General features: G+C 70.0%; 53 protein-coding genes (1 of these 53 running past the window's edge). 24 read left to right on the forward strand and 29 right to left on the reverse strand.

Annotated elements, in window-relative coordinates:
* Positions 1 to 379: 379 nt before the first annotated feature.
* Complete coding sequence (locus AB0I69_RS47605) at positions 380 to 1,021, reverse strand: DNA-3-methyladenine glycosylase (protein ID WP_043685027.1); 642 nt, start codon at positions 1,019 to 1,021, stop codon at positions 380 to 382.
* A gap of 137 nt (positions 1,022 to 1,158) precedes the next feature.
* On the opposite strand from AB0I69_RS47605, the gene AB0I69_RS47610 reads away from it, so the two are divergent.
* The 3 genes from AB0I69_RS47610 to AB0I69_RS47620 all read left to right on the forward strand — a co-directional run bounded on the left by AB0I69_RS47610 (position 1,159) and on the right by AB0I69_RS47620 (position 3,173).
* Positions 1,159 to 1,941: a sporulation protein gene (locus AB0I69_RS47610; protein ID WP_363102106.1), complete on the forward strand. Its 783-nt coding sequence runs from the start codon at positions 1,159 to 1,161 to the stop codon at positions 1,939 to 1,941.
* A gap of 40 nt (positions 1,942 to 1,981) precedes the next feature.
* A complete protein-coding gene (locus tag AB0I69_RS47615) occupies positions 1,982 to 2,521 on the forward strand; it encodes a YbhB/YbcL family Raf kinase inhibitor-like protein (RefSeq protein WP_363102107.1) in 540 nt (179 codons plus the stop codon).
* 145 nt (positions 2,522 to 2,666) lie between these two features.
* Complete coding sequence (locus AB0I69_RS47620; protein WP_363102108.1) at positions 2,667 to 3,173, forward strand: HNH endonuclease; 507 nt, start codon at positions 2,667 to 2,669, stop codon at positions 3,171 to 3,173.
* 77 nt (positions 3,174 to 3,250) lie between these two features.
* Here AB0I69_RS47620 and AB0I69_RS47625 read toward each other — a convergent pair whose 3' ends face one another.
* The 3 genes from AB0I69_RS47625 to AB0I69_RS47635 form a co-directional block, all read right to left on the reverse strand.
* The gene (locus tag AB0I69_RS47625) at positions 3,251 to 4,216 is read right to left on the reverse strand and encodes an SPFH domain-containing protein (protein ID WP_033286429.1); all 966 of its coding nucleotides are present in this window, start codon (positions 4,214 to 4,216) and stop codon (positions 3,251 to 3,253) included.
* 152 nt (positions 4,217 to 4,368) lie between these two features.
* Positions 4,369 to 4,803 (reverse strand): NfeD family protein, encoded by a 435-nt coding sequence (locus AB0I69_RS47630; RefSeq protein ID WP_363102109.1) that lies wholly within the window; start codon positions 4,801 to 4,803, stop codon positions 4,369 to 4,371.
* An 80-nt stretch (positions 4,804 to 4,883) separates the two neighbouring features.
* Positions 4,884 to 5,675 (reverse strand): ABC transporter ATP-binding protein, encoded by a 792-nt coding sequence (locus AB0I69_RS47635; RefSeq protein ID WP_363102110.1) that lies wholly within the window; start codon positions 5,673 to 5,675, stop codon positions 4,884 to 4,886.
* 132 nt (positions 5,676 to 5,807) lie between these two features.
* Between AB0I69_RS47635 and AB0I69_RS47640 the strand changes: the two genes are divergently transcribed.
* Complete coding sequence (locus AB0I69_RS47640; protein ID WP_363102111.1) at positions 5,808 to 6,596, forward strand: hypothetical protein; 789 nt, start codon at positions 5,808 to 5,810, stop codon at positions 6,594 to 6,596.
* A gap of 234 nt (positions 6,597 to 6,830) precedes the next feature.
* Here AB0I69_RS47640 and AB0I69_RS47645 read toward each other — a convergent pair whose 3' ends face one another.
* The 4 genes from AB0I69_RS47645 to AB0I69_RS47660 form a co-directional block, all read right to left on the reverse strand.
* Entirely contained in the window at positions 6,831 to 7,070 is a 240-nt protein-coding gene (locus AB0I69_RS47645; RefSeq protein WP_363102112.1) for a chaplin family protein, read from the reverse strand.
* 220 nt (positions 7,071 to 7,290) lie between these two features.
* The gene (locus AB0I69_RS47650; RefSeq protein WP_019067390.1) at positions 7,291 to 7,530 is read right to left on the reverse strand and encodes a chaplin; all 240 of its coding nucleotides are present in this window, start codon (positions 7,528 to 7,530) and stop codon (positions 7,291 to 7,293) included.
* Between the two features lie 154 nt (positions 7,531 to 7,684).
* Complete coding sequence (locus AB0I69_RS47655) at positions 7,685 to 8,326, reverse strand: response regulator transcription factor (protein WP_363102113.1); 642 nt, start codon at positions 8,324 to 8,326, stop codon at positions 7,685 to 7,687.
* On the reverse strand, positions 8,319 to 9,464 hold the full coding sequence (locus AB0I69_RS47660; RefSeq protein WP_363102114.1) for a GAF domain-containing sensor histidine kinase: 1,146 nt from the start codon (positions 9,462 to 9,464) through the stop codon (positions 8,319 to 8,321). The genes AB0I69_RS47655 and AB0I69_RS47660 overlap by 8 nt, the downstream gene beginning before the upstream one ends.
* A 184-nt stretch (positions 9,465 to 9,648) precedes the next feature.
* Here AB0I69_RS47660 and AB0I69_RS47665 point away from each other — a divergent pair, with 184 nt between their 5' ends.
* The 3 genes from AB0I69_RS47665 (at position 9,649) to AB0I69_RS47675 (ending at position 12,714) form a co-directional block, all read left to right on the forward strand.
* A complete protein-coding gene (locus tag AB0I69_RS47665) occupies positions 9,649 to 10,344 on the forward strand; it encodes an SDR family NAD(P)-dependent oxidoreductase (protein ID WP_363102115.1) in 696 nt (231 codons plus the stop codon).
* Positions 10,341 to 11,651 carry an S-adenosylmethionine:tRNA ribosyltransferase-isomerase gene (locus AB0I69_RS47670; RefSeq protein ID WP_363102116.1) on the forward strand — a complete coding sequence of 437 codons (1,311 nt, stop codon included), beginning with the start codon at positions 10,341 to 10,343 and terminating at the stop codon, positions 11,649 to 11,651. Before AB0I69_RS47665 ends, AB0I69_RS47670 begins: the two co-directional genes overlap by 4 nt.
* Before the next feature lie 298 nt (positions 11,652 to 11,949).
* Entirely contained in the window at positions 11,950 to 12,714 is a 765-nt protein-coding gene (locus AB0I69_RS47675) for a transglycosylase SLT domain-containing protein (RefSeq protein ID WP_363102117.1), read from the forward strand.
* Between the two features lie 104 nt (positions 12,715 to 12,818).
* On the opposite strand, the gene AB0I69_RS47680 is transcribed toward AB0I69_RS47675, so the two are convergent.
* On the reverse strand, positions 12,819 to 15,326 hold the full coding sequence (locus AB0I69_RS47680; RefSeq protein WP_363102118.1) for an FHA domain-containing protein: 2,508 nt from the start codon (positions 15,324 to 15,326) through the stop codon (positions 12,819 to 12,821).
* Between the two features lie 240 nt (positions 15,327 to 15,566).
* On the opposite strand from AB0I69_RS47680, the gene AB0I69_RS47685 reads away from it, so the two are divergent.
* Complete coding sequence (locus AB0I69_RS47685; protein ID WP_363102119.1) at positions 15,567 to 17,810, forward strand: streptophobe family protein; 2,244 nt, start codon at positions 15,567 to 15,569, stop codon at positions 17,808 to 17,810.
* 423 nt (positions 17,811 to 18,233) lie between these two features.
* Positions 18,234 to 19,442 carry a phosphoserine phosphatase SerB gene (serB, locus tag AB0I69_RS47690; protein WP_363102120.1) on the forward strand — a complete coding sequence of 403 codons (1,209 nt, stop codon included), beginning with the start codon at positions 18,234 to 18,236 and terminating at the stop codon, positions 19,440 to 19,442.
* 90 nt (positions 19,443 to 19,532) lie between these two features.
* Here serB and AB0I69_RS47695 read toward each other — a convergent pair whose 3' ends face one another.
* From AB0I69_RS47695 to AB0I69_RS47710, 4 genes are all read right to left on the reverse strand, one after another.
* Positions 19,533 to 20,051, reverse strand: coding sequence for a histidine phosphatase family protein (locus AB0I69_RS47695; protein ID WP_363102121.1), 519 nt, complete (start codon positions 20,049 to 20,051; stop codon positions 19,533 to 19,535).
* A 65-nt stretch (positions 20,052 to 20,116) separates the two neighbouring features.
* A complete protein-coding gene (locus AB0I69_RS47700) occupies positions 20,117 to 20,323 on the reverse strand; it encodes a hypothetical protein (protein ID WP_363102122.1) in 207 nt (68 codons plus the stop codon).
* A 170-nt stretch (positions 20,324 to 20,493) separates the two neighbouring features.
* Entirely contained in the window at positions 20,494 to 20,610 is a 117-nt protein-coding gene (locus AB0I69_RS47705; RefSeq protein ID WP_086021959.1) for an SGM_5486 family transporter-associated protein, read from the reverse strand.
* 48 nt (positions 20,611 to 20,658) lie between these two features.
* Complete coding sequence (locus AB0I69_RS47710; protein ID WP_363102123.1) at positions 20,659 to 21,996, reverse strand: CynX/NimT family MFS transporter; 1,338 nt, start codon at positions 21,994 to 21,996, stop codon at positions 20,659 to 20,661.
* A 70-nt stretch (positions 21,997 to 22,066) separates the two neighbouring features.
* On the opposite strand from AB0I69_RS47710, the gene AB0I69_RS47715 reads away from it, so the two are divergent.
* Complete coding sequence (locus tag AB0I69_RS47715) at positions 22,067 to 22,753, forward strand: FadR/GntR family transcriptional regulator (protein WP_363102124.1); 687 nt, start codon at positions 22,067 to 22,069, stop codon at positions 22,751 to 22,753.
* Positions 22,754 to 22,794: 41 nt separating this feature from the next.
* Here the strand turns inward: AB0I69_RS47715 and AB0I69_RS47720 are convergent, their stop codons facing one another.
* From AB0I69_RS47720 to fabG, 3 genes are all read right to left on the reverse strand, one after another.
* On the reverse strand, positions 22,795 to 23,148 hold the full coding sequence (locus tag AB0I69_RS47720; protein ID WP_363102125.1) for a hypothetical protein: 354 nt from the start codon (positions 23,146 to 23,148) through the stop codon (positions 22,795 to 22,797).
* 176 nt (positions 23,149 to 23,324) lie between these two features.
* Positions 23,325 to 24,092 carry an enoyl-ACP reductase FabI gene (gene fabI / locus AB0I69_RS47725; RefSeq protein ID WP_317886143.1) on the reverse strand — a complete coding sequence of 256 codons (768 nt, stop codon included), beginning with the start codon at positions 24,090 to 24,092 and terminating at the stop codon, positions 23,325 to 23,327.
* Positions 24,093 to 24,097: 5 nt separating this feature from the next.
* Positions 24,098 to 24,802 carry a 3-oxoacyl-[acyl-carrier-protein] reductase gene (gene fabG / locus AB0I69_RS47730; protein ID WP_363102126.1) on the reverse strand — a complete coding sequence of 235 codons (705 nt, stop codon included), beginning with the start codon at positions 24,800 to 24,802 and terminating at the stop codon, positions 24,098 to 24,100.
* 240 nt (positions 24,803 to 25,042) lie between these two features.
* Between fabG and AB0I69_RS47735 the strand changes: the two genes are divergently transcribed.
* Genes AB0I69_RS47735 through tyrS form a run of 3 tightly spaced genes read left to right on the forward strand, consistent with a single transcriptional unit; the run spans position 25,043 to position 29,272 of the window.
* The gene (locus AB0I69_RS47735; protein ID WP_363102127.1) at positions 25,043 to 26,566 is read left to right on the forward strand and encodes a TldD/PmbA family protein; all 1,524 of its coding nucleotides are present in this window, start codon (positions 25,043 to 25,045) and stop codon (positions 26,564 to 26,566) included.
* Entirely contained in the window at positions 26,563 to 27,957 is a 1,395-nt protein-coding gene (locus AB0I69_RS47740; RefSeq protein ID WP_363102128.1) for a metallopeptidase TldD-related protein, read from the forward strand. The genes AB0I69_RS47735 and AB0I69_RS47740 overlap by 4 nt, the downstream gene beginning before the upstream one ends.
* Before the next feature lie 46 nt (positions 27,958 to 28,003).
* Positions 28,004 to 29,272, forward strand: coding sequence for a tyrosine--tRNA ligase (gene tyrS / locus AB0I69_RS47745; protein WP_363102129.1), 1,269 nt, complete (start codon positions 28,004 to 28,006; stop codon positions 29,270 to 29,272).
* An 89-nt stretch (positions 29,273 to 29,361) separates the two neighbouring features.
* Here tyrS and AB0I69_RS47750 read toward each other — a convergent pair whose 3' ends face one another.
* Positions 29,362 to 29,640, reverse strand: coding sequence for a GlsB/YeaQ/YmgE family stress response membrane protein (locus tag AB0I69_RS47750; RefSeq protein WP_033286407.1), 279 nt, complete (start codon positions 29,638 to 29,640; stop codon positions 29,362 to 29,364).
* 247 nt (positions 29,641 to 29,887) lie between these two features.
* Here AB0I69_RS47750 and AB0I69_RS47755 point away from each other — a divergent pair, with 247 nt between their 5' ends.
* On the forward strand, positions 29,888 to 30,274 hold the full coding sequence (locus AB0I69_RS47755; protein ID WP_363102131.1) for a DUF3099 domain-containing protein: 387 nt from the start codon (positions 29,888 to 29,890) through the stop codon (positions 30,272 to 30,274).
* A gap of 235 nt (positions 30,275 to 30,509) precedes the next feature.
* Positions 30,510 to 30,728 carry a hypothetical protein gene (locus tag AB0I69_RS47760; protein ID WP_363102132.1) on the forward strand — a complete coding sequence of 73 codons (219 nt, stop codon included), beginning with the start codon at positions 30,510 to 30,512 and terminating at the stop codon, positions 30,726 to 30,728.
* A gap of 19 nt (positions 30,729 to 30,747) precedes the next feature.
* On the opposite strand, the gene moaA is transcribed toward AB0I69_RS47760, so the two are convergent.
* The 3 genes from moaA to AB0I69_RS47775 all read right to left on the reverse strand — a co-directional run bounded on the left by moaA (position 30,748) and on the right by AB0I69_RS47775 (position 33,869).
* Entirely contained in the window at positions 30,748 to 31,737 is a 990-nt protein-coding gene (gene moaA, locus AB0I69_RS47765; RefSeq protein ID WP_363102133.1) for a GTP 3',8-cyclase MoaA, read from the reverse strand.
* 159 nt (positions 31,738 to 31,896) lie between these two features.
* Positions 31,897 to 33,516, reverse strand: a complete 1,620-nt coding sequence (locus tag AB0I69_RS47770; protein WP_363102134.1) for a cation acetate symporter — start codon at positions 33,514 to 33,516, stop codon at positions 31,897 to 31,899.
* On the reverse strand, positions 33,513 to 33,869 hold the full coding sequence (locus tag AB0I69_RS47775) for a DUF485 domain-containing protein (RefSeq protein WP_363102135.1): 357 nt from the start codon (positions 33,867 to 33,869) through the stop codon (positions 33,513 to 33,515). The genes AB0I69_RS47770 and AB0I69_RS47775 overlap by 4 nt, the downstream gene beginning before the upstream one ends.
* A gap of 312 nt (positions 33,870 to 34,181) precedes the next feature.
* Here AB0I69_RS47775 and AB0I69_RS47780 point away from each other — a divergent pair, with 312 nt between their 5' ends.
* From AB0I69_RS47780 to AB0I69_RS47790, 3 genes are all read left to right on the forward strand, one after another.
* On the forward strand, positions 34,182 to 35,714 hold the full coding sequence (locus AB0I69_RS47780) for a S8 family serine peptidase (RefSeq protein WP_363102136.1): 1,533 nt from the start codon (positions 34,182 to 34,184) through the stop codon (positions 35,712 to 35,714).
* Between the two features lie 216 nt (positions 35,715 to 35,930).
* Entirely contained in the window at positions 35,931 to 37,322 is a 1,392-nt protein-coding gene (locus AB0I69_RS47785) for a CoA transferase (RefSeq protein WP_363102137.1), read from the forward strand.
* A 100-nt stretch (positions 37,323 to 37,422) separates the two neighbouring features.
* Entirely contained in the window at positions 37,423 to 38,433 is a 1,011-nt protein-coding gene (locus AB0I69_RS47790) for a CopD family protein (protein WP_363102139.1), read from the forward strand.
* Between the two features lie 32 nt (positions 38,434 to 38,465).
* Here AB0I69_RS47790 and AB0I69_RS47795 read toward each other — a convergent pair whose 3' ends face one another.
* The 3 genes from AB0I69_RS47795 to AB0I69_RS47805 are packed head-to-tail and all read right to left on the reverse strand — an operon-like array spanning position 38,466 to position 41,107.
* On the reverse strand, positions 38,466 to 39,512 hold the full coding sequence (locus AB0I69_RS47795) for a zinc-dependent alcohol dehydrogenase family protein (protein WP_363102140.1): 1,047 nt from the start codon (positions 39,510 to 39,512) through the stop codon (positions 38,466 to 38,468).
* A gap of 42 nt (positions 39,513 to 39,554) precedes the next feature.
* Positions 39,555 to 40,229 carry a lysoplasmalogenase gene (locus AB0I69_RS47800; protein WP_363102141.1) on the reverse strand — a complete coding sequence of 225 codons (675 nt, stop codon included), beginning with the start codon at positions 40,227 to 40,229 and terminating at the stop codon, positions 39,555 to 39,557.
* Complete coding sequence (locus AB0I69_RS47805) at positions 40,226 to 41,107, reverse strand: sterol desaturase family protein (RefSeq protein WP_363102142.1); 882 nt, start codon at positions 41,105 to 41,107, stop codon at positions 40,226 to 40,228. The genes AB0I69_RS47800 and AB0I69_RS47805 overlap by 4 nt, the downstream gene beginning before the upstream one ends.
* A gap of 152 nt (positions 41,108 to 41,259) precedes the next feature.
* Between AB0I69_RS47805 and AB0I69_RS47810 the strand changes: the two genes are divergently transcribed.
* Positions 41,260 to 44,337, forward strand: a complete 3,078-nt coding sequence (locus AB0I69_RS47810; RefSeq protein ID WP_363102143.1) for an NACHT domain-containing protein — start codon at positions 41,260 to 41,262, stop codon at positions 44,335 to 44,337.
* Here AB0I69_RS47810 and AB0I69_RS47815 read toward each other — a convergent pair.
* The 5 genes from AB0I69_RS47815 to AB0I69_RS47835 are packed head-to-tail and all read right to left on the reverse strand — an operon-like array spanning position 44,334 to position 49,328.
* Positions 44,334 to 45,056: a VIT family protein gene (locus AB0I69_RS47815; protein WP_363102144.1), complete on the reverse strand. Its 723-nt coding sequence runs from the start codon at positions 45,054 to 45,056 to the stop codon at positions 44,334 to 44,336. The two genes, AB0I69_RS47810 and AB0I69_RS47815, sit on opposite strands and share 4 nt — an antisense overlap.
* 25 nt (positions 45,057 to 45,081) lie before the next feature.
* The gene (locus AB0I69_RS47820) at positions 45,082 to 46,347 is read right to left on the reverse strand and encodes an amidohydrolase family protein (RefSeq protein WP_363102166.1); all 1,266 of its coding nucleotides are present in this window, start codon (positions 46,345 to 46,347) and stop codon (positions 45,082 to 45,084) included.
* Positions 46,348 to 46,352: 5 nt separating this feature from the next.
* On the reverse strand, positions 46,353 to 47,636 hold the full coding sequence (locus tag AB0I69_RS47825; RefSeq protein ID WP_363102145.1) for an amidohydrolase family protein: 1,284 nt from the start codon (positions 47,634 to 47,636) through the stop codon (positions 46,353 to 46,355).
* Positions 47,637 to 47,646: 10 nt separating this feature from the next.
* Positions 47,647 to 48,531, reverse strand: coding sequence for an SDR family NAD(P)-dependent oxidoreductase (locus AB0I69_RS47830; protein WP_363102146.1), 885 nt, complete (start codon positions 48,529 to 48,531; stop codon positions 47,647 to 47,649).
* Positions 48,531 to 49,328, reverse strand: coding sequence for an acetoacetate decarboxylase family protein (locus AB0I69_RS47835; protein ID WP_363102147.1), 798 nt, complete (start codon positions 49,326 to 49,328; stop codon positions 48,531 to 48,533). Before AB0I69_RS47835 ends, AB0I69_RS47830 begins: the two co-directional genes overlap by 1 nt.
* A gap of 172 nt (positions 49,329 to 49,500) precedes the next feature.
* On the opposite strand from AB0I69_RS47835, the gene AB0I69_RS47840 reads away from it, so the two are divergent.
* From AB0I69_RS47840 to AB0I69_RS47860, 5 genes are all read left to right on the forward strand, one after another.
* Entirely contained in the window at positions 49,501 to 50,490 is a 990-nt protein-coding gene (locus AB0I69_RS47840) for a DEDDh family exonuclease (RefSeq protein ID WP_363102148.1), read from the forward strand.
* A gap of 93 nt (positions 50,491 to 50,583) precedes the next feature.
* Positions 50,584 to 50,817: a hypothetical protein gene (locus AB0I69_RS47845; protein ID WP_078532401.1), complete on the forward strand. Its 234-nt coding sequence runs from the start codon at positions 50,584 to 50,586 to the stop codon at positions 50,815 to 50,817.
* A gap of 27 nt (positions 50,818 to 50,844) precedes the next feature.
* A complete protein-coding gene (locus AB0I69_RS47850; protein ID WP_363102149.1) occupies positions 50,845 to 51,672 on the forward strand; it encodes an SURF1 family protein in 828 nt (275 codons plus the stop codon).
* A gap of 71 nt (positions 51,673 to 51,743) precedes the next feature.
* The gene (locus AB0I69_RS47855) at positions 51,744 to 53,531 is read left to right on the forward strand and encodes a glycoside hydrolase family 15 protein (protein ID WP_363102150.1); all 1,788 of its coding nucleotides are present in this window, start codon (positions 51,744 to 51,746) and stop codon (positions 53,529 to 53,531) included.
* Between the two features lie 4 nt (positions 53,532 to 53,535).
* A complete protein-coding gene (locus AB0I69_RS47860; RefSeq protein ID WP_363102151.1) occupies positions 53,536 to 54,291 on the forward strand; it encodes an SDR family oxidoreductase in 756 nt (251 codons plus the stop codon).
* Between the two features lie 33 nt (positions 54,292 to 54,324).
* Here the strand turns inward: AB0I69_RS47860 and amaP are convergent, their stop codons facing one another.
* A protein-coding gene (amaP, locus tag AB0I69_RS47865) for an alkaline shock response membrane anchor protein AmaP (protein ID WP_363102152.1) crosses the window boundary here: on the reverse strand, positions 54,325 to 54,503 show its 3' end. It continues 400 nt past the right edge of the window; only the last 179 of its 579 coding nucleotides appear in the window; the start codon falls outside the window, past its right edge; its stop codon occupies positions 54,325 to 54,327.

A 54,503-nucleotide genomic window follows, 5' to 3' on the forward strand; every position in this document is an offset into this window, starting at 1 on the left:
ATTTTTGGCACGCTGTTGAGTTCTCAAGGAACGGACGCTTCCTTTGTACTCACCCTCTCGGGCTTTCCTCCGGGCTTTTCCCTTCGGTCTTGCGTCTCCGACTCTATCAGACCGTTTCCGGTCCCGATTCCCTGTCGGTTGGGATTGTCAAGGGCTTTGGGCTTTCGCCTGTCGACCTTTCGACATTCACTACGTTAGCCGATTCCCTCGCCAGCTCATAATCGAGTTCCGCAAGTTCGAATTCAGGCATGCGGGCATGCTGAATGCGCCCCTGCTGAGAGGGAGTCGTAGGTAGTGGGTTGGCCGCTTCCGGCTGCTGGCGATTGCCGTACCCGGGTCAAGCGGCTCGGGCTACATTACGCACCCCCGCCATGGCGCGTCAACTTGACCGACGCCTTGGCGTATGAGCCCGATAAGGGCTCACCGTAGGGTCGTTGGTGATCCAGAACCGCCACGGGTGGACCGCCCCTTCGCCGGACACTCCGGTGCGGGGACCGTTGCTTACCTGATGGGACGGCACGGGTGTGCCGGCCAGCATCCTCAGGGGTGTCTCGCCCGTGGTGCACGCGTCCGTGCCGTCCAGGGAGCGGTCGACGTCCAGGGCCGTGGCCAGGCGGGCGGGGCCTTTGGCCAGTTCTTTGTCATTTCGGGCCGAGAGTCGACGTTTACGGGCGAGTTCGGCGCCCTCGACGATCTCGCCGGCGCGCAGCAGGACCGCTCTCGCCGTGCCCTCCGGACCGCACACCAGGTTCATGCAGTGCCACATGCCGTAGGTGAAGTAGACGTACACGTACCCGGGCGGACCGAACATCACACCGTTGCGGGCCGTCGGGCCGCGATACGCGTGGGAGGCGGGGTCGTTGCCGCCGTCGTAGGCCTCGACCTCCGTGATGCGCAGGACGATCGGGCCGTCGGGGGTCGTGCGGACGAGGATGCGGCCCAGGAGGTCGGGGGCGACCTCCAATACAGGGCGGTCGAAGAACTCTCTGGGGAGTGGCATACGGTCCGGGGGCGCGATCATGGCGTCCGAGCGTAGTCCAGGCCCGCTTGTGCCAAGGGGTGGTCAAGGTTCCGTCCGCTTGCCAGGGTGTGGCGCGGAACCGGTCGCGGTCGGATCGCGTTTGTAGGGATCAAGGGTCCATACGTAAAGGGAGAGTCATGGCGTTCAAGAAGCTGCTCGCGAGCCTCGGGGCCGGCGGAGCTTCGGTGGAGACGGTGCTGACCGAGGTCAACGTCGTTCCTGGCGGTGTCGTCCAGGGCGAGGTGCGGATCCAGGGCGGGTCCGTCAACCAGGAGATCCAGGGGCTCTCGGTCGGACTTCAGGCCAAGGTCGAGGTCGAGAGCGGCGACCAGGAGTACAAGCAGGACATCGAGTTCACGAAGGTGCGGCTGGGTGACGCCTTCGAGCTCCAGGCGGGTGCCGTGCACGCGGTGCCGTTCGGGCTTGAGATCCCCTGGGAGACGCCGATCACGACGATCGACGGTCAGGCGCTGCGCGGGATGCACATCGGGGTGAGCACGGAGCTGGCGATTGCTCGGGCCGTGGACTCCAGTGACCTCGACGCGGTCAACGTGCACCCGCTGCCGGCGCAGAAGGCGATCCTGGACGCCTTCATCCGGCTGGGCTTCCGCTTCAAGAACGCGGACATGGAGCGCGGTCACATCCGGGGGACGCGACAGAAGCTGCCGTTCTACCAGGAGATCGAGTTCTACCCGCCGTCGCAGTACCGCGGGCTCAACCAGGTCGAGTTGAGCTTCGTGGCCGACGAGAACGCGATGGACGTCATCCTGGAGATGGACAAGAAGCCGGGCCTGTTCAGTGAGGGCAGTGACACCTTCCGGTCGTTCCAGGTGGGCCTGCACGACTTCCACGGGACGGACTGGGCGGCGTACCTCAATCAGTGGCTGTCCGAGGTCGGCAGCAAGCGCAACTGGTTCTAGGCTCGGTACTCACTGAAGCAATCGATCAGGAGGTACCGAGGTGACCGAGCTCAAGCGGCGGCCGCTCCCCCATGACTTCCACCCGCCCGTGCCGTCGTTCACAGTGACGAGTGAGGACGTCGAACCGGGGTCGACGCTCAAGGACGCTCAGGTCTACGCGGCCGGCAACACCTCGCCGCAGCTGCGGTGGGAGGGCTTCCCGCCCGAGACCAAGAGTTTCGCCGTGACCTGCTACGACCCGGACGCCCCTACGGGAAGCGGGTTCTGGCACTGGACCGTGTTCGACATCCCGGTCTCGGTGACCGAGCTGCCGGAGGGCGCGGGCAGCGGCAAGTTCGAGGGGCTGCCGGAGGGCGCCGTGCAGGTGCGTAACGACTACGGGTCGAAGGACTTCGGCGGTGCCGCGCCGCCGCCCGGGGACGGGTCGCACCGTTATGTGTTCACGGTGTACGCCGTGGACACGGAGAAGCTCGGTCCGGACTCGGACGTTTCTCCGGCGGTCGTCGGCTTCAACCTGCGGTTCCACACGCTGGCGCGTGCCCAGCTGATCGGTGAGTACGAAGCGCCCGCAAAAGACTGACGTTCATTGAACGTTTGCCCGCCTCTGGTCATGGAATTGATCAGAGGCGGGCATTTTTTATTGCGTTGTCCATCTCGGCGTGCCCGGCCAGAGTTGATCCAAGCCCGCCGTGCGGTGGGCCGGTTGCACATGGGAGGTGGGCTGGATGCGGGACACGCTGGTGCTGAACGCGAGCTTCGAGCCGCTGTCGACGGTGTCGTTGAATCGAGCCGTCGTTCTGGTGCTGCAGGACAAGGCTGTCGTCGAGCAGGCCCACCCCGAACTGCGTATGCGCGGAGCCGAGGTCGATATACCGGTCCCCCGGGTGATCCGGCTGTGCAGGTATGTCAGGGTGCCGTTCCGAAGACAAGCTCCGTGGTCGAGGCGTGGTGTGCTGGTCCGGGACCGGCACAGGTGCGCGTACTGCGGCAGGCGGGCGACGACGGTCGACCATGTGGTGCCGAGGGCGCAGGGCGGCCAGGACTCCTGGCTGAACACGGTGGCTTCGTGCGCGGAGGACAACCACCGGAAGGCGGCCCGGACTCCGGAGCAGGCGGGGATGCCGTTGCTGCGGCAGCCGTTCGAGCCGACGCCGGCGGATGCGATGCTGCTGGCGCTGGGGACCGATGACTTCGACGCCTTGCCGGAGTGGCTGGTTCAGCCTGCCGCGTAGGGCACGTGAGTAGACAGTGGGGCCCACCTCCTGCGGGAGGTGGGCCCCACTGTCGTAGGACGAGACCTTCAGTCGCTTCAGTCGATGGACGGCTTCTCGCGGCGTTGGCGGTCCGAATTGCCGCCCGAGTTGCCGGAGTTGCCTCCGTCGTTGCCCGAACCGCCGCCGAACGGGCCCATGTTGCCCATCGCGCCGGAGAGGCCCTTGAGGGCGTCGCCGATCTCGCTGGGGACGATCCAGAGCTTGTTGGCGTCGCCTTCGGCGATCTTCGGGAGCATCTGGAGGTACTGGTAGGAGAGGAGCTTCTGGTCGGCGTCGCCCGCGTGGATCGCCTCGAAGACCGTACGGACGGCCTGGGCCTCGCCCTCGGCGCGGAGGGCCGCGGCCTTGGCCTCACCCTCGGCGCGCAGGATCTGGGACTGCTTCTCGCCCTCCGCGGTGAGGATCGCGGCCTGGCGCGTGCCCTCCGCGGTGAGGATCGCGGCGCGCTTGTCACGGTCGGCGCGCATCTGCTTCTCCATCGAGTCCTGGATGGAGGTGGGGGGCTCAATCGCCTTGAGTTCGACGCGGTTTACGCGGATGCCCCACTTGCCCGTCGCCTCGTCGAGGACTCCGCGCAGGGCCGCGTTGATCTCCTCGCGGGAGGTCAGGGTCCGCTCCAGGTCCATGCCGCCGATGATGTTGCGGAGCGTGGTGACCGTGAGCTGCTCGATTGCCTGGATGTAGCTGGCCACTTCGTAGGTCGCGGCCCGCGCGTCCGTCACCTGGTAGTAGATGACCGTGTCGATGTTGACGACCAGGTTGTCCTGGGTGATCACCGGCTGCGGCGGGAACGGTACGACCTGTTCACGCAGGTCGATGCGGTTGCGGATCGTGTCGATGAACGGGACGACGATGTTGAGTCCCGCGTTGAGTGTCCGTGTGTAGCGGCCAAATCGCTCCACGATCGCGGCACTTGCCTGCGGGATGACCTGGATCGTCTTGATCAAAGCGATGAAGACCAACACCACCAGGATGATCAAGACGATGATGACCGGTTCCATCGTGCTCCCCGTACCCTTCTCCGCCTCGGCGCTTTCGGAAGATCTTATGGTTGTTGAAGATCTTGCTGGTCGAGTCTGTCAGACCGTCACGCAACTCGTGGTCTGTTCGGTTCAGTTGAGCCCTGCAAGGTCATCGGTTGAGTCCTGCGAGGTCAGATGACGATCGCGGTGGCTCCCTCGATCTCCACGACGTCCACCTCCTGGCCCGGTTCGTAGGCGCGGTCGGCGTCGAGTGAGCGTGCCGACCAGATCTCTCCGGCCAGCTTGATCCGGCCGCTGCCGGTGCCGTCGACGCGCTCCAGGACGACGGCCTGTTTGCCCTTCAAGGCATCGATGCCTGTGGCGAGTTGGGGCAGTGTCGAACGGTGCCGGGTCGCGATGGGTCGTACGACCGCGATGAGGGCGACCGAGACGACGACGAAGACGAGGACCTGGACGACGATGTCCCCGCCGATCCCTGCGGTCGCCGCGGCGGCGACGGCGCCCACGGCGAACATGCCGAACTCCGGCATCGCGGTCACCACGAGCGGGATCCCGAGTGCTGCCGCGCCGACGAGCCACCACACCCATGCGCCGATGTCGTTCACATGGTCATGGTAGGGCTGCGGGTCCCGTCACGGACAGGGCGCATATGCCCGTACGACCGCATTTTTCAAGGGAGTTCGGTTCAGGACATGGGGAGACCGTGTGCGGTCCAGCGGTCGCCGACCTGCTCCACGACGAGCGGGAGACCGAAGCACAACGACAGGTTGCGGGCGGTGAGTTCGAGCTCCAGCGGACCCGCGGCGAGGACCTTGCCCTGACGGATCATCAGGACGTGGGTGAAGCCGGGGGCGATCTCCTCGACGTGGTGCGTGACCATGATCATGGAGGGGGCGATCGGGTCGCGGGCGAGACGGCCGAGGCGGCGTACGAGGTCCTCGCGGCCGCCGAGGTCGAGGCCGGCGGCGGGCTCGTCGAGGAGGAGCAGCTCGGGGTCGGTCATCAGGGCGCGGGCGATGAGGGTGCGCTTGCGCTCGCCCTCGGAGAGGGTGCCGAACTTGCGGTCCAGGTAGTCGCTCATGCCGAGGCGGTCGAGGAAGGCGCGGGCGCGCTGCTCGTCGATGTCCTCGTAGTCCTCGTTCCACCCGGCGGTCATGCCGTAGGCGGCGGTCAGGACGGTCTGCAGGACGGTCTGGCGCTTGGGGAGCTTCTCGGCCATGGCGATGCCGGCGACGCCGATGCGGGGGCGCAGTTCGAAGACGTCGACCTTGCCGAGGGTCTCGCCGAGGATGGTGGCGGTGCCGCTGCTGGGGAACAGGTAGCTGGACGCGACGTTCAGGAGCGTGGTCTTGCCGGCGCCGTTCGGGCCGAGGATGACCCAGCGCTCGCCCTCCTTGACCGACCAGGAGACCTGGTCCACCAGAGCCCGGCCCTCCCGGACCACGGTTACGTCCTCCAGCTCCAGAACATCGCTCATGAGCGCGCTGTCTCCCATTGCATCGTCGGCCTGTCTCGGCTGTCGCGTGCGCCGGTAGGCGCAGCCCTCGAAGAAATCTACGCCACCGGCCGGGCGGTCCATTCCATCGGTCCGGTCCTTAGGGTGGAGGGCATGCTTTCGGAACCACGTTCAGGACGCCTCGCCGCCTGGGGAAACGCCCTTTTGGCCGGGCTTGTCTCACCGGACGACGCCGTGCTCGCCATCGTCGGCGAGGACGCCGTGCACCGGGTGGAAGGGCTGCCGGGCGAGTCGGCGCCCGTCGGACTCACACTCGCACTGGGGCGGCTGCGCGCCCTCGGGGTGACCGGACTGCGCGTCGCGCTGCCCGCGTCGGGACACCCGCTGGGGCTGAGCGGCCCGCCCGAGTTCAACACACGGGCGCTGGAGGCCGAGGAGGCGGTGATCTGCTACGGCGTCGCGCTCGGCCTCGTTCCCGAGGTGTACGAGGCCGGTCCGCCCGGTGATGTGCATGTCGAGGTCGTCTGGCACTGCCTGCCGGTGCGGGAGGCGCCGCCCGCCGACGTGCCCTCGCTCGGGGAGGCGGAGCGGGAGCTGGCGGAGGCGCTGCGGGATGCGACGGCGGTGTTGTCACGGCTCGATGTCGCCGGGTCGGGGCCGGTGGCCGAGGCGGCGGTCGACGCGTATCGCGCGCGGGCGGAGCGGGGGCGGGAGGTGTTGGCGCCGGGGTATCCGCCGCGGGCGGTGCGGGTGTTGGAGCTTGCGCAGCGGGTGGGGTTGTTGGTGTCCGTGGCTTATGAGAACGGGCCCGGGGGTGCGGTGAGTGCGTCCGAGATGGGGGCGCGGGCTGAGGCGTTGCGGCCGGTGGAGCGGACGGCTCGGCGGGCGCAGGTCGCGGCGTACAACTCCGTTGTGGAGGAGCGGGAGAAGGGGGTGCGGTGAGCGTTCCGTTGCGCTGGTTGCCCTGTGTTGGTGTGGGCGTCTTCTGGGGGCTCTGCCCCCAGGCCCCCGTTCGGCCCTGAAGGGGCCTCGTCCTCAAACGCCGGACGGGCTGGTTATTTGCGGCCTGCGTTGAGAGGTTGCCGGACGAGCTGATTTTGCTGGCCTGTACTCCAAGAAGAAGGGGCCCCGCGAGTCGTCGTTGACTCGTGGGGCCCCTCTTCAGTGGTGTGGGCGTCAGCCGTTGATGCCCTTGTTGCCGAACGTGGGGTTCAGCAGGCCGATGACGTTGACGCTGTCGCCGACGACGTTGACGGGGACGTGGACCGGGACCTGGACGACGTTGCCCGAACCGACACCCGGCGACTTCACGGCCGCGCCGTCGGCACCCGCGTCGGCGAAAGCGGCACCGGCGGAGGCGCCGGCGGCGATACCGGCGACGGTCAGGGCCACGGCGGCCTTCTTGGCGATGTTCATGGGAAGCATTCCTCCTGCGATTGCGTGACCGACCCGGCCGCGGGTCGTGCGCTGATCAACGCGGGAGAGGGCGAGAACGGCACGGGAATGCGCGTTTGACTGCCCGTTCGGATCATTGGGGCGACAAGCCGACCAGGTGACCAAGCGACAAGGTGACGAGCGGACCGGCCTCCCGGGAGCGCCCGGGAGGCCGGAGGTCACTGTCGCGGAGCGACGTGCGTCAGTGGTTGACGCCCAGGTTGCCGAAGGCGGGGTTCAGTACGCCGATGACGTTCACGCTGTTGCCGACCGCGTTCACCGGGACGTGCACCGGGACCTGGACGACGTTGCCCGAGCCGACGCCCGGCGAGCCGACGGCCTGGCCGTTCGCCAGGCCGTCGGCGGAGGCCAGTCCGGCACCGGCGGCGACCAGCCCGCCGGCCACCATCGTCACGGCCGCTGCCTTCTTCAGGTTCTTCACTTCTGAGCCCTCCTAGCGATCACCGCGGCAGGCGCCGCAGCGTGCACTGGAGAACGGTGGAGATCCACGAAGGATGCGCCATCCGGGGGACATTCCCACGACGGTATGAATCTCAGCCCGGAACGAGACGCTCCGTGTTGCCGCCGCACCCCGCTCACCTCGTCAGACCGTGGCGTACGGCGAACAGGGCGGCCTGGGTGCGGTCCGCCAGGTCGAGCTTCATCAGGATGTTCGAGACGTGGGTCTTGACCGTCTTCTCGGAGAGCACCAGGGCGCGGGCTATCTCGCGGTTGGAGCGGCCGTCCGCAATCAGGCCGAGCACCTCGCGCTCCCGCTCCGTGAGCGAACTGCCTCTCCCCTGCCCAGAGTTGGACTCCTCCTGGGACAACAGGACGCCCGCGACCTCGGGTTGGAGGAGGATGTGGCCGGCGTGGACGGAACGGATGGCACCGGCCAGGGCGTCCGGGTCCACGTCCTTGTAGACGTAACCGGCGGCGCCCGCGCGCAGGGCCGGGATCACAGTGCGCTGTTCGGTGAAGCTGGTGACGATCAGCACGCGCGCGGGGAGGTCGAGTTCGCGGAGTCTGCGCAGCGCGTCGATGCCGTCCATGCCCGGCATCTTGACGTCCATGAGGACCACGTCGGGCTTCAACTCCTCGGTGCGGGCGACTCCTTCGGCACCGTCGGCCGCCTCGCCGACGACCTCGATGTCGTCCTGCACCTCCAGGAAGGTGCGCAGGCCCCGGCGGACGACCTGGTGGTCGTCGACGATCAGTACCTTGATCGGTTCAGCCACCGGGAACCTCCATCTCGATCGTGGTGCCCTTTCCGGGCGCCGATTCCACGGTCAGCGTGCCGCCGACGCCGCTCGTCCGGTCCCGCATGGAGACCAGGCCGAGGTGGCGTCCGGCGCGGCGGATCGACTGGGGTTCGAAGCCACTGCCGTCGTCGGTGACCCGGAGAACCGCGCCGCAGCCGCGCCGCTCCAGGGTCACCGCCACGTGTTCCGCGCCGGAGTGGCGCAGTGCGTTGTGCAGGGCCTCCTGGGCGACGCGGAGCATGGCCTCCTCCTGGGCTGCGGGCAGGGCGCGGAAGCCGCGGCCCGTGAAGGTCACCCGTGCGGTGTGGGCGCGGTCGAGGACCTGGATCTGGGTGCGCAGGGTGGCGCTCAGTCCGTCCTCGTCGAGGGCGGCGGGGCGCAACTCGACGACTGCGGCGCGCAGTTCGTCGGCTGCCTCGGCGGCGAGCGCGGCCACCTGCTGGAGTTCGCCCTTGGCGCGGGAGGGGTCGCGGTCGACGAGGGTGGCGGCGGCCTGCGCGGTGAGGCGGAGCGAGAACAGCTTCTGGGCCACCGCGTCGTGCAGTTCGTGGGCGAGCCGGGAGCGCTCCTCGGCGATGGTCAGCTCGCGGCTGCGCTCGTAGAGGCGGGCGTTGGTGAGGGCGATGGCGGCGTGCTGGGCGAGGATGGAGAGCAGTTCCTCGTCCTCCTCGGTGAAGCCGCAACTGCCGTCCCGCTTGGGGCAGTTCTTGTTCGCGAGGAACAGCGCGCCGATGACCTCGTCGCCGTCGCGGATGGGCAGGCCCAGGAAGTCGGACATGTCGGGGTGGGCCGCGGGCCAGCCCTCGAAGCGCGGGTCCTTGCGGACGTCGGCGAGGCGCTCGGCCTTGGCCTCGTGCAGCATCGCGGCGAGGATGCCGTGCTGGCGCGGGAGCGGGCCGATGGCCTTCCACTGGGCGTCGCTGACACCGTCGACCACGAACTGTGCGAAGCCGCCGTGGTCGTCGGGAACGCCGAGCGCGGCGTACTGCGCGTCGAGCAGCTCGCGGGCCGAGGCGACGATCGTCTTGAGGACGTCGCGTACCTCCAGGTGCCTGCTCATGGCCAGCAGCGCGGAACTCACCGCCGCGAGGCCGGACCGTGGACCTTGACTCATGTCCTCACGGTACCGGCGGGGTGTGACAACGCGGATCGGGCTGGTGACGGCCGTCGTCTGGTCCGCTGGGCCTAGGCCGAAGGGCCCCGGTGGACCGGGGCCCGGGTCCGACGCGGCGGGGGCGGTCGCGTTCCTACGTTGGGGGCACGCCGATGGAGGCGTAGTGGACGAGGGGATGTGTGTCATGTCGGTAGCGATCATCACGGGGGCGTCGAAGGGGCTGGGGCGGGCGCTCGCCGAGGCGCTGGCCGCGCGGGGCTGGGACCTGGTGCTCGACGCCAGGACCGAGGGGGTGCTGAGGGAGACCGCGGGGGCCGTCGCCGCGTACGGCACGCGCGTGGAGGCTGTCCCGGGGGATGTCACGGACGCAGTACACCGGGCCGAGCTGGTGGCCGCGGCGGGGAAGCTGGGCGGCGTCGACCTGGTGGTGAGCAACGCGAGTGCGCTGGGGGCCGAGCCGCTCGTACGTCTCGAGGCGCTGACCCTGGACGGGCTGCGCCGGGCGCTGGAGGTGAACGTGGTGGCCGCCCTGGGCCTGGTCCAGGAGGCGCTGCCGCTGCTGCGGGCCTCGCGGGCGGGCGCGGTGATCGCGGTCAGCTCGGACGCGGCGGCCGAGGCGTACGAGACGTGGGGTGGGTACGGGGCGTCCAAGGCGGCCCTGGACCATCTCGCGGCCGTGCTCGGCGCTGAGGAGCCCGGACTCCGGGTGTGGGCGGTCGACCCCGGGGACATGGGCACGGACCTGTACGCGGCGGCCGTACCGGACGACGACGATCCCCGGCCGTCGCCGACTTCCGTGGTGCCGGCCTTTCTACGACTGCTGGACGAGCGTCCGGCGAGCGGACGCTACGACGCACCGGCCCTCCTGGAGCAGCGATGACCGTGGCGGTGCGGGTTCCGGAGGAGCTGTCCGCGCGCGTGCCCGCCGAACAGCGCGGGCCCGGGCTCGACCGGGATGCCGTACGACTGCTCGTGTCGCGGGGTACCGAGGTGTCGCATCACGTGTTCGCGGAGCTGCCGCGGCTGCTGCGGGCCGGGGATCTGTTGGTCGTGAACACGTCGCCGACGCTCGCCGCCGCGGTGGACGGATGGATCGGGCACGCACGCGTGGTGGTGCATTTCTCCACGCGGGGCGATGACGGGCGGTGGGCGGTCGAACTGCGGGAACCGGACGGAAAGGGCACCACACGCGCGCGTGCGGGCGGCCCGGCGGGGGCGGAGGTGCGGCTGCCTGGAGGCGTGCGGCTGGTCCTGGACGAGCCGCTGAGTGCGCGGGGTGAGCGGTTGTGGTGGGGGCGGGTGTCGGGGGTGGTGGGCCCGGGAGCAGTGGAGCCTGGGGCACCGAGAGCGGAAGCCCCAGGGCCGGGGGCGCCGGGGACGGTAGCCGCAGGGCGAGGAGCACCAGGGCCGGCCGGGCCCGGGGCGAGCACCGCGGGGCCAGACGTGGTGGGCCCGGGCGTGCCAGGGGCACGGATGCCCCGGTCGGAGTCGCCGGACATGGAGGCGCCCGGATCCGGAGGACCGGTGTCGGGCGTGCCCGCACTGCTCCGGGAGCACGGCCGCCCCATCCGTTACTCCTATACCGAGCGGGATCAGCCGCTCTCCGTCTACCAGACGGTGTTCTCGTTGCCGTCCGAGGACGGGGCCGGGAGCGGCAGTGCGGAGATGCCCAGTGCGGCGCGGCCCTTTACCGCGCGGCTCGTGGCGGAGCTGGTGAGTCGGGGGGTGCAGTTCGTACCGATCACCTTGCACACCGGGGTGGCGTCGGCCGAGGTGCAGGAGCCGCCGTATCCGGAGCGGTTCGCGGTGTCGGAGGTGTCGGCCCGGTTGATCAACGCCGCCCGGGCCGGGGACGGGCGGGTGATCGCGGTGGGGACCACTGCCGTGCGGGCCGTCGAGTCCGCCGCCGGGGACGACGGGGTCGTACGCGCGCGTGCGGGGTGGACGGACCTCGTCGTGACGCCGGAGCGGGGTGTGCGGGTGGTGGACGGGCTGCTGACGGGGCTGCACGAGCCGGAGGCCTCGCATCTGCTGATGCTGGAGGCGGTCGCCGGGCGGGCCGCTGTCGACCGCAGTTATGAGGAGGCGTTGCGCGGGCTCTACCTGTGGCACGAGTTCGGGGACGTGCATCTCATCCTGCCGGAGGAGGATCCTCACACAGTGCGTTGCTCACGCAACTGCGGGTGAGGTTGCCGTGCGGTCGATGTGAGCCCGAGCATAGGGCGCAGATCACGTACTAGCGGACATAGGAGATATAGGCGCCCTGCTTGAGCGGGAAAGACGTTCCTGTCTGTCCCGTTTTGCCCTGGACCGGTCAACTACCCGGGATCGTACGTCACACCTTTGCCACAGGTTTTTGCGACCGCTAAGAATTGCAGCCGTCGCTCAGCGCCGCGGATTCCGTCCGCGGCGTTTGTGCCGGAAGCACCCGCGTCCCCGCCGGACGGTGAGCGACCTCCGCGCAATTCGAAGAGGTCCATCCGCCATGCCCAAGAACTCGAACACTCCTGGTCATAGTCGCCTGCCCAAGCTGAACAAGCTGACGAAGCAGCACAAGATCGCGCTCGCCGGTGTCGCCACGCTCGGCGCCGCCGCCCTCGCCTTCTCCGCGGTGCCCAGCGACGCGGGGACGACCACGAGCGACGCCGCGTCCTCGGCGAAGATCGCGTACAGCTCGGAGCCGATCAAGGGCGTCAAGGCCAGCGTCACCGACCAGCTCGCCGGTGCCGGCGTGAAGACCGAGGCGATCCAGGCGAAGGCCGACGCGAAGGCGAAGGCGGCGAAGGCCAAGGCGGACGCCGCCGCGAAAAAGAAGGCCGCCGCCGAAGCCGCCGCCAAGAAGAAGGCCGAGGCCGCGCGCAAGGCCAAGGAGGCCGCGAGCCGCTCCGCCGAGCGCCCCAAGATCGAGACCGTTGCCGCGACGACCTACGCCAACAACCTCAACGGCTGGATCAACCACGCCCTGGCGATCATGAAGGCGAAGGGCATCCCGGGCTCGTACAACGGCCTGTACAAGAACATCATGCGGGAGTCCTCGGGCAACCCGAGCGCCGTCAACGGCTGGGACGTCAACGCGGTCAACGGCACCCCGTCGATCGGCCTGCTCCAGGTGATCCAGCCGACGTTCAACGCGTACCACGTCTCCGGTACCTCGACGAACATCTACGACCCGGTCGCCAACATCACCGCCGCCGCCAACTACGCGGCCGACAAGTACGGCTCGATCGACAACGTCAACAGCGCGTACTGAGACGCGTACTGAGGCCTCCGGCGGACCTCTGGGTCTCGGTATCGACGCCGAAGGGCGGCACCCGTGTGAGGGGTGCCGCCCTTCGGCGTCGTAATCAAGAGTGGTTACTTACGCATGACCTCGGGCTCGTGGCGGCGCAGGAAGCGGGCCACGAAGAAGCCGCAGATCACGCCGAGGACGATCAGGGCGGCCATGTCCATGCCCCACGCGCCGACGGTGTGCTGCCACAGCGGGTCGTTGCTGTCGCCCGGCTTGGGCGGGCTGATCCTGTTGAAGTCCAGCGTGGCGCCCGCGGCGCCGACCGCCCACCGCGACGGCATCAGGTACGAGAACTGGTTGACGCCGACCGCGCCGTTCAGGGTGAACAGGCAGCCGGTGAACACGACCTGGATGATCGCGAACATGACCAGCAGCGGCATGGTCTTCTCGGCCGTCTTCACCAGCGCGGAGATGATCAGGCCGAACATCATCGCGGTGAAGCCGAGGCCCATGATCGGGATGCAGAGTTCGAGCATGGTCTGGCTGCCGAGGACCAGGCCCTGCTTCGGGATCTCCCGGCTGGCGAAGCCGATGACACCGACCATCAGGCCCTGCAGCGCGGTGATCACACCGAGCACGAACACCTTGGACATCAGGTACGCGGAGCGGGACAGGCCGGTGGCGCGCTCCCGCTCGTAGATGACCCGTTCCTTGATCAGCTCACGGACGGAGTTGGCCGCACCGGCGAAGCAGGCGCCGACCGCGAGGATCAGCAGGACCGTGGTGGCCGTGCCGTTCGGAATGATCTGGCCGTTCGCCCTGGGCGGGTTGGGCAGCAGGCTGTTGCCCGAGTCGATGAGCAGGCTCACCGCGCCGAGGACGGCCGGCAGGATCACCATCAGGGCGAGGAAGCCCTTGTCGGAGGCGATCACCCCGACGTAGCGGCGCACCAGCGTGACGAACTGGGACATCCAGCCCTGCGGCTTCGGCGGCTTCATCGCCTGCATCGGAGGCATCTGTACGGACTGCGGAGCAATCGCGTCGATGTCCGCGGCGTACATCTGGTAGTGCTGCGAGCCCTTCCAGCGGCCCGCCCAGTCGTAGTCGCGGTAGTTCTCGAAGGCGGAGAAGACGTCGGCCCAGGTGTCGTAGCCGAAGAAGTTCAGCGCCTCCTCCGGCGGGCCGAAGTAGGCGACGCTGCCGCCCGGCGCCATCACCAACAGCTTGTCGCAGATCGCCAGTTCGGCCACGGAGTGGGTGACGACGAGGACCGTGCGGCCGTCGTCGGCGAGGCCGCGCAGCAGCTGCATGACATCGCGGTCCATGCCCGGGTCGAGGCCCGAGGTGGGCTCGTCCAGGAAGATCAGCGAGGGCTTGGTGAGGAGTTCCAGGGCCACCGAGACGCGCTTGCGCTGGCCGCCGGAGAGGGAGGTGATCTTCTTCTCTTTGTGGATGTCGAGCTTCAGCTCGCGCAGCACCTCGTCGATACGGGCCTCGCGCTCGTCGCCGGTGGTGTCGGCGGGGAAGCGCAGCTTGGCCGCGTACTTGAGGGCCTTCTTGACGGTCAGTTCCTTGTGCAGGATGTCGTCCTGCGGGACCAGACCGATGCGCTGGCGCAGCTCGGCGAACTGCTTGTACAGGTTCCGGTTGTCGTAGAGGACGTCGCCCTGGTTGGCGGGCCGGTAGCCGGTGAGCGCCTTCAGGAGGGTCGACTTGCCGGAGCCGGACGGGCCGATGACCGCGATCAGCGACTTCTCCGGTACGCCGAAGGAGACGTCCTTCAGGATCTGCTTGCCGCCGTCGACCTCGACGGTCAAGTGCCGGGCGGAGAAGGAGACTTCACCGGTGTCGACGAACTCTTCCAGCCGGTCCCCGACCAGGCGGAACGTGGAGTGGCCGACGCCGACGATGTCGTTCGGGCCGAGCAGCGCGGAGCCGCCCTTGGTGATCGGCTGGCCGTTGACGTACGTGCCGTTGTGCGAGCCGAGGTCGCGGATCTCGAAGCGGCCGTCGAGTGTCGCGTGGAACTCGGCGTGGTGGCGCGAGACTTGGAGGTCGGAGACCACCAACTCGTTCTCCAGCGCACGGCCGATGCGCATCACGCGGTCCAGCGAGAACTGGTGGAACGTGGTCGGGCTGCGGTCGCCGTAGACCGGCGGCGCCCCCGCGCCGACACCGGGTCCCGACTGCTGCGGAATGTTCGCGGCGGCCGGCGGCTGATAACGCTGCTGTTCAGGCGTCTGCTGCGGCGACGGCGCCTGCTGGGCCCAGCCGGGGCCCGCGCCCTGTGCGGCGTACGGCTGTTGCTGCGGCTGGGCCTGCGGCGTGGCCACGGCGGCCGCGGCGCCGGACAGGTTCAGGCGCGGGCCGTCGTTCGCGTTGCCCAGGTACACGGACGAGCCCGGGCCGATCTCCATCTGATGGATGCGCTGGCCCTGCACGAACGTGCCGTTGGTGCTGCCGTGGTCGTCGATGACCCAACTCCGGCCGCCCCAGCTGATCGTGGCGTGCCGCCAGGAGACCCTGGCGTCGTCGACCACGACGTCCCCCTGCGGATCACGTCCGAGGGTGTAGGGCCTGGACGCGTCGAGCGTCCAGGTCCGTCCATTCAATTCCAGTACGAGTTCCGGCACTCCATGCCCCACTGAGTAGTCCCCCGAGTTACCCCCATCACAGGGAGTCTAGGGATGGCGAACATCGTCGGGAACTATTTCAGGCTGCACCCCCTGACCGAAAGTCGGGCCTTGTGAAGACCACGCCCGCACGCTTCCGCCGGTTCCGTTGACGGGGTTGAAACCGACCCGGAGAGTGGTAATCCACGCGAGGGGGACATGCGTGGTGTCCGCACCGCGCCGCGGATCGGGGGGTCTGCCATGAGCTCAGCGACGAGGATCGAGACGGCGAGGCACGGTACGAGGCTGCCGTGGGGTGACGTCCTGCTGTCCGCGATCGCCTCGGTGAGCTGGGCGTTGATAGGCATGGCGGGCACGGCCGCACTCGGTCTGCACCTGCTGGGCGCCGACACGGCGGGCTCGCTCGGCCCGATGACCGCGGCGGTGGTGGCCCTCGGCGCGGGCGGTTCGGTCACGCCGACAGGCGATGTGTCCGCGTTCGGCCTGACCGGCGCCCAGGCGACCACAGCCGTCACGATCACCCCACTGGGCGTGAGCCTGGTGGGCGCACTCCTGCTGTCGTATTTCTTCCTACGGTCCCTGCGGGCGGCCGGAGTTGTGATCGCCCCGGCCGAACTCGTCGCGCGCGTGGGCTCGGTGGTCGCGCTCTTCGTGGCGATGCTGGGTGGGCTGGCCTGGGCGGGCCACGACGTCATCACGATCGACGGCGGCAAACTGGGCCTCGACAAACTGACGGGCGGCGGTGGAGGGAGCGGCGGCGGGCTGAAGATCCCCGGCCTCGGCGACATCGGTGACATCGGCGGGCTGCTGCCGGGCAAGATCGGCGACCTGGTCAAGGCGAAGGCGGCGGTCGGCTTCACGGTCGACACGGCGCCGACCCTGCTCGGCGGCCTGGGCTGGTCGGCCGGCATCCTCCTCATCGCCCTGTTGGCATCCCGCCGCACCCCCCTCCCTCGCGGCTGGGAGGCCGTCCACCGCGTCGTACGACCGGCCGCGTCCGCGCTCGTCACGGTGCTGCTGGTGGCGGTGGCGGCGGGGCTCGCGGCGGCGGCGTACGCGGCGATCGGCGACGACCACCCGAAACGGATCGCGGGCGCCGCGCTGTTGGGCGCGCCCAACGGGGTCTGGCTCGGCATCCCGCTCGGCCTCTTCGTCCCCTGGGACGGCAAGGCGACGGGCGAACTCGCGAAGCTGCTCCCCCACCCCCTGGACCAACTCCTGAGCGTGAAGTCCAACCAGCCGGTGACGTTGGGACGACTGGCCGAACTGGACAGTCGGGTGTGGTTGTTGGGGGTTGCCGCGGCGTTGATGATGCTGCTGGCGGGGGTGCTTACCGCGGTGCGGACGCCGTTGGGGGCGGGTGGGGAGAGGGGTGTCGGTCGTCGTGGTGGTGCGCCCGTCGGAAGTCCGGGGGCGCTCGGTTTCGCAGGGCGGTGTGCTTTACGGCTGGGGATCGTGACCGCGCTGGCGTTGCCGTTGCTGGCCTGGCTGACGGATGTGTCGGTGGACGCGTCGCTGTCGGTACTGGGGTTCGACGCGTTCGGTGCCGGGATCCAGTTGCACGGGCATCTGGGCATGGCGCTGGTGCTCGGCGCGGTGTGGGGTGCGGGTGCGGGGGGTGTCGGGGGGCTGCTCGCGTACGCGACCGGGGCCGCGGGATGGCAGGCGGCGCGGTTGGCACTGGGTGACGTGGGGGCGACGGTTCCGGGAGCCGGGCCGGATGCCGGGGCGCCGGGACAGCCGAGCTATCCGGAACACGCGCAACCTGTGGCGGGCGCGGGACACACAGAGCACCCGGAGAGCTCGGGACACTCGGGTCCCTACGTGCCGACCACGCCGTACCGGGCCCCGAACCCAGCCACCAACCCGTACCTCCAACTCCCCGACGAACTACGGCAACCGGAGGACAGCGGGCCACGAGGCGAAGCCCGGCCCGGCGAGAAACGCCCGCGCGGGAGGGGTGGGGCGCAGCCGCCGGGAGGCGCGGGGCCAAGTGGCGCCGGGTTGGGCGGTGGGGCTCGGTCCGGTGGAGCAGGGTGGCCATCGGGCGGGGGCTCACCTCAGGAGGGTCCGTGGCCGCCAGGTGCGAGGTCGCCTCAGGAAGGTGGTCGGCCGCCTGTCGGAGGCTCGCCTCAACTGCCGGGAAACGCAGGGCAGTCCGGGGTCGGCCCGGGGCCCGGAGCCGTAGGGTCGGGCGGGCTCCACCCGTACCCCGGAGGCTCGCAGCCGCCGCCCGGAGTCGTCCCGCCGGACGACCCCACTCGCCTCTACGACGGCCCGCAGCCGCCCGGCACCCCTTCGCCGCCCGCCGACATGTACGGCGCTCCGACCATGGCCCGGCCCGACGAGCCGCCGTCCCGTCTGCCTCGGCGTCGGCCCGGGTCGCGCTCGCGGGACTGGCCGGGGGACGACTCGGACAGCGGGCAGCAACCTCCTCCTACCCCGCCACCGCCCCCTCCTGGGCGGCCCAAGGGGCGCCGGTGATCCACTTCGGCGTCGGGTGAGCCGTGGCGACGGCGGACAAGGGGCGCGGGGTGCCCTCGTAGTTCTGTGGGTCCCTAGCTGCGTGGCCTCCGTAGCCCAAGGACCCGACAGGCCAGCAGCCCAACATCCGGCGCCCCACCCGTCCGGCCGTATCCCCCGCACCCGGCGGCGTATCAGTCGCCCCCTGCCCGACGACCGGCCAACTTCTGATCCGCACCGCACTCCACCGCGATCACCTCATCGCGCCTCCTGACCGCCCCTCAACCGACTCGCGACCGTTCCCAGCCCACTCGTGACCGTCGTCCAGACCCTTCGTGATCGGCCCGTAAGATTCGCGCCACCCATCCGACACCTACTGTTCCGTGTCCGCTAGGCGGACCTCTGCGGCATAAGGCACTGCGTGCCGGATACGGTGGGGGCATCATGAGCGCTTCGCAGACCTCTGACGTCCCCACTCTCCTCGTCAAGATCTTCGGCAAGGACAGGCCGGGTATCACGGCCGGACTCTTCGACACCCTCGCCGCCTACTCCGTCGACGTGGTCGACATCGAGCAGGTCGTCACGCGTGGCCGGATGGTGCTGTGCGCACTCGTGACCCCGCCGCCCGCCGGGCTCGAAGGGGACCTGCGGGCCACCGTGCACAGCTGGGCCGAGTCGATGAAGATGCAGGCGGAGATCATCTCCGGCCTCGGCGACAACCGGCCGCGTGGCCTGGGCCGTTCGCTCGTGACCGTGCTCGGTCATCCGCTCACCGCGGAGTCCACCGCCGCGATCGCCGCCCGCATCACCAAGGCCGGCGGCAACATCGACCGTATCTTCCGGCTCGCCAAGTACCCCGTGACAGCAGTCGAGTTCGCGGTGTCCGGGGTGGAGACCGAGCCGCTGCGCACCGCCCTTGCCACCCACGCGGCGGCGTTCGGTGTCGACGTCGCCGTCGTGGCGGCGGGGCTGCACCGGCGGGCCCAGCGTCTCGTCGTCATGGACGTCGACTCCACGCTCATCCAGGACGAGGTCATCGAGCTCTTCGCCGCACACGCCGGCTGCGAGGACGAGGTCGCCGAGGTGACCGCCGCCGCGATGCGCGGGGAGCTGGACTTCGAACAGTCGCTGCACGCGCGCGTGGCGTTGCTGGCAGGACTGGACGCCTCGGTCGTGGACAAGGTGCGCAGTGAGGTGCGGCTGACGCCGGGGGCCCGCACCCTGATCCGTACGCTCAAGCGGCTCGGCTATCAAGTCGGTGTCGTGTCGGGCGGGTTCACCCAGGTCACCGATGACCTCAAGGACCGGCTCGGGCTCGACTTCGCCCAGGCCAACACGCTGGAGATCATCGACGGGAAGCTGACCGGCAGGGTCACCGGCGAGATCGTCGACCGCGCGGGCAAGGCACGACTCCTGCGTCGCTTCGCCGCCGAGGCGGGCGTACCGCTCGCGCAGACCGTGGCGATCGGCGACGGCGCCAACGACCTGGACATGCTCAACGCGGCCGGTCTCGGCGTCGCCTTCAACGCGAAGCCGGTCGTACGGGAGGCCGCGCACACCGCGGTGAACGTGCCGTTCCTCGACACCGTGCTGTATCTGCTGGGCGTCACCCGCGAAGAGGTCGAGGCGGCGGACACGCACGACGAGGACTGATCCCGGACCGGGTACGACCTTCGGGGGCCCGGCACCGCAGGGTGCCGGGCCCCTTGTCGTGCGGGACTACGGGACTGCTGGTCTACGGGACTACTCGGACGGCGCCCAGAAGTCGGCCAGCGTCGCCACGCCCGGCTCCAGTGACTTCCAGGAGCCGTCGAAGGTCAGGACGGCGAAGGCGGCGGCCGGGAAGCCGCGGCGGGTCAGCCACTCACGTGCCTCGCCGGTGCCCGGGCCGGAGAGGACCTCGGTCAGGCCCTGGACTCCCGGGTTGTGGCCGATGAGGATCACGTTCTGCGTGTCGTCGGGCGTCTCGTTCAGCACGGCGATCAGCTCGCCGGGCGAGGCCTCGTAGAGCCTCTCCTCGTAGACGGTTTTCGGCCGGTGCGCGAGTTCGTGGACGGCCAGCTTCCAGGTCTCCCGGGTACGGACCGCGGTGGAGCAGAGGGCCAGATCGAAGGGGATGCCGGTGTCGGCGAGTCTGCTTCCGGCGGTGGCCGCGTCCAGGCGGCCCCGCTCAGCGAGCGGCCGCTCGTGATCGGTCACCTCGGGCCAGTCGGCTTTCGCATGCCGGAAGAGGACAATCCTGCGGGGTTCTGCGACGCTCATGGGATCCAGCTTCGCATGAAACAGGCCACGGGGCGCGGGTAGTTGACGGGCGGCTCCGCGGGTGCTCAGCGGCCTATGAACTGCTGCGCGCGCTCGAAGAGGTGCGTGATCATCGGGTCCGAGGCCGCGGCTTGCGCGTCCGTCGGGTTGAGCATCATCACGAGCAACACGATGAAGGCGAACGCCGGCAGGGCGAGGGCCCACCACGGCAGTCTGATGTCGACGCCGCCCGTGGTCGCCGGGTGGGGCCGGGTGTGCGTAGGGGCCGACATGGATGCCTCCGCTGGTCTCCGAGTGGTCCGCGATCCGCTTCTCGCGGTCACACTTCGAAGTTACGGAACGCGCGGCCCCCAACCCATCCGGAGATCCACCCACTTGCCCCTGAGCCTCACCCCCTAGGGGATGGTGGGGACAACCCCACCATCGGCCTACGAGGGCGCGTTCACGGCGACGCGATCGTCGCGATGATGGCGATGACGATGAAGATGGCGAAGAACGAACCGAAGACGAGGAGCATCTTCCGCTGGCCGTTCTGGGGGTTCGGGTCGAGCACTGGCATACGGCCAGTCTCGCACCTGCCGGCCGCGCCCCGTCTGCCGGGGTGAGCTCAGCGGGCCGCCTCGTCCTCCACGGTGCGGTCGCGTCCCGCGAGGACGCCCACGGCCATCTGCGGGACCATCAGGCCGGCCATGAGGGCGATCGGCAGTCCCCAGCCGCCGCTGTGCTGGTAGAGCACGCCGACCAGGAGCGGCCCCGGGACGGAGATCAGATAGCCGGCGCTCTGCGCGAAGGCCGACAGCTGGGCGACGCCCGCGCCGGTCCTGGCCCGCAGGCCGACCATCGTCAGGGCCAGCGGGAAGGCGCAGTTGGAGACGCCGAGCAGCAGGGCCCAGGCCCAGGCTCCAGCGGCCGGTGCGAGGTACAGGCCCGCGTATCCGGCGAGGCCGCAGACACCGAGGGCGATGACGATCGGCCCCTGCCGGGGCAGCCGGGTGGCCAGGCGGGGTATGACGAAGGCGAGCGGCACACCCATCGCCATCGTGACGGCCAGGAGCAGCCCGGCCGTACCCGCGGAGACACCCGCGTCCCGGAAGATCTGTGCCATCCAGCCCATCGTGATGTACGCGGCGGTGGCCTGGAGCCCGAAGAACACGGCGAGCGCCCAGGCGGTACGGCTGCGGGTGATCCGGAGCCGCGGCTGCGCGGGCTCGGCCTCCCGCGCGCGGGTGCGCCGGTTCGCGGGCACCTCATGGCCGAAGGGCGCCTCCCGGTGTCGTACGAGAGCGGTCCACGGCAGTACGGCCGCGGCGGCCAGCGCCGCCCACACGGTCAGGCCGGAGCGCCAACTGCCGCCCAGGGCATCGGTCATGGGCACGGTCAACGCGGCCGCGGCGCCGGTGCCGAGGGCGAGGGCCATCGAGTACAGGCCGGTCATGGAGCCGACCCGGTCGGGGAACCAGCGCTTGACGATGACCGGCATCAGGACGTTGCTCACCGCGATGCCCATGAGCGCGAGCGCGCTGCCGGCCAGGAAGCCCGCCGTACCGCCGACGTACGGCCGTATGAGCAGGCCGGTGGTGATGGCGACCATGCCCGCGCAGACCACCGCGGCCGGGCCGAAGCGGCGGGCCAGGCGCGGGGCCGTGACGCCGAAGAGGGCGAAGCACAGCGGGGGCACGGAGGTGAGCAGTCCGGCGACGCTGCCGCTCATGCCTAGGCCGTCGCGGACCTCTTCGAGGAGGGCGCCGAGGCTGGTGATGGCGGGGCGGAGGTTCAGCGCGGCCAGCACGATGCCGACGACGAGCAGACGCGTCGTCCACGCGCGCGTGGACGCTTTCCCGGCCTGCTTCCCTGTCGGCGCCGGGGAGTCGCTCACGGCGGAGCTGCCGATGTTCGTCGTGGACTTCAGTGTCCGGGTTTCCTCGCTTGCCATGCCGCCCATCATAGAATCATGGGATGATTGGTTGTCCATCCCCGGGTGGCCTGCTTCCGCCCCGCACATGCGAAGGTGTGCCATGCCCCTGAGTCACCCCCGTCGATCGGCGCTGTCCGAGCAGGTCATCGCCGCGCTGCGGAACCAGATCACCTCGGGCGAGTGGCCGGTCGGCTCCCGGATCCCGACCGAGCCGGAGCTGGTCGAGCAGCTCGGAGTCGCCCGCAACACGGTCCGCGAGGCCGTCCGCGCGCTCGCGCACAACGGCCTGCTGGACATCCGCCAGGGCTCGGGCACGTATGTCGTGGCGACGAGCGAGCTGGCCGGCGTGATGCACCGCCGCTTCGCGGACGCCGATCCCCGGCACATCGCCGAACTGCGCTCCACGCTGGAGTCGTCGGCGGCGCAGCTGGCGGCCGAGCGGCGCACCGAGAAGGACCTCAAGCAGCTGGACGCCCTCCTCGCGCGACGTGAGGAGGCCTGGGCATCCGGCGACACGGAGGCCTTCGTGACGGCCGACGCGACCCTTCACATGGCCGTGGTGGCGGCCTCGCACAACGACGTCATGACGGCGATGTACGCCGACCTGGGCGAGGTGCTGCGCGAGTGGCTGCGCGCGGACGTCGGCGAGGAGCTGACTCCGGAGACGTACATGGACCACACGCGGCTCGTGGACGCGATCCGCGCGGGTGACGCACAGGCGGCGGCAGTGGAGGCCGCGGGCTATCCGTTCCTGTGCCGCCCGGGGCGGTTGAGCTCGCCCTCATAAGAAGGGGTTCGACCCCGGCCGTTCCGGTGCTCCGGAGGGGTTCAGCTCGCCCGCTTCTGGTGGCTGACCCACACCGCGCGGACGTCTTCCCAGCAGCGGCCGGCCAGCCGTACGGTCTGCGCCGGTCCGGCGTCGATCCCGGTGCCGTCGCTGTCGATGTCCCACCAGCGGTCGCACTCGATGTGCAGGCTGACACGGTCGGTCTGGGGGTACGGGTTGTGGCAGTACGCGATCACATGCGAGCCGTGGACGGTGGTGCGGCACGCGGCGCCGAACAGCTGGGGTGCGGCTGGTTTTCGAGCCTCCACGCGTGCGTGCGGCATCGCCTCGTACGCCAGGGAGATGACGAGAGCGACGGCGACGGTCACTGAGGCCAGGCTGTGGGACAGGCGCACAAGGGGAACCTCCTCGGTGGTGCTGGGGAGGGAATCGCGTGGGTGAACGCGTAATCCAGAGTGCGCAGTTGTGCCCTGCTCCCGCCCGGCCGGAGGGGCCGAACGGGTGACGCCCCGCTCCCCGCGCGGTGCGGGAAACGGGGCGTCGACGCCGTAGGAGAGGCCGGGCCGGGAGGTCAGGCTCCGATGGCGTGCAGGCCGCCGTCGACGTGGACGATCTCGCCGGTGGTCTTCGGGAACCAGTCGCTCAGGAGGGCGACGATGGCCTTGCCGGCCGGCTCCGGGTCGTTGAGGTCCCACTCCAGGGGGGAGCGGTTGTCCCACACGGAGGCCAGCTCACTGAAGCCCGGGATGGACTTGGCGGCCATCGAGCCGAGCGGGCCCGCGGAGACGAGGTTGCAGCGGATGTTCTGCTTGCCCAGGTCGCGGGCGAGGTAGCGGCTGGTGGCCTCCAGGGCGGCCTTGGCCGGGCCCATCCAGTCGTACTGCGGCCACGCGAAGGACGCGTCGAAGGTGAGGCCGACGACCGAGCCGCCGTTCTGCATCAGCGGCAGGCAGGCCATGGTCAGCGACTTCAGGGAGAACGCCGAGACGTGCATCGCCGTGGCGACCGACGCGAACGGCGTGTTGAGGAAGTTGCCGCCGAGCGCGTCCGGCGGCGCGAACCCGATGGAGTGCACGACACCGTCCAGGCCGCCCAGTTCCTCGCCCACGACGTCGGCGAGGCGCGCCAGGTGCTCGTCGTTGGTGACGTCGAGCTCGATGACCTTGGTGGGCTTGGGGAGCTTCTTGGCGATGCGCTCGGTCAGCGTGGGCCGCGGGAACGCGGTCAGGATGATCTCGGCGCCCTGCTCCTGGGCCTGCTTGGCGGCGTGGAAGGCGATGGAGGACTCCAGCAGCACACCGGAGATCAGGACGCGCTTGCCCTCAAGAATTCCGCTCATGGTGATCAGTGACCCATTCCCAGTCCGCCGTCAACAGGGATGACGGCTCCAGTGATGTACGAGGCGTCGTCCGAGGCCAGGAACCGCACCGTCGCGGCGACCTCCTCGGGCTGCGCGTAACGACCGAGCGGCACCTGCTTGACGATGCCCTCACGCTGCTCGTCGGTGAGCACCTTGGTCATGTCGGTGTCGACGAAGCCGGGCGCGACGACGTTGAAGGTGATGTTGCGCGAGCCCAGCTCACGGGCGAGGGAGCGCGCGAAACCGACCAGCGCGGCCTTGGAGGCGGCGTAGTTCGCCTGCCCGGGGCCGCCCATCAGGCCGACGACCGACGAGATCAGGATGACGCGGCCCTTCTTGGCGCGCAGCATGGCGCGGTTGGCGCGCTTGACGACGCGGAAGGTGCCGGTGAGGTTGGTGTCGATGACCGAGGTGAAGTCCTCCTCGGACATGCGCATCAGGAGCTGGTCCTTGGTGACGCCGGCGTTGGCGATCAGGACCTCGACCGGGCCGTGCTCGGCCTCGATCTCCTTGTAGGCCTGCTCCACCTGCTCGGTGTCGGTGATGTCGCACTTGACGGCCAGGAAGCCGGCCGGCGGCTCACCCGAGCGGTACGTGATCGCGACCTTGTCGCCGGCGTCGGCGAACGCACGGGCGATGGCGAGGCCGATGCCCCGGTTGCCTCCGGTGACGAGAACCGAGCGGCTCAACGGATCACCCTTTCGATAGCGGTCCTGCGCGCCTGCCCGGTACACCTGGTTGGCAGACGGCCTTATCGAAAACCTATCGGTCGGCTCGCTCCACGGGACAATCGGGCACCGACAGCGGGTTACGGGGCTCCCTGTCGGGTTTCTACAGAAAGAGCCGACGCCGAACGGAAACGTGTGGTCCTCGCACCGTCTCGCGCGACATGATCGGACCCGACAGGCCACGACAGCAGGGAGCCCTCCGTGCCTCATTCCATCGACGAAGCCTTCACGGCGCTTCCCCTACGCGCCCTGGCCGATGCCGCGCTCGCACGCGCGCGTGCGCTCGGGGCCGAGCACGCGGACTTCCGGTTCGAGCGGGTGCGCAGCGCGTCCTGGCGGCTGCGGGACGCCCGGCCCGCCGGTACGTCGGACACCACCGACCTCGGGTACGCGGTGCGGGTCGTGCACGGCGGCACCTGGGGGTTCGCGTCCGGGGTGGACCTGAGTCTGGACGCCGCCGCCAAGGTCGCCTCGCAGGCGGTGGCGATGGCGAAGCTCTCCGCCCAGGTGATCAAGGCGGCCGGGTCGGACGAGCGGGTCGAGCTGGCCGCCGAGCCCGTGCACGCGGAGCGGACGTGGATCTCGTCGTACGAGATCGATCCCTTCTCGGTGCCCGACGAGGAGAAGGCGGGGCTGCTCGCGGACTGGAGCGCCCGGCTGCTCGCGGCGGACGGCGTCAACCACGTGGACGCGTCGCTGCTCACCGTGCACGAGAACAAGTTCTACGCCGACACCGCCGGGACGGTGACCACGCAGCAGCGCGTCCGGCTGCACCCGCAGCTGAACGCGGTGTCGGTCGACGAGTCGAGCGGTGAGTTCGACTCCATGCGCACCATCGCGCCGCCCGTGGGGCGCGGCTGGGAGTACCTCACAGGCACCGGCTGGGACTGGGACGAGGAGCTGGCGCGGATCCCCGAGCTGCTCGCCGAGAAGATGCGGGCGCCGAGCGTCGAGGCGGGCCTGTACGACCTCGTCGTCGACCCGTCCAACCTCTGGCTGACGATCCACGAGTCCATCGGCCACGCCACCGAACTGGACCGCGCGCTCGGCTACGAGGCCGCCTACGCCGGCACGTCCTTCGCCACCTTCGACAAGCTCGGCAAGCTCAAGTACGGCTCCGAGCGCATGAACGTCACCGGTGACCGCACCGCCGAACACGGCCTCGCGACCATCGGCTACGACGACGAGGGCGTCGAGGGCCAGTCCTGGGACCTGGTCAAGGACGGCACCCTGGTCGGCTACCAACTCGACCGCCGCATCGCCAAGTTGACGGGCTTCGACCGCTCGAACGGCTGCGCGTACGCCGACTCCCCCGGCCATGTGCCGGTGCAGCGCATGGCCAACGTGTCGCTGCAGCCGGACCCGGCGGGGCTGTCCACGGAGGATCTGATCGGCGGGGTCGACCGCGGGATCTACGTGGTGGGCGACCGGTCGTGGTCGATCGACATGCAGAGGTACAACTTCCAGTTCACCGGACAGCGGTTCTTCAAGATCGAGAACGGGCGGATCACCGGGCAGCTGCGGGACGTCGCGTACCAGGCGACGACCACCGACTTCTGGGGGTCCATGGCGGCCGTCGGCGGTCCGCAGACGTACGTCCTGGGCGGCGCCTTCAACTGTGGCAAGGCCCAGCCGGGCCAGGTCGCCTCGGTCTCGCACGGCTGCCCGTCGGCCCTCTTCACGGGCGTCAACATCCTCAACACCACCCAGGAGGCCGGTCGATGAGTCCTCGTACGAACAAGCCGCACGAGATCGTCGAGCGCGCCCTCGCACTGTCGCGGGCCGACGGCTGTGTCGTCATCGCCGACGAGCAGTCGACCGCCAACCTCCGCTGGGCGGGCAATGCGTTGACCACGAACGGCGTCACGCGCGGGCGCACGCTCACCGTCATCGCGACCGTCGACGGCAAGGAGGGCACCGCCTCGGGGGTCGTGTCCCGGTCGGCCGTCACCCCGGAGGAGCTGGAGCCGCTCGTACGGGCCGCCGAGGCCGCCGCGCGCGGGGCCGCGCCCGCCGAGGACGCGCAGCCGCTCGTCACGGGCGTGGCCCCCTCGCCCGACTTCACGGACGGGCCCGCCGAGACCTCGTCCAGCGTGTTCACCGACTTCGCTCCGGCGCTCGGCGAATCGTTCGCACGCGCGCGTGCGGGCGGTCGCGAGCTGTACGGCTTCGCCAACCACGAGCTGGTCACCAGCTATCTCGGTACGTCGACGGGGCTGCGCCTGCGCCACGACCAGCCCAACGGCACGCTGGAGCTGAACGCCAAGTCCCCGGACCGTACGCGCTCGGCCTGGGCCGGCCGCTCGACCCGGGACTTCAAGGACGTCGACCCGGCGGCCCTGGACGCCGAGTTGGCCGTACGGCTGGGCTGGGCGGAGCGGAAGATCGAGCTGCCCGCGGGCCGGTACGAGACGCTGCTGCCGCCTACCGCGGTCGCGGACCTGCTGATCTATCAGATGTGGTCGGCGTCGGGCCGGGACGCGGTCGAGGGGCGCACGGTGTTCTCCAAGCCCGGCGGCGGCACCCGTGTCGGCGAGCGGCTCGCCGAACTGCCGCTGACGTTGCGCAGCGACCCGAACGAACCGGGCCTGGAATCCGCCCCGTTCGTGCTCGCGCACACCTCGGGAGGCGACCAGTCGGTGTTCGACAACGGGCTGCCGCTGACCGCCACCGACTGGGTGCGCGAGGGCGAGTTGCAGCACCTGTTGACGAGTCGGCACAGCGCGGGTCTGACCGGGCTGCCGGTGGCGCCGTCGATCGACAACCTGATCCTGAGCGGGGGCGAGGACCGCTCCCTGGAGGAGATGGTCGCGAACACCGCGCGCGGGCTGCTGCTGACCTGCCTCTGGTACATCCGCGAGGTCGACCCGGCGACGCTGCTGCTGACCGGGCTGACCCGGGACGGCGTCTATCTCGTCGAGAACGGCGAGGTGGCGGGCGAGGTGAACAACTTCCGGTTCAACGAGTCGCCGGTGGATCTGCTGGGGCGGGCGACCGAGGCCGGGCGGACGGAAAAGACGCTGCCGAGGGAATGGAGCGACTGGTTCACTAGGGCTGCGATGCCCGCGCTGCGGGTGCCGGACTTCAATATGAGCTCTGTCAGTCAGGGCGTATAACCTCGTACCTGATTCCACGAGACCATCCCAAGGAGATACGAGAACCGTGACGGACATCGTCGACGAGCTGAAGTGGCGGGGCCTGTTCGCCCTGTCCACTGACGAAGATGCTTTGCGCAAGGCGCTCGCGGACGGTCCCGTCACGTTCTATTGCGGCTTCGACCCGACGGCGCCGTCGCTCCACCTGGGTCACCTGGTGCAGGTGCTCACCGTGCGCCGGCTCCAGCAGGCCGGCCACCGGCCGCTGGCGCTGGTCGGCGGGGCCACGGGCCAGATCGGCGACCCGCGCCCGACGGCGGAGCGCACGCTGAACGACCCGGAGACGGTCGCCGGCTGGGTGCAGAAGCTGCGCCGTCAGATCGAGCCGTTCCTGTCCTTCGAGGGCGAGAACGCCGCGGTCATGGTCAACAACCTCGACTGGACGGCGAACCTCTCCGCGATCGAGTTCCTGCGCGACATCGGCAAGCACTTCCGCGTGAACAAGATGCTGGCGAAGGACTCGGTCGCCAAGCGTCTGGACTCCGACCAGGGCATCAGCTACACGGAGTTCAGCTACCAGATCCTCCAGGGCATGGACTTCCTCCAGCTCTACCGAAGGTACGGCTGCACGCTCCAGCAGGGCGGCAGCGACCAGTGGGGCAACCTCACGGCGGGCCTGGACCTGATCCACCGCCTGGAGCCGGACGCCACGGTGCACGCCTACGGCACGCCGCTGATGACCAAGGCCGACGGCACGAAGTTCAGCAAGTCCGAGGGCACCGCCATCTGGCTCGACCCGGAGATGACCACCCCGTACGCGTTCTACCAGTTCTGGCTGAACACCGACGACCGGGACATCTCCACGTACGCGCGCATGCTGTCCTTCAAGTCCCGCGAGGAGCTTGAGGAGTTGGAGAAGCAGACCGAGGAGCGTCCCCAGGCCCGCGCCGCGCAGCGCGCGCTGGCGGAGGAGCTGACGACGCTGGTGCACGGCGCCGAGCAGACCGCCGCCGTGACCGCCGCGTCCAAGGCCCTCTTCGGACAGGGCGAGCTGGCGGACCTGGACGAGAAGACGCTGGCCGCGTCCCTCTCCGAGGTACCGCACGTCCAGGTCGCCGAACTGGGTCTCGTCGTCGACCTGTTCGCCGAGGTGGGGCTGGTGGCGAGCAAGTCCGCCGCGCGCCGCACGGTCAAGGAGGGCGGCGCGTACGTGAACAACGTAAAGGTCGCCGCGGAGGATGCCGTGCCGGCGAAGGAAGATCTGCTGCACGGGCGGTGGCTGGTGTTGCGGCGGGGCAAGAAGAACCTCGCCGCCGTTGAAGTGACTGGAGCGTAAGCGCCAAAGGGGCGCGGGTGCACTGCGGGCCGCGGCTTTCGTCGTGGCTGGTCGCGCAGTTCCCCGCGCCCCTTTGGGGCGCGCTGTCCTCAGGCTCGTTGTTTGTTCTTGCCGATCGTCGCCATGTACGCCATGTCGACGACGAAGACGATGATGATCGCGGCGACGAGCTGGAACGCGTGGCGGCTCCAGTCGATGCCACTGGTCGCGTCGACGCCGGCCGCTCGGGCAATGGCGTTGCCCACGATGGCGCCGAGAATGCCGCAGATGGTGGTCAGCCAGAGCGGACTGTGCTGCTTGCCCGGGATGATCGCCTTCGCGATCAGGCCCAGCACGAATCCCACGATGATCGCCCACAACCAGCCCATGGCTGCCTCCTTGTACGGCTCGACGCGAGCATTACGCCAAGCGTGGGCCGGGTCGCCGTACGGCGCATGTCGGGTACGGCCGTACGTGTTACGGCGCAGATCGTTCGCCCAGGCCCGAGGTGCCCCGGTCTCGAAGGCGACGCAGGCGCGGCGTAACGTAGGACGAGTCGGGGCCCGGTTCCCGGATCGGGTGTGAGCCGGGGGTGCGGGCCGGGGAGAGTCCGATGCGGGCGGATGGTGGAATGTGATGCGGAAGCTGCACGGCGAAGGCAACGCCCAGGTGTTCCGGATCACCGGAGCCCGGACGGGACTCGCGGAGGACATCCGCGGACGCCAGCGCCGGTACGTCATCTCGATGTCGATCCGCACGGTGTCGGTGATTCTCGCCTGTTCGTTGTGGAACGTGGAACGGCACGTCGCGATCGTCGCGTTGGTGCTCGGCGTGCTCCTCCCCTATGTCGCCGTGGTGGTCGCGAATGCCGGGCGGGAGAATGCGCCGGGGCTGCCGTCGACGTTCGTCACCACGCCGTTGCGGCCGATGATCACACCGCCGCGGTCGGACGAGGGGGTCGCGGAACCCGTCCCGGAAGAGGTCGTGCCGGAGCCGACACCCGGTGTGCGGGGCGAACCGTAGGACCGGTCGTGACCATGGCGAACGTGCCATAAGCGGAAGTCGGCTCCGCATCAAGCTCAAGAAAAGCTCAGATCAATCATGTTGTTCCGGTGCCGAGCGACCGGTTACCCGTGACATACTTCGTACGCGCTCCGCATCCCCCGTCGGAGCGACAGACCGACGCCGGGCAGCTCCCCCCGTGGCTGCTCGGCGTCGCCTTTTCAGCGCATCTGTGAGACGAATTCCGTGGGTTCCCGTGAGTGACGAGACGCCGATCTGCTCCGCGAAGGGCTGCCGCGCCGAGGCCGTGTGGGTGCTCGCGTGGAACAACCCGAAGATCCATACGCCGGAGCGACGCAAGACGTGGCTCGCGTGCGAGGAGCATCGCGAGCATCTGTCGCAGTTCCTCGGTGTGCGGAGCTTCTTGAAGGACGTCGTCAAGCTCGCGGACTGGGAAGAGCCCGAGAGCTCCTAGCGTCTGCCGCTGCGTCGCCTCAGCCGCCGATCGCCGACATCGGTCGGTCGGGCTGAAGGAACGAGGGGTCGTCCAGGCCCGAGCCCGCCTTCTTGCCCCACATCGCGAGGCGCCAGATGCGGGCGATCTCCTCGTCCGGTGCGTCCGAGCGCAGGGCGGTGCGGAGGCTGGTCTCCTCGCGGGCGAACAGGCAGTTGCGTATCTGGCCGTCGGCGGTGAGGCGGGTGCGGTCGCAGGCTCCGCAGAACGGGCGGGTGACCGAGGCGATGACGCCCACGCGGTGCGGGCCGCCGTCCACGATCCAGCGCTCGGCCGGGGCCGAGCCGCGCTCGTCGGTGCCTTCGGGGGTCAGCTCGAAGCGGGTGCGGAGGGAGGCGAGGATGTCGCCGGCCGTGACCATGCCGTCGCGCTTCCAGCCGTGCTGGGCGTCCAGGGGCATCTGCTCGATGAAGCGCAGTTCGTAGTCGTGCCCGACGGCCCAGGCCAGCAGGTCCGGGGCCTCGTCGTCGTTGAGCCCCGGCATCAGCACCGAGTTGATCTTGACCGGGGTCAGGCCCGCGTCGTGGGCTGCTTCGAGGCCCGCGAGGACGTCCTTGAGTCGGTCGCGGCGGGTGAGGGCCTTGAAGACGTCCGGGCGCAGGGTGTCCAGGGAGACGTTGACCCGGTCCAGGCCCGCCGCCTTCAGGGCGGTCGCCGTGCGCTTGAGACCGATGCCGTTGGTGGTCAGCGACATCTGCGGGCGGGGGGCCAGGGCCGCGACCCGCTCGACGATGCCGACCAGGCCGGGGCGGAGCAGGGGCTCGCCGCCGGTGAAGCGGACTTCCTCGATACCGAGGGAGGTGACCGCTATGTCGATCAGGCGGACGATCTCGTCGTCCGTGAGGAGGTCGGGCTTGGCCAGCCACTGCAGGCCCTCCTCGGGCATGCAGTACGTACACCGGAGGTTGCACCGGTCGGTCAGTGAAACCCTCAGGTCGGTGGCCACTCGGCCGTAGGTGTCGATGAGCACGTGGGCCCCCTCCCTCGATTTGATCGCATGTTTTCCGACACCTGCGAGCCTACGCGACACCTCTGACATCGAGGGCGGACCGATCCCACGAGGTACGACGCGACCGCGTCGTAGGGATCTACGACGCGGCCAGCGACGTGGGGGACCGAGTGGGGGGACTCAGTGGGCTCCGGTGCCGGTCAGGGACCGTACCTCCAGCTCCGCGTACTTGCCGGTGTCCGGCTCCTCCTTGGAGAGGATCGTGCCGAGCCAGCCCAGCAGGAAGCCGACCGGGATGGAGATGATGCCGGGGTTCTCCAGGGGGAACCAGTGGAAGTCGACGTCCGGGAACATCGAGGCGGGTTTCCCGGAGACGACCGGCGAGAACAGGACCAGGCCGACCGCGGTGACCAGGCCGCCGTAGATCGACCACAGGGCTCCCGAAGTGGTGAACCGCTTCCAGAAGAGGCTGTAGAGGATCGTCGGGAGGTTGGCGGAGGCGGCGACCGCGAAGGCGAGGGCGACCAGGCCGGCGACGTTCAGGTCGCGGGCGAGGGCGCCGAGGACGATGGAGACGGCGCCGATGCCGACCGTGGCGTAGCGGGCGGCGGCCATCTCCTGCTTCTCCGTCGCCTGTCCGCGCTTGATGACGTTCGCGTAGATGTCGTGGGCGAACGAGGAGGACGAGGCCAGGGTCAGGCCGGCGACGACCGCGAGGATCGTGGCGAAGGCGACCGCCGAGATGCTGGCCAGGAGGATCGCGCCCCAGTTGGAGTCGACGCCGCCCAGATGGAGGGCCAGGAGGGGGGCCGCCGTGTTGCCCGCCTTGTTGGAGGCGATGATCTCGTCCGGTTTGATCAGTGCCGCGGCGCCGAAGCCGAGGGCCAGGGTCATCAGGTAGAAGGCGCCGATGAGGCCGATGGCCCAGTTGACCGACTTACGGGCGGCCTTGGCGGTGGGCACCGTGTAGAAGCGGATCAGGATGTGCGGCAGTCCCGCGGTGCCGAGGACCAGGGCGATGCCCAGGGAGATGAAGTCCAGCTTGGTGGTGCCGGTGGCGCCGTACTTGAGGCCGGGGTTCAGGAAGGCGGAGCCCTTGCCGCTGTTGGAGGCGGCCTTGCCGAGCAGGTCGGAGACGTTGAAGTTGAACTTCAGCAGCACCAGGAAGGTCAGCAGCAGGGCGCCCGCGATGAGCAGGCAGGCCTTGACCATCTGGACCCAGGTGGTGCCCTTCATGCCGCCGATGGTGACGTACACGATCATCAGGACGCCGACCAGGGCGACGATGCCGATCTTGCCCGCGTCGCTGGTGATGCCGAGGAGCAGGGAGACCAGGACGCCCGCTCCGGCCATCTGCGCCAGCAGGTAGAAGATCGAGACCACGATGGTGGAGGTGCCGGCCGCCGTACGGACCGGGCGCTGGCGCATGCGGTACGCGAGGACGTCGCCCATGGTGTAGCGGCCGGAATTGCGCAGCGGTTCGGCCACCAGGAGCAGGGCGACCAGCCAGGCCACCAGGAAGCCGATGGAGTACAGGAAGCCGTCGTAGCCGAAGAGGGCGATGGCGCCCGCGATGCCGAGGAAGGACGCGGCGGACATGTAGTCGCCGGAGACGGCGAGGCCGTTCTGGAAGGCGGTGAACTGACGGCCGCCCGCGTAGAAGTCGGCGGCGCTCTTGGTCTGGCGGCCCGCCCATACGGTGATGACGAGCGTGGCGGCGACGAAGATCGCGAACAGGGTGATGATCAGTGGTCGGTGCTGGCTCGCCTCTCCGGCGGCCAGGGTGATCGCGGGGCTCATGCGCCGCCCTCCATCCGGGACTTGATGGCCTCACCCTTGGGGTCGAGCTTCGCGGCGGAGTACCGCGAGTACCACCAGGCGATGAGGAACGTGGTGAGGAACTGGCCGAGGCCCAGGACCAGGGCGACGTTGATGTTGCCTACGACCTTGGTGTCCATGAAGTCGTCCGCGTAGTTGCACAGCAGGACGTACAGCAGGTACCAGACGATGAAGGCGACGGTCAGCGGGAAGGCGAAGGAGCGGTGGGCGCGGCGCAGTTCGGCGAACTCCGCGCTCTCCTGGACCTGTTCGAACTCCTCGGTACTGGGGAGTTGGCGTTCGGCTTTCGAGGGGGGTGGTGTCTCGGTGGCCACGGTGTCTCCTCGCGTTACGGACATGCTGGTTCTGACCTCACAGACCTACGGATCACGCCACCAGGAGTGATCGATCGACTCCCCTGTGCGATATCGAGGGGATCCCCGATCCTGCTGGCGCTTCCTGCCCAAGGTCACGGCGCCACGCGTGGAGCGGTTCAACTCCTTTGACTTCTTTCGGAACTCGTCTTTGGGAAATCATTGCTGGCCAGCCGCCGCGGGAGATAACTTCAGCTGGCACCACTCGTCATGTACCTGCCCGAGTGCCATCGCGTCTCGGGCTGTTCTGTTTCCGGATGATGTGGAGATCCCATGGCTCATCTGCGCCCCAGACACCGGCTCGCCCTCGCCGTACCGGTCGTGCTGTCGCTGACCGCCTCGCTCGGTTTCCTCCCGTCGGCGGCCTCGGCGGCCCCGGCCGTGGAAACCTCCGCGCAGGCCGCTGACGCGCCCAACCTTGCGTATGTGGTCAACACTCGGCTGGACCACTGGACGATCAACTCGGTCAAGAAGGCGATCAATGCGGCCGGCGGCACCATCGTGGTGACGTACGAGAAGATCGGTGTGATCGTCGTCCACTCGGCGAACCCCGACTTCGGGCCGGTCATCCGCAAGGTGCCCGGTGTCCAGTCGGCCGGTGCCACGCGTACGGCGCCGCTGAGCCCAGCCTCGACGACCGACGAAGGCGCGGTGCAGTACCTCTCCAAGGAGCAGGCCGCGAAGACGGCGAAGGCCTCCGCCGCCGCCGGTGACAGCGAGCCTCTCGAAGCCGACCAGTGGGACCTGCCCGCGATCGGTGCCGACAAGGCCGCGAAGATCAATCCGGGCAGCAAGGACGTAACGGTCGCCGTCATCGACGTGGGCGTCGACGACACCCACCCGGACATCGCCCCGAACTTCTCCGCCTCGCAGTCCGCGAACTGCGTGGGCGGCAAGGCGGACACGACGTACGGCTCCTGGCGTCCCGTGGACTCCGCCCACTACCACGGCACGCATGTCGCGGGTGAGATCGCCGCCGCCCGCAACGGCATCGGCGTGGCGGGGGTCGCGCCGGGCGTGAAGGTCGCCGGGATCACGGTGGCCGAGCCGGACTCGACTCAGCTGTTCTACCCGGAGAGCGTGGTCTGCGCGTTCGTGTTCGCCGCGGATCACGGCGTGGAGATCACCAACAACAGCTACTACGTTGATCCTTGGCTGTACAACTGCATGGACGACCCCGATCAACGTGCCATTGTTGACGCGGTCAACAGGGCCCAGCTGTACGCCCAGAGCAAGGGCACGCTCAATGTCGCGGCGGCCGGCAACTCCAACGACGACCTGGACTCGAACGCCCTTGTCGACGACTCCAGCCCCGACGACTCGACCGCGGTGACCCGGACGGTCGACCCGCACGAGTGCTTCGACGTGCCGACCCAGTTGCCGGGTGTCGTCACGGTGAGCTCGGTCGGCGTCAAGAAGGCCAAGTCGTACTTCTCCAGCTACGGCAAGGGCGTGATCGACGTCTCGGCGCCGGGCGGGGACGCCCTGCAGATCCCCGAGACGCCGTCGAAGAACGGCCGCATCCTGTCCACGCTGCCGAACAACTCGTACGGCTACCTCCAGGGCACCTCGATGGCGACCCCGCACGTCGCCGCCGTGGCCGCGCTCCTCAAGTCCACGCACCCGCACGCCACTCCGGCCCAGCTGCAGGCGCTGCTGAAGGCCGAGGCGGACAACCCGGGCTGCCCGACCGACCCGTACGACACCAACGGTGACGGCGTCGTGGACGCGACCTGCGTGGGCGGCAAACGCGTCAACGGCTTCTACGGGTTCGGCATCGTCAACGCACTGCGGGCGGTCAAGTAGCGCGTATCGCTCGGAGTCGGGTGCATCCTCGGGGTCGGGTGCCGATGACGCGGGCCGGGCGGATCTCCGCCCGGCCCGCTTCGGCCGACCGTACGCACTCGGGTCCCGGGCCGGAACCGGTGCGGTCCCGGGCCTCTGCCCCGCGCCTGTCCTGGACGGGCGCTTCCAGTACATCCACCTCAAGTATTGATTGAATCAATACTTGATAATGCAGTCATGACTGACATCAAGTTGGCATGGGCCGCAATGGGCGGCGATCCCGCCCTGGTCTCGCGCGTCTCGACCGTCGCGCGTCAGGGGGCGCTCGAAGCGCGGCTTCCCGTACGGGAGTTGGCGCGGGCCTGCGTAGGAGTGTGCGCGCTGGCCGCCGCCGAGTTGGGGGCGCGGCGGGCCGGGCTCGCGGAGGTGCCCGGGGTGCGGGTGGACGACGGGGCGGTGGCCACGGCGTTCGTCAGTGAGCGACATCTGTTGATCGACGGGCGGGCACCGGTCGCCTTCGCGCCGCTGTCACGGTTCTGGCGTACAGCCGACGGCTGGGTCCGCACCCACGCGAACTATCCGCACCACCGGGCGCGCCTGTTGGACGCGTTGAGGCTGCCGGCGGACGCGTCGGTGAAGGACGTGGCCGAGGTGCTCGCCGAGCGGTACGCCCTGGAGGTCGAGAACACGGTGTACGGCGCCGGAGGTCTCGCGGTCGCGCTGCGGACGGCGAAGGAGTGGGCCGCGCACGCGCAGGGAGCGGCGGTGTCCGGACGGCCGCTCGTCGAGTGTGAACGGCTCGGCACGGCACGCGCGCGTGTGCTCCCGCCGCTCGACGGCGACCCGTTGCTGCCCGCCGCAGGGCTGCGCGTGCTCGACCTGACCCGGGTCATCGCGGGCCCGGTCGCCACCCGCACGCTCGCGCTGCTGGGCGCGGACGTGCTGCGCGTGGACGCCCCGCACCTGCCCGAGGCCCCGGACGCGCACGCGGACACCGGTTTCGGGAAGCGGTCGACCCGCCTGGACCTCGGCCTGGCGGCCGACCGGCGGACCTTCGAGGAACTGCTCGGGCATGCCGACGTGGTCGTCACCGGATACCGGCCGGGCACCCTGGACCGGTTCGGTCTCTCCCCCGAGGCACTGGTCGGCCGCCGGTCCGGGCTGATCGTGGCGCAGTTGTCGGCGTGGGGCGCGTACGGGCCGTGGGGCGACCGGCGCGGGTTCGACAGCCTGGTGCAGGTCGCCACCGGCATCGCGGCGATCGAAGGGTCTCCGGAGCGGCCCGGTGCGCTGCCCGCGCAGGCCCTCGACCACGGGACCGGGTACCTGCTCGCGGCGGCGGTGCTGCGGGCGCTGACGGAACAGTCGCAGCAGGGTCACGGCCTCGTCCTGCGGTTGGCGCTCGCGCGGACCGCGGCCTGGTTGACGGCGGGCGGCGGCGAGCGGGGAGGGGCGGCACACGAGTCGCGCGGGACGGCGTACAACCAGCCGGACGCCTGGCTGGTCGAGACCGACAGCGGTATCGGTCGGCTGCGGCACGCGCTGCCGCCGGTCTCCTTCGTCGGCGGGCCGGTGAACTGGTCGCGCCCGCCGGGTCGTTGGGGCACGGACTCGGCTCGTTGGGCTTGATCCGGGGGTCGGCCGGAAACGTACCTATGAGTGGAATGCCGTTCCGCCAGTCGTTTTGTTGCACTTGCCCGGTTATGTGGCGGCTGGTGAAGATCTTGGGGTGACCTTGATACGACCGACTGTCGAAGCGGCCGATACAAGCGGCTCCGGGCGGCGCCCCGGTACACGCCGGGCCGTCGCCGTGCTGGTTCTGGTGGTGCTCGCCGCGCTGATCCCGCTGCTCGGCCCGTCCGCCGCGCTGCACGACACCGGGGAGGCCGCCGCGCCCGGTGTCGGTGGCATCGCGCTGCTGCGGGCGGTGCTGTTCGGCGCGCTGTGCGTGCCGCTGGGCGAGCTGTTCGTGAACCGGCTGGCGCGTACCGTGCCCGGCGCTCCCCCGAACGGCCCCCGCAGCTGGGCCCTGTACGCGGCCTGCGCCGGTTTCGTCGCCGCGCTGGGGCTCGCGTCGGTGGTGGCGACGGGCAACCTGGTGCCGCACAGCCTCGCCGAGATCGACGTCGGCGGCCTCTACCAGTCCCGCGACGGCAAGCTGGCGCTCCTGGAGGTCAACGCGTTCGCCGTGGCGGCCCTGTGCGCCCGGTCGCGCCGGCCCGGCGTACAGGTGTGGCCCCTTGCCGCCGTGGTCCTCGCGGAGGCGCTGCGCGCGCACCCGGCGAGCGAGCACAGCCCTCTGGTCGGCTCCGAGCTGACCCTGGTGCACCTGACGTGCGCGGCGCTGTGGGTGGGCGGTCTGCTCCACGCGCTGCGGACGTTGCGGCAGTGGCGGGGCGCCGAGGCGGGGGCTGCACTGTTGGGCCTCTACGCGCGCGTGGCGGCCGTGCTGCTCGCCGCGATCACCACCACGGGGGTGTGGAGTTCGCTGCGCCGGATGCCGGTCGGCACGATCCTGGACCAGCTGACGACGACGGCCTACGGGCGCACCCTGCTCGCCAAGGTGATCCTCGTCGCAACCGTCGCCGTACTCGCGTTGTCGGCGCGGGCCCGGCTGCGGCGGGCCGCCGATCCGCTGGCCGCCTTGTCACCCGCGCGGGCGGAGGTCGTCGCCCTGGGGGTGGTGGTCATGCTCTCCGGACTGCTGACGGCGTTGCCGCTGCCGATCCGCTGGCATTGATCAACAGGTCGACAGCTGTCATCAATGGTTGATCAACTGTTGGTGACCAGGACCTTCAGGGCGGTGCGCTCGTCCATCGCCTTGTAGCCGTCGGGCACGCCCTCCAGGCCGACGGTCAGGTCGAAGACGGGCGACGGGTCGATGGTGCCGTCCAGGATGTCGGGCAGCAGCTCCGGGATGTACGCGCGGACCGGCGCGACTCCGCCGCGCAGCGCGATGTTCCGGTCGAACATGACCCCGAGGTCGAGACCGGTGCCGCTGCCGTGCGGCACCCCGACGAAGCCGATCGCGCCGCCGTCGCGGGTGATGCTGACGGCCGTACGCATGGACTGCTCGGTGCCGACGGCTTCGACGACGGCGTGCGCGCCCTGGCCGCGGGTGAGTTCACGGACGGCCTCCACGGCCGCCTCGCCGCGTTCGGCGACGACATCGGTGGCGCCGAAGCGGCGGGCGATGTCCGTACGGGTCTCGTGGCGGCCGAGGGCGATGATCCGCTCGGCGCCGAGGCGCTTGGCGGCGAGCACGGCGCACAGGCCGACCGCTCCGTCGCCCACGACGGCGACGGTGGCTCCCTTGCGGGCGCCGGCGCCGAGGGCCGCGTGGTGGCCGGTGCCCATGACGTCCGACAGGGTCAGCAGCGCCGAGAGCAGGTGTTCGTCGGAGGCCGCGTCCTTCGGCAGTCGTACGAGGGTGCCGTCGGCGAAGGGCACGCGTACCGCTTCGCCCTGGCCGCCGTCGTAGCCCACGGCGCCCCAGAAGCCGCCGTGCACACAGGAGGTGGTGAGTCCCTCGCGGCAGTAGTCGCAGACGCCGTCGGACCACATGAAGGGCGCGACCACGAGGTCGCCGGCCTTGACGCCGGTCACCTCGGAGCCCGTCTCCTCCACGATCCCGAGGAACTCGTGCCCGATGCGCTGCCCCGGCTGCCGGGCCGACTCGCCGCGGTACGCCCACAGGTCGCTGCCGCAGATGCAGGCGCGCAGCACCCGGACCACGGCGTCGGTGGGCAGTTGCACCAGGGGCTCGGGCACGTCCTCCACGCGCATGTCGAACGGGGCGTGGATGGTGGTGGCGCGCATGGCGAGGGTCCTTCTCGTCGCGGGTGTGCTGGTGCGGTGCGCTCAGGGGGTGGTCGAGCGCACTTCACGGTACGCCGCCGTCGGTGCGCGTCGCTCGGCGAGGGTGCCGAGCATGCCCCGGACCAGCAGGAACTGTGCGGCGACGTACGTGAGCATGATCCAGAAGTCGGGGCGGGGCGGCTGCGGCCAGTCGGCGACCCCGGTCGCGATGAGGGTGTCGGAGGCCATGAAGAGCGCACCGCCGAGCCCGGCGACGAGTCCGAGCCGGGTGGCCGCGGCGCAGGCCATCGCGGTGAGGAGGGCGCTGTAGCCGGCCACGGGGATGCGCAGGTCGGCCGGGAGGTCCGGCCACAGCAGCGTGACGGTGAGGGCCAGGGCGGCGGCGTACCCGACGGCGAGGAGACCGGCACGCGTGCGTGGGGTGCCGTACGTCCTGAAGAGGGCGAGGTAGCAGAGGTGGCCCGCGGCGAAGCAGGTCATGCCGGCGAGGAAGGCGGGGTCGGCGTCGGAGAGCAGCAGGGTGTCGCCTCCCCAGCCGAAGAGGAGGGCGGCGACGAGGAGCCGGGGTGGGCCGCGCAGGGCCGCGTACGCGGCCAGGAGCGGCATCAGGAGGGGCTTGGTGACGGTGTGCCCGGGGTGGTAGCCGACGGCGAGCGAGAGCAGGTCCAGGGCGGCTGCAAGGCCGAAGAGCGCCAGGAGGACGCGACGCGGGTTCACGCGGCCGCGGTCTCCTCGGCGACCGGAACGCCGCTCTGCCCCGGGACGGGCACCGGCTGCCAGCCCGGCCCCCGGAACACGCGCCCCGCGCGCTCGCGCCAACTGGTCGCCGCCTTCAGGTCCTTGGCGATGGCGACGTACTCATGGGTGGCGACCTTGATCGGGTTGAACGTGTTGATGTTCTTCGTCAACCCGTAGACGGGCCGCTCGACCTCCGGGACGAACGACCCGAAGAGGCGGTCCCAGACGATGAGGATGCCGCCGAAGTTGCGGTCCAGGTAGCCGCCCTGGGAGGCGTGGTGGACCCGGTGGTGGGACGGCGTGTTGAAGACGAACTCGAACCAACGGGGCATGCGGTCGATCCGCTCGGTGTGGATCCAGAACTGGTAGACGAGGTTCACCGAGGAGCAGAACGCCAGCGCCGCGGGATGCACTCCCAGGGCGACGAGCGGGACGTAGAAAGGCCACACCGTGAGGGTCGTCCAGGGCTGGCGCAGGGCCGTGGTGAGGTTGAACCTGCGGCTGGAGTGGTGGACGACGTGGCAGGCCCACAGGATGCGGATGACGTGGTGGCCGCGGTGGGACCAGTAGTAGAAGAAGTCCTGCCCGAGCAGCATCAGCGGGATCGTCCACCACAGCACGGGCACGCGCAGCGGCGTGAGTTCGTAGATCGCCGTGTAGATCGCGACGATCGGGATCTTCCAGAGGAAGTCGAAGACGAGGCTCCCCAGCCCCATGCCGACACTCGTCGCGGCGTCCTTCGTCTCGTAGCCCGCCGCGTCCTCGTCGGGGTGGACGCGCACGCTGATCACCTCGATCACGGTGAGCAGCACGAAGGCGGGTATCGACCAGAGCACGGCATCGGGCAGGTTCGGCATGAGTGAACCGTAAAACCGCGAATCGGTCGCGCCTAGACGTTGTTACCCACAAGTATTACCGGCGGTATGCGCTTGCTTGTTGGCGATCTCCGCCAACGGGCGGCCCGGCCGGGCCTACGATTCCCTCTGCCGTTACGGGGGAGGCCGATGGCATGCAGGGGCTCGAAGTGGTGCTCGTCCGGCTGGCGTCGACAGTGGCCTCGACGCTCGCGAAGTCCGTTCTGACTCCCAGACCGGGGGCGGGGCTGGTGACCGATCCGGTACGACCGCTGCCGAAGCCGGCCGGGCCGGAGAAACTGGCGCGGGTCCTCGGGGACCGGGTGGCCGCGGCGTACACGTCGCTGCCCGAGAACGAGCGACTGGCGGCCGTCGCCGCCGTCCAGGACAGCTTCGCGGCGGCCGGCCCGATCGACGTGGAGCGGCTCTTCGCCACGGACCTGGATCCGGTGCGTCTTGCCGCCGAACTGCGCGCCCCCGTACCGGACTTGGTGGAGCGGGCCCGCGATCTGTACGGGGAACTCCTGGAGTTGTGCTGCGCGCACGTCGTCGAACAGCTCACCGCCCAGCCGTCGTTCGCCGCGCGGGCCGCGGTGGAGCAGACGCGCAGGACCGGAGTGCTGTTGCGCGATCGGGCCACGCCCCGCCCGGCGGCGGACGCTCTGGACTTCGAGGAACGGTACGCGCGGTTCGTGGCCGAGGCCCACGGAAGACTGGAGCTGTACGGGCTGACGTTGGGCCGGTCGGGGAGCGACTGGCCGCTGGACACGTCGTACATCAGTCTGGCGGTCACCGGCCACGGCGGGTATTCGTCGTCGTTCGGACTGCCCCACCAGGGCCTCACCCCGCTCAAGGCCGAGCAGGCGTTGGCGAGTTCGGACCGTATCCTGCTGCGCGGCCCCGCGGGTTCGGGCAAGTCGACGCTGGTCCAGTGGCTCGCTCTGAACGCCGCCGGACGGAGGTTCGGCCCCGAGTTGGCCGACTGGAACAGGTGCGTGCCGTTCGTGCTGCGGCTGCGTTCCTTCGCCTCGGCCGAGACGCTGTCCCTCCCGGAGGATTTCCTGCGCGCGTCCGGCGTGCCGCTGTCGGCCCCGCCGGGCTGGATGGAGTCCGTGCTGTCGCAGGGGCGGGCGCTGGTGCTGGTGGACGGCGTGGACGAGGTGCCGAGCCGGCTACGGACCCGTACGCAGGCCTGGTTGAAGGCACTGGTCGCGGCCTTCCCGCACGCACGCTACGTGGTGACGACCCGGCCGTCGGCCGTCCCCGAGGACTGGCTCTCGCAACAGGGCTTCGTCGCCCACTCGTTGTTGCCGATGGGGCAGGACGACATCCGTACGTTCGTGACGCGTTGGCACGAGTCGGCCCGCCTGGAGTGCGGGGAACAGACCGAGCGGGCTCAACTCGACACGTACGAGAAGGCGTTGCTGCACGCGGTGAAGACCCGCCGGGATCTCGGGCGGCTGGCGACGAACCCCCTGATGTGCGCCCTGCTGTGCGCTCTGAACCGGGACCGGAGGATGCAACTGCCGCGCGCCCGCAAGGAGTTGTACGACGCGGCGCTGGAACTTCTGCTCGTCCGGCGCGACACGGAACGGGAGATCCTCGGCGTCGAGGGCGTCGTCCTCACCCGGGACGAACAGACCGCGCTGCTCCAGCGGTTGGCGTACTGGCTGATCCGCAACGGCCAGGTGGAAGCGGGTCGCGACGAGGCCGTGGACATGTTCACGGAGTGGCTGGCGGCGATGCCACAGGTCCAGGGCGATGCGGGCCAGGTGTTCCAGCACCTGCTGATCCGCAGCGGGCTGTTGCGCGAACCGGTGCCGGGCACGGTCGACTTCGTCCACCGCACCTTCCAGGACTATCTGGGCGCCAAGGCCGCGGTGGAGTCACGGGACTTCGGCCTGCTGGTGCGCAACGCCCACGACGACCAGTGGGACGACGTGGTGCGCATGGCGGTGGGCCACGCGCGACTGGAGGAACGCGGGCGGCTGCTACGGCAGTTGCTGCGCCGGGCCGACCGGGCGCCGCGACTCCGGCACCGGCTGGTGCTGCTCGCCGCGGCCTGTCTCGAACACGCGCCGGAGTTGGAGCCGGAGGTGCGCGCGGAGGTCGAGGGCCGGGCGGGAGAACTCGTACCGCCGCGGAATCGGGATGCGGCCGAGGAGTTGGCGAAGGTCGGGCCGTTGGTGCTGGAACTCCTGCCCGGGGCCGACGGGTTGGACGAGGACACAGCGGCGGCAGTCGTGCGTACGGCCGGACTGGTCAAGGGCGAGGCGGCCCTTGAGGTGATCGCGCAGTTCCGGGAGGACACCCGTGCGCCGGTCGCGTACGAGATCTGTGTCGCCTGGGCCTCGTTCGACAGCCGGCGCTATGCGCGGGAGGTGCTCTCCGGCAACGACTGGAGCCGATCCCATCTCGTCGTGCAGACCCGGGCAGAGCTGGACGCTCTCCGTGACGTGTCCGGAGCCCTCCATGTGTTCGTCCACGGAGACCACGAGGATCTGTCACCGCTGCATGCGCTCACAGCCCCCAAGTCGCTGCTGATCTCGAACAATTCGCGGCTCTCGAACCTCTCCGCTCTCGCCGCCGTGACATCCCCGGAGCGCATCGACCTCAACACGTGCGAAGGGGTCCGGGACCTGTCACCGATCGCCAGGCCGGGACTGCGGCGTCTCGAACTCCGTGACATGTCGCACGAGTTGTCCTTGGACCCCTTGCGTGACATGCCGGATCTCGTGAACCTCCTGCTCGCATATCCCCTGCTCGCCGAGAGCGTGGCCGAACTGCCCGTCGGTCCTCAACTGACCGAGTTGCACCTGTTCGTCGAGACCCGCTACATGTCACTGGACGGCGTAGAACGCTGGCCCGACCTCACCGACATGACCCTGGCAGGCGAGACACAGGTCCAGCAGCTCGCCCTGCACCCGTCACTCGACCGCCTGACGGGTCTGTCGCTCCAGCATCAGGACCCCCTGGACCTCGACCACATCCTGCACCTCAGCGAGCTCCGGACCCTGTTCCTGTGGCAGTGCGAGGTGCCTCAAGGGCTGGGCCGACTGCGGGAGTTGCCCGCGCTCACCAAACTGACCCTCTCCTCCTGCGCCCCCTCAGGAACCCCCATCGACATCGGCCCCCTCGCCGACCGGGACGACCTCACGATCACGTTCCTCGGCGCCCCCACCCCGGTCCTGGGCGAGGAGCGCTTCGCCCCTGGCCGCATCATCCGCGCCTAGACCCCGGCCGCCCCCAGCACCGTCCCCGCCATGTACGTCACCGCCATCGCCAGCGCGCCTCCGGCCACGTTCCGCAGCATCGCCGGCCTCGGGTCGGCCGCCCCGAGTCGCGCGCTGGCCCAGCCGGTGAAGACGAGGGCGGCCAGGGACGAGAGGACGGTGACGCCGAGGCGCCAGTCGGCCGGGGGCAGGACGATCGCCAGGAGGGGGAGAAGGGCGCCCACGGTGAAGGAGAAGAAGCTCGCCCAGGCCGCGTGCCAGGGGTTGGTGAGGTCGTCGGGGTCGATGCCGAGCTCCACGCTCGCGTGGGCGCGCAGGGCGTCCCGTTCCGTGAGTTGGACGGCCGCCTCCATCGCGACGTCCCGGGACAGGCCCCGCTCCTCCAGCAGCTCGGTCAACTCCTCCAGTTCGGCCTCCGGTTGTTCTTTCAGCTCGCGCTTCTCCAGGGCCAGGGCGGCCTTCTCCGAGTCGCGCTGGGTGGAGACCGAGACGTACTCCCCCGCCGCCATCGACATGGAACCGGCGAGGAGACCCGCCAGGCCGGCCGTCAGCAGTGCCGCGCGGTCGTCCGTGGCACCGGCCACGCCGACGACGAGACCGGCGGTCGACAGGACACCGTCGTTCGCGCCGAGGACCGCGGCCCGCAGCCAGTTCAGCCGGGAGCCGAGGCTGCCGCCGTGGGCCTCCGTGTGGGACTCACCGTTCGTTGGTTCCGTCACACGGTGGAGGATCCCACTCCCGGCGTCACCACACCCGTACCGACGCTCCCCGCGCGAACACCGGGCTCGTCGCACCCACCGGCGGTTCGGCCAGTGGCTCCGCGATCTCGGTCACCGTGGGGCCGACCTTCGCCGCGATCGGGTCCAGGGCATCCAGGTCGAAGCCGTACACGCGGGCCGCGTTGCCGCCGACCATGGCGGCGACCTCGTCGCGCGGCACGCGCGCGTAGGCGAAGCGCAGGCCCTCCCTGGAGTACGGGTACGTGCCCTCGTCGTGCGGGTAGTCGCTCCCCCACATGATCTTCTCGATGCCGATGCGCTCGCGCAGCGGCACCTCATGAGGGCGCATGAAGCTGGCTCCTACGAAGCAGTTGTCGCGCCATACCTCCGACGGACCCTTGCCCATCGAAGTGGCAAGCCCCGCGCCGAACTTGGACTCCGCGGTCGACGCCTTCGTGGCCGCCGCGACCAGGCGCCCGTGGTAGTAGTCCAGCATGTCGAGCACCCCGGGTATCCAGCCGGAGCCCTGCTCGGTCAGGACCAGTTTCAGGTCCGGGTGGCGGCGGAAGACACCGCCGAAGATGAGGTGCCACAGGGCGCGGTGCGAGAACCAGGTCGTCTCGACCATGAACACCGCGCGGGCGGCCGGTTCGTCACCGAGGGGCGGGGACGCCGAGCCCGCGTGGTGGTTGACGGGGACGCCGAGTTCCGCGCACACGGCCCAGATCGGGTCGTACGTCGACGAGTACAGCTCGGGCAGTCCCGAGCCCGGCGGGGTGCCGGGCAGCAGCAGGCCGCCCCGGAGGCCCGCGGCGACCGACCGGCGGATCTCCTGGACGGCCTCCTGGACGTCGTTGAGGAGGATCTGGAAGACGCCCGCCCGGCGGCCCGGCGCAGCCGCGCAGAAGTCCGCCAGCCAGCGGTTGTGGGCGCGCAGACCGGCCCACCGCAGCTCGAACTCCTCGGCCGTGGGCGCTGGTGCCATCAGGGAGCCGGACGGGAAGAACGGCGGGATCGTGTTCGGGAAGACGACCTCCGCCACGATCCCGTCCTCCGCCAGCTCCGCGATGCGCCGCTCGGAGTTCCAGTTCTTGTCGGCCGTGTCGGCGACCAGGTCCTCGTAGGGGTTGACGTACGTCGCCGCCCACGCGTCGAAGTCGTCGTGGTACCGCTTCTCCAAGTAGGGCCTGTAGTCGAGGAGATCGGCGCCCGCGTGGCAGTCCGCCGAGATCACCGTGTACCGGTCCGCGCCGTCGGAATCCATAGAGCCTGTGGAGCCCGTGGGGGTCATGGCGCTCATGGCGTCGCCCCCAGGACCGGGAAGTCGTGGTCGGTCAGCCAGTGCCGTCCGACCTCGCGCGAGCGCGCCCAGGACGCCGTCACGGCCGCCTGGTCGTCCTGCTGGCCGAGTTCTGCGGGGGTCGGGCCGATCCGGCGGGCCAGTGGCTCCAGGGCCGCCACGTCGAAGCCGAAGGCGTCCGCCGCCGCCAGGCCCAGCATGCGGCGGGTCTCGTCCACCGGGATGTCGTGGAAGGTGCGGCGCAGCCACGCGCGCGTGTCGGGCCAGGTGCCCTCGGGGTGCGGGAAGTCGCTGCCCCAGAGGATGTTGTCTACGCCGATCTCATAACGCTGGGCCAGTTCGCGGCGCTTGGTGTTGGTGGCGCAGATGAAGACCTGCCGGTCGAGGTACTCGCTCGGTGGCCGTTTCAATTCCGCGAAGGGCGAGAGCTTCTTGCCGCCGTGGGCGCCCAGGTAGAGGCGGTCCATGAACCAGAGCTGGTTCGGCAGCCACCAGCAACCCGACTCCGCGACGCCGAACTTGAGGCCCGGGTGGCGTTCGAAGACCCCGGACCAGAGCAGGAACCACAGCGGCCGGGCGGGCCACCAGGTCACCTCGCTCACATAGATGCCCAGGTGGTCGCCGTACTCGTGGCGGGGCGCCGCTCCGGAGTGCGTGAGTACCGGCATCCCGCACTCGGCGGCTGCCGCCCACACCGGGTCGTAACGGCGGTCGTGGTAGGGCTCCTTGTCGACCCACATGGAGGGGATCATCAGGGCGCCTAGGCCGGACGCCTTGGCGCGCTGGATCTCCGCGACGACCTTCTCCGTGGGGGCCGTCACGGGCAACAGGGCGACCCCGCAGTGCCGTTCGGGGTGCTCGGAGACGAAGTCGGCGAGCCAGCGGTTGTGCGCCTGCGCGCCCGCCATGCCCAACTCGGGGTCCTGGTCCCCCGAAAGGCCGAGGCCCACTCCGAAGGGCGCCGCCGTCTGGCTGTCCACGGCATCCGCGTCCGGGAAGACCACCTCGGCGGCGACCCCGTCCCCGTCCAGCTCCTTGAGGCGCTGCGCGGTGTCCCAACCCCCGCGCAGGCCCTCCTCGTTGTCCTGGAACCACTTGGTCGCGAACGCCTCGTTGCGGATGCCGAGCCGGGTCATCTCCTCGCGGCGCCGGTCGCGTCCGGCGAGGAACTCGTCGAAGTCCCGGTGGAACCGGGCGTCCAGATAGGGCCGGTACTCCTCGGTGGGCAGTCCGGCATGGCAGTCGGAGGAGATGATCAGGTACGGCTCCTGGTCGGTCACAACAGCCCCCTCAGTCCAGGATGAAGCTCTCTAGGTACGACGGGTTCGCGCGGTCGAGCATCGAGCCCGCCCGTGCCCGGATCTGGGCGTCGCTGTGCTCGCTCTCGGGCAGCAGCCAGAAGCGGTCCGCGCGGATGCCGTCCACGACGAGTTCGGCAACCTCCTCGACGGGCGTGAAGGCGACCTCCTTGCCCGCCGCCTTCATCGCGGTCTCCCACTGGTCGAGGCTGCGGTAGGGGGTCCTGCGGGGCCGCTCTTTCGCGTACCGGTCGGGCCGGTTGCGGTGCGACTCCCACAGTCCCGTGCGCAGCATGTGCGGCCCCGGGAACAGCACCGAGGCGCCCACGCGCGCGTGCTCCGCCTTCAAGTGGGCGTACAGGGACTCGGTCATCGTCACGACGGCCGCCTTCGTGACGGCGTACACGGAGGCGGTGGGCAGCGGGGCGATACCGCCGTCCCCGGAGGACGTGTTGACGACATGACCGGGTTGACCGGACTTGATCATCCTCGGCACGAACGCCTGGATGCCGTGGAAGACGCCCCACACGTTGACGGCGAACGCCCACTGCCAGTCGTTCGGTTCGTGCTCCCACATGCGGCCCTCGGCGCCCGAGCCGACCCCCGCGTTGTTGCACAGGACGTGGACGGCGCCGTACGTCTCGTAGGCCGACTCGGCGAGATCCAGGACCTGTTGGCGTACACCGACGTCAACTACGCGCGCGTGCACATCGGCGCCGTCCGCGCGCAGATCGGCGGCGGCCTTGTCGAGGGCGCCCTCCTCGACGTCGGCGAGGACCACCTTGAGCCCGTCGGCGGCGAACCGTCGCGCCATCGCGAGCCCGATCCCGCTCGCGGCCCCAGTGACGACGGCGACCTGCCCCTCCCTCAACTCCATCAGGCGCTCCCCTCCGGCGGTCCGTCGTGGATCTGCCGCGGGTCGTCGTAGCGCTGGTGGATGTACGGCAACAGGGCCTGTGCGTCGACCCGTTCGACGACCTTGCCGCGCTGGTCGCTGGTCTTCTCGCCGATGGTGATGTCGATGAGCGTGCGCACGGGGAGGTCGGCGACCGGGTCGTACATGGACTCGCGCAGGACGACGTCTCCGGTGACGCGTTCGAGGCGGCGGACCTTCTCGTTGCGCAGGCAGTGCACGAGCACGGGGTCGGCGTCGAAGCCCGAACCGTCCACCGCGGGAAGGAACTTGAAGTAGAAGTCGGTCTTCTGCGTCGGTTCGGGGAGGGGCAGTTCCTCGCTGATCGCGCCGCGGACCTCCACGAAGGCGATGCCGTGCCGGGCCAGGGACGCGTGCACGACGAGGCCCACGCGTTCGACGGTGACCTCGCCGAGTTTCTTGGGCTCTCCGAAGACCTCACGGCCGCCGGTGAGGGCCCGCTCGTGGGTCATCGGCATCACCAGGGGGTACCAGCCCTCGACGCCGTCGTGCGCGGCGGCGACCGCGAACGAGCCCGCGCCCAGGGGGTATCCGGTCAGTTCGACCTTGCTGATGTTCACCCGGACCAGGGGCCGCCCGGTCGGCTTGAGGGGCGGCGGGAGGACCGCCGCGACCGCGTCCGGGTCGCTCTCCCAGACGGCCACCACACCGGTGGACCAGATGTCCGGGAGCTTGGAGCTCGCTGTGCGTGCGGCGGCGATCTCCGCCTCCGTCCGTGCGCCGTACCGTACGCGTGCCATACGCCGTACCGCCCTTCGTAGGCCGTCATCCGCCAGGCGGGCAGCACGCTTGCACCGGGCGGGCAAAAGGTCCATAGCCACGCGCACGTGCATTCGGCGGACCCGAACGGGCGGGCGGGACAGGCCACCTGAGGGACAGGACTGTCAGTGGCGGCCCGTATCCTCAGTGACCATGCTCGAAGACCACTCGCCCGCAGTGTCCGCAGCCACTCCGTGGCCGGCCGCGTATCCCCAGGGATACGCGGTCGTTGACGTGGAGACCACCGGCCTGGCCCGGGACGACCGGATAATCTCCGCGGCCGTCTACCGTCTGGACGCGCTCGGCGAGGTCGAGGACCACTGGTACACGATGGTCAACCCGGAGCGCGATCCCGGCCCCGTGTGGATCCACGGTCTGACGAGTGACGTCCTGGAGGGCGCTCCCCTCTTCAAGGACATCGCCGAGGAGTTCGCGACCCGCCTGGAGGGCCGGGTATTGGTCGCGCACAACGCGGTCTTCGACTGGCAGATGATCGCGCGGGAGTACGCGCGCGTGCAGATCGAGCCCCCGGTCCGTCAGCGGCTGTGCACCATCGCGCTGTCGAAGGAGCTGAGCCTGCCGCTGCCCAACCACAAACTGGAGTCCCTGGCGGCGCACTTCGGAGTCGTCCAGCAGCGCGCGCACCACGCGCTGGACGACGCGCGCGTGCTCGCCGAGGCGTTCCGGCCGAGCCTGCGCGCGGCGGCACTGGGCGGCGTACGGCTGCCGCTGCACGAGTGCCGCCCGCTGACCGAGTGGACCGCCGACCGGCCGACACCCCGCATCGGGCAGCAGTCGGGTGGCTACAGCGGCTACGGGGCGGGCAGTTGGCGCCCCGCGCGCAAGCGGCCCGCGTGTCCCTATCCCAACCCGGGGCGGTTCGAGGACGGCAAGCCGCTCAAGCAGGGGATGCGGATCGCGTTCTCCGGGGACACATCCATCGAGCGCGAGCTGCTGGAGGACCGGGCCGTGGAGGCCGGGCTGCATGTCGCGACGAGCCTGTCCCGGCTGACCAGCCTGCTCGTCACGAACGACCCGGACTCGGGCACCTCGAAGGTGGTCAAGGCCAAGCAGTTCGGCACCCCTGTGGTGGACGAGGCGGCGTTCGGACAGCTGCTGCGGGACATCGAGGCGGCGGACTGACGGCGCCCCGGTGACCGTACGGACGGGTGATTGTCGTACGACGCGCCCCGCGCCCGCTCGCCCGCTCCGGGTGGACGGCCCACCCTGTGGCGCATGGCGAGATGTGAAGTGTGCGGCAATGACTACGGAATGAGCTTCGAGGTGCACGCGCAGGGCGCGGTGCATGTCTTCGACTGCTTCTCCTGCGCGATCCACCGCATGGCCCCGATCTGCGAGCACTGCCGGGTGCAGATCATCGGCCAGGGTGTCGAGGTCGAGGGCCACTGGTTCTGCGGCGGCCACTGCGCGCGGGCGGAGGGCAAGGTGGGGATCATCGACAAGGTCTGAGGACAGTCCGAGGACAGACCCCCGTGAATGCGCCCCACGACCGAGTTGTACGGTCGTGGGGTGTACCGCTTCCTGATGTCCCGGCAGTGGGTGATCCTCGCGTTGATCACCCTTATCCTGATCCCGACGATGATCAGGCTGGGCATCTGGCAGATGCACCGCTACGAGATGCGCAGCGCCCGCAACCAGTTGGTCACGAACGCGCTGCACGCCGAGCCGGTCCCCGTGGAGCGGATCAGCACCCCCGGGCACGCGGTGACCCGTACTGAGAAGTACCGCACCGTCACCGCGACGGGCACCTTCGAGCCCTCCAAGGAAGTCGTCGTCCGGCGTCGTACCAATGACGACGACGAGGTCGGCTTCCATGTACTCACCCCGTTCGTGTTGACGGACGGCAAGGTGGTGTTGATCAACCGCGGCTGGATCCCGGCGACCGGCGTGCAGACCGCGTTCCCGAAGATCCCCGCACCGCCGGCCGGCAGGACCACGATCACCGGGCGCCTGATGGCCGACGAGACGACCGCGGCGAGCGGCATCAAGGACATCAAGGGCCTGCCCGACCGCCAGATCATGTTGATCAACAGCGAGGAACAGGCGAAGCGGCTCGACGCCCAGGTGCTCGGCGGCTATGTCGAGCAGACGGCGCCCGAGCCGAGGGGCGACACGCCGGAGCAGATCTCCGACCCGGGCAAGGAAGACGCCCCGCTGAACTACGCGTACATGATCCAGTGGTGGCTGTTCGCGGCAGCCGTCCCGGTCGGCTACGTGGTCCTCGCCCGCCGTGAGGCCCGTGACCGCCGGGAGGCGGCGGCCAAGGAAGAGGAGACCGCGGAGGCCGAGCCCGCGACGGTGTGAGCTCTCCCGCGCTTCACCCGCCCGGCCCCGAACCTTGATTGCCCCGCCGGTAGGCAGGGAACCCGCACCCCGTGCACCCACGTATCGAGGACTACGCCCTCATCGGCGACGAACAGACCGCTGCCCTGGTCGGCATGGACGGCTCGGTCGACTGGCTGTGTCTGCCCCGCTTCGACTCGGCCGCCTGCTTCGCCAGACTGCTCGGCGACGAGGAGAACGGCCACTGGCGCATCGCCCCCAAGGGCGCGGACCGCTGCACCCGCCGCGCCTACCGCCCCGACACCCTGGTCCTGGACACGGAGTGGGAGACCGCCGAGGGCACGGTACGCGTCACCGACCTGATGCCCCAGCGCCACCGCGCCCCCGACGTCGTACGCATCGTGGAAGGCGTCAGCGGCAAGGTCACCGTCCACAGCAGGCTCCGCCTGCGCTTCGACTACGGCGCGGTCGTGCCGTGGATGCGCAGGTCCCACGGACACCGGGTGGCCGTCGCGGGCCCCGACTCGGTGTGGCTGCGCAGCGAGCCCGAGGTGCGCACCTGGGGCGAGGACTTCAGCACCCTCTCGGAGTTCACCGTCGAGGCCGGCGAGAAGGTCGCCTTCGTCCTCACCTGGCATCCCTCGCACGAGCCCCGTCCGCCGCTCGTCGACCCGTACAAGTCGCTGCGGCACAGCGTCGCGGACTGGGAGCGCTGGGCGGCCCGCTGCCGCTACGACGGCCCCTACCGGGACGCGGTCGTACGGTCCCTGATCACCCTCAAGGCCCTCACCTACCGCCCCACCGGCGGCATCGTCGCCGCGGCCACCACGTCACTCCCCGAGGAGATGGGCGGCGTCCGCAACTGGGACTACCGCTACTGCTGGCTGCGCGATTCGAGCCTCACCCTGGGCGCCCTGCTCTCCGCGGGCTACCACAAGGAGGCCGAGGCCTGGCGCGACTGGCTGCTGCGCGCGGTCGCGGGCGATCCGGCGGACCTGCAGATCATGTACGGCGTGGCGGGCGAACGGCGCCTGCCCGAGTTCGAGTTGCCACACCTTTCGGGCTTCGGCGGATCGGCCCCCGTCCGGATCGGCAACGGCGCCGTCAACCAGCTCCAACTCGACGTGTACGGCGAGGTCCTGGACTCCCTGTGGCTGGCGCGCCGCGCGGGCCTGTCGCCCAAGCCGCACATGTGGTCGCTCCAGGCCGTCCTCCTGGAGTGGCTGCGCGCGCAGTGGCGGCAGCCGGACGAGGGCCTGTGGGAGGTGCGCGGGGGCCGTCGGCACTTCGTGCACTCCAAGGTCATGGTGTGGGTGGCCGCCGACCGTGCCGTCCGCACCCTGGAGGAGTACGCCGACCTGCCCGGCGATCTGGCGGGCTGGCGCGAACTGCGGGACGAGGTGCACCGGGACGTGTGCGAGAAGGGCTACGACCCGGAACGCAACACGTTCACGCAGTACTACGGCTCGCAGGAACTCGACGCCGCCCTGCTGCTCATCCCGCGCTTCGGCTTCCTGCCGCCCGACGATCCCCGGGTCGTCGGCACGGTCGACGCGGTCCGCGAGGCACTCGGCCACGACGGCTTCGTACGCCGCTACGACACCGCCGCCGACACCCCCGTCGACGGGCTGCCCGGCGCCGAGGGAGCCTTCCTTGCGTGCTCCTTCTGGCTCGTGGACGCGCTGCAGATGACGGGCCGCGGGAAGGAGGCCCGGGTGCTGTTCGAGCGGCTGGTGGGGCTCGCGAACGACGTGGGGCTGCTGGCGGAGGAGTACGACCCCGTGGCCGGCCGTCAGCTCGGCAACTTCCCGCAGGCGTTCAGCCACATCGGCCTGGTCAACACCGCCCTCGCCCTGTTCGCGGGCGAGGAGGCAGGATAGGGCCATGGATCTTGGACTGAAGGACCGGGTGTACGTCGTCACCGGGGCCACCCGCGGGCTGGGCAACGCCTCCGCGCGCGAGTTGGTGGCCGACGGCGCGAAGGTGGTCGTCACCGGGCGCGACGAGAAGCGGGCCGCGGACGCGGCGGCCGAACTGGGGCCGAACGCGGTCGGCGTGGCCGTCGACAACGCCGACGCGGAGGCACCGGCCCGGCTGATCGCCGCCGCGCGCGAGCACTTCGGGCGCTTCGACGGCATCCTCGTGAGCGTCGGCGGGCCGCCACCCGGGTTCGTCGCCGACAGCACCGACGAGCAGTGGCAGGCCTCGTTCGAGTCGGTGTTCCTGGGCGCGGTGCGGCTCGCGCGCGCGGCGGCCGGGGAGTTGGAGGCGGGCGGCGTCATCGGGTTCGTACTGTCCGGGTCGGTGCACGAGCCGATCCCGGGGCTGACGATCTCGAACGCGCTGCGGCCCGGTCTGGCCGGCTTCGCCAAGTCCCTCGCGGACGAGCTGGGGCCGCGCGGCATCCGTGTCGTGGGGCTGCTGCCGGCCCGCATCGACACGGATCGCGTGCGCGAGCTGGACGGGATGTCCGCGGACCCGGAGGCCACGCGTGCGGCCAACGAGTCCCGGATTCCGCTGCGGCGGTACGGGACTTCGGACGAGTTCGGGCGGGTGGCGGCGTTTCTGCTGTCGCCGGCCGCGTCCTATCTGACGGGGATCATGGTGCCTGTGGACGGCGGGATGCGGCACGGGTTCTGACGACCCGTCACCTCCGCCTGTCGTCTCGACCCGTCAACTCACCCTCTCCGCACGGTGCTTGACGCCCCTCAGCCAGACCTCCGTCGGCAACGCCTCCAGGCCCGCCGAATCTCGGGCGTGGGAAAGGGCGTTGGCCGTCAGGTGGTCTAGGGCGACTCCGGGGTCCACGTGCGGTTCCAGGCTGAGCTGGACGTGGGCCTCGGGTGCCGTAC

Source organism: Streptomyces sp. NPDC050508, assembly GCF_040655155.1.
Lineage (GTDB): Bacteria > Actinomycetota > Actinomycetes > Streptomycetales > Streptomycetaceae > Streptomyces.

What these genes read in the sequence shown, in the direction of transcription:
- AB0I69_RS47755 (WP_363102131.1), top strand. Translation starts at nt 29,888, where the DNA reads ATGCGGAAGCTGCACGGCGAAGGCAACGCCCAGGTGTTCCGGATCACC.
- AB0I69_RS47795 (WP_363102140.1), bottom strand. Translation starts at nt 39,512, where the DNA reads ATGCGCGCCACCACCATCCACGCCCCGTTCGACATGCGCGTGGAGGAC.
- AB0I69_RS47750 (WP_033286407.1), bottom strand. Translation starts at nt 29,640, where the DNA reads ATGGGCTGGTTGTGGGCGATCATCGTGGGATTCGTGCTGGGCCTGATC.
- AB0I69_RS47715 (WP_363102124.1), top strand. Translation starts at nt 22,067, where the DNA reads ATGCCCCTGAGTCACCCCCGTCGATCGGCGCTGTCCGAGCAGGTCATC.
- AB0I69_RS47820 (WP_363102166.1), bottom strand. Translation starts at nt 46,347, where the DNA reads ATGACCCCCACGGGCTCCACAGGCTCTATGGATTCCGACGGCGCGGAC.
- AB0I69_RS47850 (WP_363102149.1), top strand. Translation starts at nt 50,845, where the DNA reads ATGCGCCCCACGACCGAGTTGTACGGTCGTGGGGTGTACCGCTTCCTG.
- AB0I69_RS47635 (WP_363102110.1), bottom strand. Translation starts at nt 5,675, where the DNA reads ATGAGCGATGTTCTGGAGCTGGAGGACGTAACCGTGGTCCGGGAGGGC.
- AB0I69_RS47785 (WP_363102137.1), top strand. Translation starts at nt 35,931, where the DNA reads ATGACTGACATCAAGTTGGCATGGGCCGCAATGGGCGGCGATCCCGCC.
- AB0I69_RS47710 (WP_363102123.1), bottom strand. Translation starts at nt 21,996, where the DNA reads ATGATGGGCGGCATGGCAAGCGAGGAAACCCGGACACTGAAGTCCACG.
- AB0I69_RS47860 (WP_363102151.1), top strand. Translation starts at nt 53,536, where the DNA reads ATGGATCTTGGACTGAAGGACCGGGTGTACGTCGTCACCGGGGCCACC.
- AB0I69_RS47805 (WP_363102142.1), bottom strand. Translation starts at nt 41,107, where the DNA reads ATGCCGAACCTGCCCGATGCCGTGCTCTGGTCGATACCCGCCTTCGTG.
- AB0I69_RS47620 (WP_363102108.1), top strand. Translation starts at nt 2,667, where the DNA reads ATGCGGGACACGCTGGTGCTGAACGCGAGCTTCGAGCCGCTGTCGACG.
- AB0I69_RS47840 (WP_363102148.1), top strand. Translation starts at nt 49,501, where the DNA reads ATGCTCGAAGACCACTCGCCCGCAGTGTCCGCAGCCACTCCGTGGCCG.
- AB0I69_RS47660 (WP_363102114.1), bottom strand. Translation starts at nt 9,464, where the DNA reads ATGAGTCAAGGTCCACGGTCCGGCCTCGCGGCGGTGAGTTCCGCGCTG.
- AB0I69_RS47830 (WP_363102146.1), bottom strand. Translation starts at nt 48,531, where the DNA reads ATGGAGTTGAGGGAGGGGCAGGTCGCCGTCGTCACTGGGGCCGCGAGC.
- fabI (WP_317886143.1), bottom strand. Translation starts at nt 24,092, where the DNA reads ATGAGCGGAATTCTTGAGGGCAAGCGCGTCCTGATCTCCGGTGTGCTG.
- AB0I69_RS47780 (WP_363102136.1), top strand. Translation starts at nt 34,182, where the DNA reads ATGGCTCATCTGCGCCCCAGACACCGGCTCGCCCTCGCCGTACCGGTC.
- AB0I69_RS47845 (WP_078532401.1), top strand. Translation starts at nt 50,584, where the DNA reads ATGGCGAGATGTGAAGTGTGCGGCAATGACTACGGAATGAGCTTCGAG.
- AB0I69_RS47700 (WP_363102122.1), bottom strand. Translation starts at nt 20,323, where the DNA reads ATGTCGGCCCCTACGCACACCCGGCCCCACCCGGCGACCACGGGCGGC.
- AB0I69_RS47770 (WP_363102134.1), bottom strand. Translation starts at nt 33,516, where the DNA reads ATGAGCCCCGCGATCACCCTGGCCGCCGGAGAGGCGAGCCAGCACCGA.
- AB0I69_RS47605 (WP_043685027.1), bottom strand. Translation starts at nt 1,021, where the DNA reads ATGATCGCGCCCCCGGACCGTATGCCACTCCCCAGAGAGTTCTTCGAC.
- AB0I69_RS47640 (WP_363102111.1), top strand. Translation starts at nt 5,808, where the DNA reads ATGCTTTCGGAACCACGTTCAGGACGCCTCGCCGCCTGGGGAAACGCC.
- AB0I69_RS47665 (WP_363102115.1), top strand. Translation starts at nt 9,649, where the DNA reads ATGTCGGTAGCGATCATCACGGGGGCGTCGAAGGGGCTGGGGCGGGCG.
- AB0I69_RS47625 (WP_033286429.1), bottom strand. Translation starts at nt 4,216, where the DNA reads ATGGAACCGGTCATCATCGTCTTGATCATCCTGGTGGTGTTGGTCTTC.
- AB0I69_RS47705 (WP_086021959.1), bottom strand. Translation starts at nt 20,610, where the DNA reads ATGCCAGTGCTCGACCCGAACCCCCAGAACGGCCAGCGGAAGATGCTC.
- AB0I69_RS47670 (WP_363102116.1), top strand. Translation starts at nt 10,341, where the DNA reads ATGACCGTGGCGGTGCGGGTTCCGGAGGAGCTGTCCGCGCGCGTGCCC.
- AB0I69_RS47645 (WP_363102112.1), bottom strand. Translation starts at nt 7,070, where the DNA reads ATGAACATCGCCAAGAAGGCCGCCGTGGCCCTGACCGTCGCCGGTATC.
- AB0I69_RS47675 (WP_363102117.1), top strand. Translation starts at nt 11,950, where the DNA reads ATGCCCAAGAACTCGAACACTCCTGGTCATAGTCGCCTGCCCAAGCTG.
- AB0I69_RS47835 (WP_363102147.1), bottom strand. Translation starts at nt 49,328, where the DNA reads ATGGCACGCGTACGGTACGGCGCACGGACGGAGGCGGAGATCGCCGCC.
- AB0I69_RS47810 (WP_363102143.1), top strand. Translation starts at nt 41,260, where the DNA reads ATGCAGGGGCTCGAAGTGGTGCTCGTCCGGCTGGCGTCGACAGTGGCC.
- AB0I69_RS47695 (WP_363102121.1), bottom strand. Translation starts at nt 20,051, where the DNA reads ATGAGCGTCGCAGAACCCCGCAGGATTGTCCTCTTCCGGCATGCGAAA.
- AB0I69_RS47685 (WP_363102119.1), top strand. Translation starts at nt 15,567, where the DNA reads ATGAGCTCAGCGACGAGGATCGAGACGGCGAGGCACGGTACGAGGCTG.
- AB0I69_RS47610 (WP_363102106.1), top strand. Translation starts at nt 1,159, where the DNA reads ATGGCGTTCAAGAAGCTGCTCGCGAGCCTCGGGGCCGGCGGAGCTTCG.
- AB0I69_RS47740 (WP_363102128.1), top strand. Translation starts at nt 26,563, where the DNA reads ATGAGTCCTCGTACGAACAAGCCGCACGAGATCGTCGAGCGCGCCCTC.
- serB (WP_363102120.1), top strand. Translation starts at nt 18,234, where the DNA reads ATGAGCGCTTCGCAGACCTCTGACGTCCCCACTCTCCTCGTCAAGATC.